This is a genomic window from Streptococcus oralis, assembly GCF_026782375.1.
Taxonomy (GTDB): domain Bacteria; phylum Bacillota; class Bacilli; order Lactobacillales; family Streptococcaceae; genus Streptococcus; species Streptococcus oralis_CL.
Map to the genome: position 1 here is coordinate 1093505 of NZ_JAKUWJ010000001.1, position 57671 is coordinate 1151175.

A 57671-nucleotide genomic window follows, 5' to 3' on the forward strand; every position below is an offset into this window, starting at 1 on the left:
TAGGCTCCTTTTCCCAGCAAGTGTCTACAAAATCCCAATCGATGAGCTTTGTTTTTTTCGCGCTTGGAAAGTATTTTTTATAAAGGGCATTTCTTTCAGGAGCTGCAATACCTAAAAAGGAAAATTGGTAGCGCATATAGGCTTCCATTGGGCCTGCTTTCTCAGGGTCTTTTCCCGCTTCTAGCTCCACAAGTAAATCTGTAAGATTCATCTAAAAGTCCTCCTGCCCTACCAAGTGGTGTTGAAAGGCATAGACCGCAGCCTGAGTGCGATCGCTGACCTCAAGCTTGGCTAGGATGTTGGATACATGGGTCTTGACCGTCTTGAGAGAGATAAAGAGTTCATCTGCGATACGCTGATTTTCGTAGCCCTTGGCAATGAGTTGAAGTACGTCTCGCTCACGCGCAGTCAGCTCCTCATGAAGCTCCATATGATTACGGTGGTATTCAACTTTCTTGCTGACCTCTTGTTCAATAGCAAGCTCTCCAGAAGCAACCTTACGAACAGCGTGGAGCAGTTCGTCTGCACTTGAAGTCTTGAGCATATAACCTTTAGCACCAGCGTTCAAGACCGGCATGATTTTTTCATTGTCTAGGTAAGAGGTCACAATCAAAATCTTGGCTTCAGGCCATTCTTTGAGGATGGTCAAGGTAGCATCAATCCCATTCATCTCAGGCATGACAATATCCATGACAATGACATCTGGACGCAATTCCAAGGCTAAGTCAATACCTTGAGATCCATTGGCTGCCTCGCCCACAACTTCTACATCTTCTTGGAGGTCAAAGTAGCTTTTCAAGCCCAATCGGACCATTTCATGGTCATCTACCAGTAAAATTTTCATCTATACTCCTTTATCATTCCTTTTCTAGCAGGGGAATACGGATATCGACCGCCAATCCTTGCTTAGGTGCTGTCAAAAGTTGAACCGTCCCTGCCATATCTTCTACCCGCTCCTTGATATTTCGCAGTCCATAACTCAAGTCATCTAAACTCCCCAACTGGAAACCAATTCCATTGTCCACCACCTTCAGCTGCAATTCAACATCTGTCTGATAGAGGTAGACATCTAGGCAAGATGCCTGGGCATGGCGGAGGGTATTGCTGATCAATTCCTGCAAAATACGGAAGATATGTTCTTCAATCTTCTTAGGTAATTTAGACACATTCTGCTTGAGACTAACCTTGAGATCACTCTTGTCCTCAAGCTCTTTTAAGAGGATTTGAATCCCCTCAACCAAACTCTTCTCTTCCAACTCGACTGGTCGCAAATGTAGGAGCAAGACCCGTAGATCTTTCTGAGCAGTCTCTAGGATGGCCGCGACACTTTGCAACTGGGTCTGCATCTTTTCTCTATCCAGCTTAAAAGCCTGCTGACTGACACCTGATAAAATCATATGGGCTGCAAACAACTCCTGACTAACTGTATCGTGCAAGTCACGTGCTATCCGTTTGCGTTCTTTCTCGATAAGTGCTTCTTCCCTGACCAGGCCTTGATTTTCAGCCTTTTGAACAGCTTCTGTCAAGAGATTGAGCTTGCCAGATAAGGACTTGAAACTGGCATCCAAGTCTGGATCTGCAAAAGAAACCACCTCTTTACCTGCTAACAAGCGCTTGAGATTGACCTGCATTTTTCTGCGTGAAATTTCTTCTATCACCCGCCAAAAAAGGACAAAAAAGAAGGACATGGAAAGACTAAAGACAAAAATCAAGAAGATTAACTTTTCCAGTTTTTCGATATCTTGTAGTAAATAGGACCAATCAAGATTGAGAATATCCAGTAGACTATTGGTCAAAAAGAGGATAAAAAGGAGAGAAGTCAGGCCGATTAACAGATAAGATTGCTTTTTCATCCTCTGATCACCTCCACATCGCCAATCATACTGGTTAGGAAAATTTTGACGCTCTTGTTACTCTTGAGATAGTCCCTGGTTTCCTGATGATAGTGTTCATTACGAAGGGCTCGCTTGGGTTGATGGAGGAAAGTTAAATCTCCATAGAGGCAGTTGACACTGAGACTGATTTCCACATCTACAGGTACGATAATCCTAGTCGTTCCGACCATTTTTCTAAGGATAATGACATTGTCATGATTGGTTAGGATAACTCTTTCTAAGTGAATGGTGTCCTTGCCCATGAGGCGAAAGAGATTGATATCGTCAAACTGGCAAGTCTGGTGACTAGAGAAATGATGGAGATTGCCAAACCAGGGATTGCGTTCATTTTTTACTGTCACGACTTCTTCAAAAACCAGGTCAGTCTCCTCTCTTTCTTGATTCATCATCGGATAGAGAAGAAAGAGACTGTAGATGACCGCCACAAAGATAGCTAAAATCACAAAGGGATTGAGCATGACGATGAAAAAGAAAAGAATAGTCGCCACAAGGAGGAACACATTGTTGCCCTCTTTACCTGTATAATAGCGTAGCAAGAGCAAAAAGAGGAACAGAATCAGCAGAAAACGCGAAAAATGCTCTGATACCATCAAAATCAGAGCCCCCGTCAACAGACAGGCTTCAATAAATAAAAAGATTTGAAATTTTTTCATAGCTGCATCCTCTCCCTTCTATTTTATCACAATTCAAAAAAGTCACCTCGGTCTGAGGATGGAAAAAGGCAGTGGCATAGAAATCGCTCTTAGAAGCTAGGTTCTTTCAGACCACTACAGTTGACAAAAGGCTACAAAAAAGGGCGGGGTTCTTGTCCCGACCTCTCTACATCTGATCTCTAGCTTCTTTTAGTTTACCATAAAGAATATAGTCTACGTTTTGCAGACCCGCTATGGTGGCACAGTTAAGGGAACACATGATCAAGCGTAAATCTGCTTTCCAACCTTGGATGATGCTAATCACTTCCTCGACCGAGTAGGTTTCAACCAATTCCAGAACGGTTCGTGATAATCCCACAGCCTTGGCGCCAAAGACCAGACACTTAATCATATCAAGTGGGTTCCGAACACCTCCACTGACCAAAAGTTCAACCTTATCTTTCCAGTCTTGGGCATTAAGAAGGGCTTGCATAGTAGACTGCCCCCATTGATTAAGGTAATCACGTTGGCCACTGCGACGGTTTTCGATATAGGCAAAACTGGTGCCACCACGACCTGATAGGTCAACAGTTCGAACCCCCAGTTCATAGGCTCTCTCGATGGTCTTCACATCCATGCCAAAACCCACTTCCTTGAGAATAATAGGAACGGGAATTTGCTTGCTATATTCTGCTAGATGCGATTGCCAGCTTCTGAACTTCCTTTCTCCCTCAGGCATGAGTAATTCCTGCATGACATTGACATGCACTTGCAAAAGCAAAGGATTCATCTCTTGCACAGTCTGAAGTCCAAACTCGATAGGCTTGTCCAATCCAATATTGGTTCCAAGGAGGAGATTTGGATGGCTAGATTTGACAGAAAAAGAGTCATCTGTTGGATCCTTGAGGGCTGCGCTATAAGAACCCGTCACAAACAAAATCCCACAGGCTTCTGCCACCTGAGCCAGCTTTTGATTGATTTCTCTCCCCTTATCACTTCCACCCGTCATAGCATTGATATAAAAAGGAAAATCCCACTTGCGACCTGCAAATTCTGTAGACAAATCAATCTCATCCAGATCATAAAGGGGCAGGGATGAATGAATCAACTCCACCTCATCAAAGCTATTATAGGAGCTTTTTTGCTCAAGGGCATAGCGGATGTGCTCGTCCTTACGATTTGTCGTCATGTCCAATCCTTTCTTGGTATAAAAGCTCAATCCCCAGATCGGCCCAGCGATTTTTTATGGTTTCAGTCGATTGCGCATCAAAACTCAAGGCAATCCCACAGTCACCACCACCAGCACCGCTACTCTTGGCAACAGCCAGAAAATCTTGACTGGCTTCTTTCAACTGTCTGAGCGAAGGCGTGTAAATATCTGGGCTCAAGCCTTCTAAAAGATGGCTGGCTGTTCCCACCTGCTCGATGATATTTTCTATTTTCCCCTGCTCCAAGGCTTCTACCAAAGTAACCACTGTTGCTTTTGAGGAAGTTAAAAAGTTCTGGTCTATGTTTTGTTTGATTTGTTGGACCATGTCACTAGACACAGCTACTTCCTTGGTCCATCCAACTAGGAAATCACATTCTAGAGCTGGTTTTACTTGTGAAATAGAAAAGCCCCAATCACGCTCTAAAACTGTCGCCAAGTTTTCTTCTTTTAGCCAAGCAGCCACCTTCTGGCGATCAAAAGACTGGTAGAGAACCAAATCCTCTGCAACGATACAGGCAAGGTCTCCCATAGAGCCATTGTCTCCTCGCTTGAGCAAGACCGCACTAGCCAGCTTGAACAAGAGATCTTGATCAACCGTAATATCATATAGAGCCAGCAGGGCCTTGATCACCAAGACAACGACGCTACCACTCGAACCCAGACCAAACTTTTTGCCTTCTCGTTCCATTTTTCCACGAATTTCCAAGGAAAAAGGATGCAAGGTCTGCCCACGATCAGCAAGGAAATCATTCATCAAATCAATTGTTTCTTGAATCAAGCTGTAGTCAGGATTTGGTGTCAAGTCCATTACGAAATCAAACATATCTGAGTAGATACGGTAGCTGTCGGAAAAGGTAATCTCAGCCTTCATATAGATGGGGATAGCCTTTATCAAGGCTAACTGCCCTGGCTCTAAAATAGCATACTCACCAGCCCAATAGAGTTTTCCACAAGTCTTAACAGCAATCATCTTGACTCAAATCCTTTGTTTTTGACACAATCAAGCGATAACGTTGACCTAAGATTTCTGATAAATGCTCCAAGTCTTTCTCCTGACAGAGGACCTTGACATTGGGACCCGCATCCATGGTAAAGTAGCAGGCTTCCCCTTGCTCACGAAGCTGGCGAACAAAATCCATCGCTTCATAAGTCGCATCCGTTAGATAAGAAAAGGCTGGCGATGCTGTTTTTGTCGTAGCGTGCATAGCAAGGGCATTTTTCTCCGTTAGTTCCCCAACCTTGGCAAAGTCATTTTCTTTGAGATAAACCAGCATATCCTGATAATCCTTCTCAGACTGGCGTACCCAGTCATCAAAGGTCGTCGAGGTTTCCACACAGAGTTTCATCCCATCACGGCTAGAGATTGGTTTTTTCTTGTCTTCTAGCACCAACATAATCATAGCTAGTTTCAAGTCTGTCTCTACAGGGTAAATCTCCCCACTATCCTTGTCCCAGGCACCGAGTGGTCCATAAAAACTACGAGAGGAAGAACCTGAAGCGAACTTAGCCTCCTGTGCCAACTGACTTCTATCCAAACCAAGCTGGAAATAAGCATTGCAAGCCTTTACCAAGGCGGACAAACCGCTGGAACTGGAGGATAAACCCGCTGCAGTCGGCATGTTGTTTTGGGTATCGATACGGACAAAGCCCTCACCTGCTGGACGATAGCGGTCGATAATCTTGCTCATCTTGGCATGCTCCGCCTCATTTTGGAGCTGACCATTGATATAAAAGGCATCCGCCGCCGCATGGGCTGGTAGAGGCGACAAGGTCGTCTCTGTATACATATTTTCCAAAGTCAGAGAGATACTGCTAGTAGCAGGAACCATCTCTTTCTCTTTTTTCTTTCCCCAGTATTTGATAATGGCAATATTTGCGTAGGAACGTACTGTTACAGGCTTTCGATCCATGTCTGAACAGCTCCTTTCTCTTCTAATCGTTTTGCTAGTTCTTCTGCTTGATCCAGATTGGCTGCCAGGGCTATGATACAACCTCCTAGCCCACCGCCACTCATCTTGGCACCCAGAGCTCCGTAGCTCAGAGCCGTTTCAACGAGGGAATCTGCCTCAGGGCTACTAACACCAATTTCTTTTAAATGTAAATGCGCTTGACTGAGGATTTGTCCCAGTTTTTCAGCATCTTTTTGTCTAATCGCATCTTCTGCCTGCTGGGTCAATTCTCCCAAGGCATGCAAAAACGGCAGGGCATCCTTCCCCTTGCTTTGAACCACTTGGATGGCTTCACGAGTGTGACCATACACGCCCGTATCTGCAATGACCAAATAAGCGGATAGGTCCATCTTAAGCTCTGTAAATCCAACGTTTTTAATAAAGCGAATAGGTTGGTCACTGAGACAAGTCTTGGCATCCAAACCACTCGGATTCATATGGGCAATCATCTCAGCCCGATTGACCAAGATTTCTAGTATATCATGAGGCAGGTCAGCTTGATAGTAGTCAAAAACAGCTCGAATAGCTGCTATGCTGATAGCCGCTGACGAACCCATCCCACGTTTTTCAGGGATAGCTGAGTCAATCTGACAACGAATGCAAGCATCCTTGATATTTAGGTGCTCAAGCGAGGCATACACCGCCATAGACAAGGTATCCTCCTCATAAAGACGCCATGGACTTTCAGCAGGAACCACCTTACAAGTCACTTCCACCTCTAAGAGAGGCAGGGAAATGGCAGGATAACCGTAAACGACAGCGTGCTCTCCTATTAAAATAATCTTACTATGTGCCTGACCGACACCAACTTTTTTTGTCATGTTTTCCTTTTGCTAGACGAAAAGACCGTCTTATTTCATACAGTAGTATTTCTCCTATCTATTTTATTATATTTTCACAAAAAAAGCGATTGTTTCCTTCACAATCGCCTCTTTCATTATTGAACCCATTCGCCATTATAGTTGACCGAATAGCCTTCTACGGTCGTATTCACTGCTAAAGCACCTGAGCTATAAGCATAGTACCATTTGCCATTGACCTGGAACCAGCCTGTCTTCATATCTCCATTACTTGCATGTAGATAATACCAAGTCGAACCTTCTTGATACCAACCAGTTTCCATTGCTCCTGATGAACGGAGATAGTACCATTTGTTCCCAAGGTTTTGCCAACCAGTTTTCATATCGCCATTTGGTTGGTCTAAATAATACCAAGTGGTACCTTCCTGATACCAGCCAGTCGCCATTGCTCCTGATGAACGGAGGTAGTACCATTTATTACCAAGATGTTGCCAACCTGTTTGCATGATGCCAGTTGTTGGATCTAAGTAGTACCATGGAGCAGGTTTGCTTCTATCAATGCCAAAAGTAACATGGAAATCTTGAGTCCAACCCTTAGCAACTTCACCAATTGGTAGTGGATTGTAAGAATCATCGCCAGAAATTCCTAGCTTATTTAAATAATACCAATTGCCGTCTTCATAAGTCCAGCCTGTCTTTACAGCATAATTATTATCAAAATAATAAGTTCTCTTTTCAGCAGATGGAGTATATTGTTCACCGTATACTTTTCCTGTATTTTCAGACGTTTTTGCCTCTAGTACTTGTTTATCTGTTTGTTCTAGCAAAGCACCATCTTGTCCAAAATAGTACCACTTCTGTTGAAGGCCAATTTCTAAGACTGGACGATTATTAAATAAATTATCACGATAACCTGTTCCATGAATTTCTACGTATTGCCAACCGACAACCATCTCTCCTCTATCACCAAAATAGTAAGTTTTACCGTCTATTTTATGCCAATAGATTGCTTTATGATCATCTTTTACATAATATTTTCTATTATCCTTATCAACAAATTGGCCACCTGTGGTATCCGCAAATACAGTATTTGTAGCTAGCAAACCAAAGAAAAATGTTGCTAGTGCGACTTGCATCATTTTTTTCAAAAGCTTCATTTGTATCTCCTCCAAGATTAAATCCACTCACCAGATGAAGCAAAGTTATAAACTTTACCATCGATAGTTTGGCTACCTGTAACCATTGCTCCATTTGAATTGAGATAATACCAGTTTCCATTTACTTTGGTCCAACCTGTCTTCATATCTCCATTACTTGCATTTAGGTAGTACCAAGTTGAACCGTCTTTCACCCAACCAGTTGCCATAGCTCCTGATGAACGGAGATAGTACCACTTGTTACCAAGATATTGCCAGCCTGTTTTCATATCGCCATTTTCAGCATCTAAATAGTACCAAGTTGAGCCTTCCTGATACCAGCCAGTTATCATAGCTCCTGATGAACGGAGGTAGTACCACTTATTGCCAATTTGATTCCAACCAGTTTGCATGATACCAGTTGTTGGATCTAGATAGTACCAAGCTGAACCATCATTTATCCAACCTGAACGTCTTTCACCACCAATATAGTTTTCTCCATTAATTTCCGTTTTAGCTAGATAATACCAATTAGACTGATCATAAAGCCAACCTGTCTCTAAAGAATGATTTTGATTAAAGTAATAGTTCGTGTAAAAACTCTTCTCTTCTTTATCTTCCGGATTTGTACGTTTTTCCCCATACTTTCTTCCAACACTGTCTTTAGTTTTAACCTCTAATGCTTTCCAACCAACAAACTCTTGTAGCACTCCATTTTTGTCAAAGTAGTACCACTCTGACTTTGGAAAACCTTCTAATCTGATACCATTTGGGTAAGGACCAATTGTACTACCTTTAGATGGAAACGGAATATATTGCCATCCAACAACCATCTCACCTGATACATGATCAAAATAATAGTACTTCCCATCAATCACTCGCCAGTAGGTTTCTTTGAGATCCCCCTTCTTGTAGTAGGTTCTACCATTTTCTTGGACAAATTGCCAGCCTTCTGAATCAAAATCATCCGCCAATACGGTATTTGTCGCTAGCAAAGCAAAGAAAAAGACTGCTAGTCCAACTTGCAACATTTTTTTCAAAAATTTCATTAGATCTTCCTCCATAACTGATTGTAGCAAAGACCCGACTGTATGTCAATATATAGAAATCCCTCAAAAAAAGCAGTTACACAACTGCAACTGCTTTTCTATTCTTGCATGGTGTAACCAACACCACGAACGGTTTTAATGTAGCTTTTTTGACCTTTAACATCAAGCTTGCTACGTAGATAACGGATATAAACATCCACGATATTGGTTTCTGTCGCACTTTCGTACTTCCAAACACTTTCCAACAACTGCTCACGAGTCAAGACTTTCTTGCTTCCCATGAGAGTAGCCAAGAGGTCATACTCACGGCGCGTCAGAGCAATCATCTCCTCGCCACGATAAACGGTATGATGTTCTACATCCATACGTAGGTTGCGGTAAGACGATGGAACCTTCATCTGACTACAGTGTTGGTCAATGAAGTCCCGACCTCGGAAAATCGCTGAAATACGAGCTACCAGATTATCAATAATCACTGGCTTATAGATGTAAGAAACGGCGAAGCGCTGGATTGTCTCAATCTGGTCTTGCAATTCTTCGCGATGGTCCAAGACCATAATCACTGAGGCTGGTTTTGTCCGACTCAGCCTCTCTGCAAAATCCTGGGCCGTCATATCCCCCAGACGAGCATTCAGTAAAATCAAGTCATAATCTGTCTGGAGAGCCATGGAGAGGGCTTTTTGACCCTCCTCGACCAGATCAACACGGTATTGCTCTTTTTGGAGTTCCAGACTGAGAAAATGAGCGAGATTTCGTTCTTTCTCAAGTAATAAAATCCGTTTCCCCATGGCAGACCTACTTATTTTTCGTCATACCAAGAGTAGTGGAATGTTCCTTCTTTGTCTTTACGTTGGTAAGTGTGGGCACCAAAGTAATCACGTTGCGCTTGGATCAAGTTAGCAGGAAGGTCAGCTGAACGGTAGCTATCAAAGTAAGTAATGGCTGCTGAGAAAGTTGGCACTGGCACACCAGCTTGAACAGCAAGAGCTACGATATCACGCACTGCTTGTTGGTACTTAGCAGTAACATCCAAGAAGTACTCATCCAAAAGAAGGTTAGCAAGGTCTGCATCACGGTTGTAAGCATCTGTAATCTTTTGCAAGAAACGAGAACGGATGATACAGCCATCACGCCAGATAGATGCGATGTCCGCAAATGGCAAGTTCCAGTTATTTTCTTTAGAAGCTACACGCAATTGGGCAAAACCTTGTGCGTATGAGATAATTTTTGAGAAGTAAAGGGCTTGACGGATCTTTTCGATCAATTCAGCCTTGTCACCTTCAAATTTGAAGGCAGCTGGTTTTGGAAGCACCTTGCTAGCATGCACACGCTCTTCTTTGTATGTAGAGATGTAGCGAGCAAATACTGACTCCGTGATAAGTGATAATGGCACACCAAGGTCAAGTGATGATTGGCTAGTCCATTTACCAGTTCCCTTATTACCTGCGGCATCAAGGATGTAGTCTACGATTGGGCCATCTTGACCTTCATCGTCTTTGCGTCCAAGAATATCAGCTGTGATTTCAATCAAGTAGCTATCCAATTCACCCTTGTTCCACTCAGTAAAGATTTCAGCCATATCTTCTGCAGAAAGACCGAGCAAGTGTTGCATGAGGTCATAGCTTTCTGCGATCAATTGCATGTCACCATACTCGATACCGTTGTGGACCATTTTCACATAGTGACCAGCTCCATCAGGACCGATGTAAGTCACACATGGTTTGCCATCTTCTGGTGCTTTAGCTGAGATTTCTTCGAGAACATCAGCAACCAATTCGTAGGCTTCTTTTTGTCCACCTGGCATGATAGAAGGACCTTCAAGGGCACCTTTTTCACCACCAGAAACCCCAGTACCGATAAAGTTGATGCCTGAGTTAGCCAACTCTTCGTTACGACGGATGGTATCTTTGTAGAAAGTGTTTCCTCCGTCGATCAAGATATCACCCTTGTCAAGGTGGGGAAGAAGAGCTTGGATAGTTGCATCAGTACCAGGTCCAGCTTGAACCATCAGCATGATACGACGAGGTTTTTCGATTGAGTTTACAAAGCTTTCAACGTCATAGCTTGGCACAAAGTTCTTTTCAGGATGGCAAGCAATTACGTCTTCTGTTTTTTCTTTACTACGGTTGTAAATGGCAACTGTATAACCACGAGATTCGATATTTAGGGCAAGGTTACGACCCATTACGGCCATACCAACGACACCAAAGTTAGCTTTTGTCATGTGACACTCCTCTTGTTTAATATGTTTTATTTTATCATTTTTACCTATGAAAGGAAAGAATTTTGTAACGGTTGCTTAGTAGTCCAAGTCATCAGCGTGACCAGAACCATTCCCTACAAAGTAACCCGTCTTACAGTTGAGGGTGAAGAGATAGGTTCCATCTGGTTTGTAGAGGTTGTAATAACCATTTCCGTTTACGATATTGACCCGTTCTAGGATATATTGATTTCCAGTGATATAACCGCGAGCACGTGATGTTGCTAGGATTTGTTCCAAAACACCATCTGCAAACGTCCAAGCAGGGTTGTTGCTATCGTCTACAGCTGATTGGTTGTACGGTACACGGCTAGCACTTCTTTGAAGATTAACCCCATCGCCAGACAAACCACCATTGGTATCTCTAGCTGGTGCGGTGGTACTTGTTGAAGGTGTCGTGCTGCTCGCATTGCTTTCTGTAGCTGAACTTGAACTTGCTTGACTAGAGCTTGAACTTGAACTAGAAGCACTGGTTTGTTGGCTCTTACCGAGGCTAATGGCCTTATCCAAGAGCTTGTCTAATTCTGTGTTCCCAGTCTTGATTTCTGTAAACTTAGCATCTGCTTTAGCTTTCGCATTGGTATCCAAGACACCGTCAGTGATTGCCGGACTTTCAAAGAGGGCATTGACATCTTGGATGGCCTTGATTTGAGTTGCTAAACTATCGTATTTTGACTTAGCTAATGTATGATTACGACTACCTTCTAACTTATCTAGCAAGATTTTCAGTTGACTCAACTTATTGAACTGGCTATTTTTCAAAGCTGTCTTATTCTCATCTGTATAAAAGGCATCATAGAGCGTATTAAACTCTTGCAAGTCGGTTTGCGATTCCTGATTGCTTGAAGATGATTGAGAAGCCTGAATTTCTTGGTTTGAGCGAGATACTTGTCGGTAGACATAATACGTTCCAGCAAGAACAAGAATTGCAGCCACCACTGAGGCAATGATAATCATTCCCTTTTTCTTAGAGTCTTTCTCAGGCTCCGCCTGAGCCGAGCGTGATAGAGGAACAATCACTTCTTCTTCTAGACTTTCTGTCTCTTCTTCTGTTGCTGTGTTGGTTAATACAAGTGGCTCCAGTTCTTCATTTTCTTCATCTAGAGGAGACAGAACAACACTAGCAGCCTCCGTTTCTTCTGTATGGCCAGAAACTTCCTCCGTAACAAGAAGTGTTTCTTCAACTTCTTCAGAAGTCTCGCTAGATTCTCGCACTTCTTGAATCATATCTTCTAGACTTTGAGTGGAAGCTAGTTCTTCTTTTTTAAACTGACGAGTTTCAAACTTGTCAGCTTCAATCTCTTCACGGTGTTGTTTGATGTATTTGTCCAAGATGTTGTCCTCAGGCAATACTCCAGCCTCCACCTCTTCATTCTTACGAATCACTTGACCAACAGTCAAATCTTTTGCTTCATCAAAGTCAAATTTGGGTTCTTGATGTCCTTTTTTATGACGATCACGTCTTTTCTTACTCATGAGTTCACCTTTCTATTTTAACTCCTGACGTTTGACACGCTGACCAAAGTATTGATACAAATCCACTTTTAAGGTCCCGTTATACAGTTTTCGTTTTTTATCAGCTGGGCTTCCGTACTTACTTTCAAATGCTTCATCACTGGTCAGGATAAATTTACTCCAGGTTTTCAGTGGCGCAAATACCTGTCCCATCTCAGCATAAAGCTTGGTAACTCCTACATCATCAGACAAACGCTCACCATATGGCGGATTGGAGATGATGACACCATTTACCTTGTCCGAGCGCAAGTCTTGTACCCGCATTTGTTTAAAGGTGATATCACCTGCGACGCCTGCTGCTTGGGCATTTGCCTTGGCAATCTCCACCATGCGAGCATCAATATCACAGCCCATAATGTCCAGCTCAAGTTCACGATCAATTTTCTTAGCCGCCTCTGTGCGAACTTCTTGGATTAACCGATCGCTGACCCAGTTCCATTCTTCAAAAGCAAAGGAACGGCGAAGGCCAGGAGCCATCTTTCTAGCAATCATAGCCGCCTCGATACAGAAAGTTCCTGAACCACAGGTTGGATCAATCAAGGGCTTGTCTGGATACCAGTTAGATAGTTGTAAAATGGCCGCTGCCATATTTTCCTTGATCGGCGCTCCACCCTTTTCCGTACGATAACCACGTTTAAAGAGACTGGATCCTGTCGTGTCAATCATGACCGTTGCCACATCTTTCAGGATAGATACCTCAATCTTAAACTCGGGACCCGTTTCCATCAAGGGAACTCCTTCTGGGCGGGCATAGTGTTTTTGTAATTTCTTCACAACAGCCTTCTTGGAAATAGCCTGAACACTAGGCTCGTTATGAAGTTTAGACTTCACACATTTTGCCTTTGATATCGGGAAACGTGCTCCTAGCGGGAGATAGTTTTCCCAATCTAGAGCAAAAACACCTTGAAAAAGCTCTTCAAAAGTCTTAGCAGGAAAACTTCCGACTACAATCTTGATGCGATCCGCTGCGCGAAGCCAAAGGTTGGTCTCGATGATTGCCTTCACATCTCCTTGGAAGCGGACACGCCCATTTTCAACCTGGCAATCATAACCAAGGTCTCGCACCTCACGTCCAACGACAGCCTCAAGGCCCGCAGCAGCAGTTGCGATTAAATTAAATTGTTCTTTCATTTCTAGTCTTGCAAGACCTTTCTCTTGTTCACTTTAAAAAATGAGGTTGAGAAAGATTTCTCAGCCCCAACCTATATGCAATTTTCTATAAGCCATGTTTTGTTCCAGAAGTGACTAGGACCACTTCCTTCGATAATCATCTGTCTACCGCTAACAGCATAAAGCTGCTAGCAGTCAGAGTACTACGTTCGTTTCCGTGCACTCCATGCCCCGACCAAAATTTGGGTTGCTAGCTTGAGGGGTTTACCGCGTTCCACTCTCTCTGTTTCCAGAAAGACTCCGTCACTGTGGCACTTTCAAGCCTATTCTGACCTATCCGAAGACTTAGCCATTTCGACTGCCGTAACGATTTCTCGTCCCTAGGCTTATGGATTCGCCTAGCACAAACACTACAGGCATCACAGCCTGTGCTAGCATGGACTTTCCTCATGAAAAGAGAATCTCTTCACGCGATTATCCAAAAATTGCATTTATGCACTTGATAGACACTCAATTATACATCTTCATTGTCTAAAATTTGTTTACCAAACACTTCTTTTTCAAGTCGATTCAATCGTTTCAAGATATCAAAGTTTGTCATCGAGGTAGAAGCGGTAACTTCGATAGAATCAGGCTGAGTGGGAACTGACTGTGGTTTACGAGACAATTCATCCTTCAAATCCGCTATCTCTTGACGAAGAGATTTGACCAAAGCTGCATAAGTCTCATAATCCTTAATCACATCATCAAGGAATTCATCCACTTCTGCTTTGCTATATCCACGAACTTCACGTCCGAAGTCTTGTTCAAAAATATCTTTCGCTGAAAATATAATACTTGCCATGTCTCTCTCCATTCTGGGTTACTAGTATTATTATATAAAAAAAGATAAGTAAAAATCAAGGTCAAAGCCTTACTTTTCGGAAAAATTTTCTACTATTTCATTCAAGTCCTCAAATGTTAATCGTCTTGTAACATAGTCCGCTTGATTTTTCATCATTTGGTAAAAATATCGTAACTTGGTTTCCTTTTCTTCGTCGTAAAAAAGATAACAACTATCTGTATTCTCCAGCAGAAATTTCTGATAATCACGTAGTTGCCCCTTGTGCTCATATTGTGGATAGGCATATTTGACGAAGTCAACCTGCTTAAACTCACTCAATTTGGCTTGATTTGCTTCATTCCAATTACTGCCATGGGTTTCAAAATCAAAAATGGTCGCCAATTGAAATCCATAGTCTTCTTTCATTTCTTTAGCTACTTGAAGCACCCAGTATTCAAAGCCCAGAGTCCCTGTAAAGACAAGCCAGGTCACCCCTTCCTCTGCTAGACCTTCCAAGTCTCTACCAATGGCTTTTTTGATAATGTCAACACGAATATCCTTGTCATTAAAGAGACCAAGGTCGAAGGCAGAATAGCCTAAAATCAAGGCTGTATGCATTTTTTCATCCTTTCTGTATACTTTTATGGTATAATAGAGTGATGTTATTGTACCAATAAGGAGAATTATGGTCAACTATCCACATAAAATTTCATCACAAAAAAGACAACCATCCCTTTCAAAAACTAAAAATTTCGCAAATCGGGGGATGTCCTTTGAAAAGATGATCAATGCTACGAACGACTACTACTTATCGCATGGGCTGGCTGTTATCCACAAGAAACCGACTCCCATCCAAATCGTACGTGTCGATTATCCCCAAAGAAGTCGAGCCAAGATCGTTGAAGCCTACTTCAGACAGGCCTCAACAACAGACTATTCGGGGGTTTATGATGGATACTACATCGACTTTGAAGCAAAGGAAACTAGGCAGAAACATGCGATCCCGATGAAGAATTTTCATCTCCATCAGATCCAACACATGGAACAAGTCCTTGCCCAACAAGGGATCTGCTTTGTACTCCTTCACTTTTCTTCTCAGCAAGAAACCTACTTATTGCCGGCCATTGACTTGATTCGTTTCTATCATCAAGATATGGGACAAAAGTCAATGCCACTTGGATATATTCAAGAAAATGGATATAGGATTGAGCCTGGTGCCTTTCCTCAGATTCCCTATCTCGATATTATCAAAGAACATTTACTGGGTGGTAAAACAAGATGAACAAACAAATTTTCCTGCGAATAGCTAAGTATGTCAGTATCTGTCTCTTAACTGTATTTATCGCAGCAGTTGTGCTAGGCGGAGGACTCTTCCTCTACTATGTCAGCAAGGCTCCTGCCCTATCTGAAAGTAAACTAGTCGCTACAACGTCTAGCAAGATCTATGACAAAAACGATGAACTCATTGCCGATCTTGGATCAGAACGTCGGGTAAATGCGCAAGCAAATGAAATCCCTACAGAGTTGGTTAATGCTATCGTCTCTATTGAAGACCATCGTTTCTTTAATCACCGTGGGGTTGATACTATTCGTATCCTCGGTGCCACTCTACGAAATCTTCGTGGTGGTGGTGGCCTTCAGGGGGCTTCAACCTTAACGCAGCAGTTGATCAAGTTAACCTATTTCTCTACGTCAACTTCTGACCAGACTCTTTCTCGTAAGGCTCAGGAAGCTTGGTTAGCCGTCCAGCTAGAACAAAAAGCGACTAAACAAGAGATTTTGACCTACTACATCAACAAGGTTTACATGTCAAACGGTAACTACGGAATGCAGACAGCTGCCCAAAGTTACTATGGCAAGGATCTCAAAGATCTAAGTATTCCTCAACTGGCTCTCCTTGCTGGTATGCCTCAGGCTCCAAACCAGTATGATCCGTACTCGCATCCAGAAGCCGCTCAAGAACGTCGTAATCTCGTCCTCTCTGAGATGAAGGGGCAAGGTTACATTTCAGCTGAGCAATATGAAAAAGCGATTAATACTCCGATTACAGATGGACTTCAAAGTCTAAAATCGGCTAATAGTTATCCTCCATACATGGACAACTATCTCAAAGAGGTAATCGATCAAGTCGAACAAGAAACAGGCTACAACCTCTTAACGACTGGTATGGACGTCTACACCAACGTTGATCCTAAAGTTCAACAACATCTCTGGGATATCTACAATACCGACGAGTATGTCAACTATCCAGATGATGAAATGCAAGTAGCTTCAACGATTGTGGATGTGACAAATGGGAAAGTCATTGCTCAGTTAGGTTCTCGTCACCAATCAAGCAATGTTTCCTTCGGAATCAACCAAGCTGTTGAAACCAACCGTGACTGGGGCTCTACCATGAAGCCGATCACAGACTATGCTCCTGCCTTGGAGTATGACATCTACGACTCAACTGCTTCGATTGTACATGATGTTCCTTATAACTATCCTGGGACAGATACCCCTGTTTACAACTGGGATAGAAGTTATTTTGGAAATATCACCATCCAATATGCTCTCCAACAATCACGGAACGTTACAGCTGTAGAAACCTTGAATAAAGTTGGTTTAGACAGAGCCAAAACCTTCCTAAATGGACTTGGTATTGACTATCCAGATATGCACTATGCAAATGCCATTTCAAGTAATACAGCTGAATCTAACAAAAAGTATGGAGCAAGTAGCGAAAAGATGGCTGCTGCTTACGCAGCTTTTGCTAACGGTGGTATCTACCGCAAGCCGATGTATATCAACAAAATTGTCTTCAGTGATGGCAGTTCAAAAGAATTCTCTGATCCTGGTACTCGTGCCATGAAAGAGACAACAGCCTATATGATGACGGATATGATGAAAACTGTCCTAGCATATGGAACTGGTCGAGGAGCCTACCTCCCATGGTTGCCACAAGCTGGTAAAACTGGTACATCAAACTACACAGATGATGAGATTGAAAACTACGTCAAGAACACAGGTTATGTTGCTCCTGACGAAATGTTCGTTGGCTATACTCGTAAATATTCAATGGCCGTTTGGACTGGTTACTCGAACCGCCTGACTCCTATTGTTGGTGATGGCTTCTATGTTGCTGCTAAGGTTTACCGTTCGATGATGACTTATCTATCTGAAGATGATAATCCTGGCGACTGGACTATGCCAGAAGGACTCTACAGAGGTGGAGAATTTGTCTTTAAAAAAGGTGCACGTCCTGCCTGGACTGCTCCTGCTCCTCAGCAAAGTCCAACACCTGAAAGCTCTAGCTCAACTTCAGAGAGTTCTAGTACACAAGCAAGTACAACAACTCCAAATTCGGGTACGAACGAGAACAATACACAACAACCGAATACCACTCCTGGTCAACAAAACCAGAACCCGCAACCAGCACAACCTTAAAATATGATCCACCCAAAATTGGGTGGATTTTTTCATACCATACAAACTTTCTTTTTTATTAAATTCGAAAAACCTGAGAAGAAATCTTCTCAGGTTTTTCTGTTCTATGAACCTCACTATTATTGATTTAGAGAATATACTCTTAGTCAATCTTAGAAGGTTTTATAATCCTAATCTTTCTTCGTTTTTGCTACAAAGAGAGCAGATAGGGCTAGGCTAACTCCTGCTAGGAAGAGGGCTGTGTCAGATTGACTCTCACCTGTTGCTGGCAAGCTTTGTTCAGCTGTTTCTCGGTTCGTCACTTCTTGTTTTAGATCCGGTGCCGGTGTCTTACCTTCATCTGAAGTAAGTGAGCTAAGCTTAAACTCAGGTTTCTCTACTGTTGGAGCAGCTTGGTCGCCTACTATCGATAATGGACCTGTGTATTCTGGCAATTCATGCACTAGAGCCATAACAGCATTGACACCGCCCTTGAACTCAGGTTTCTCTACTGTTGGAGCGGCTTGGTCGCCTACTGTCGATAATGGACCTGTGTATTCTGGCAATTCATGCACTAGAGCCATAACAGCATTGACACCGCCCTTGAACTCAGGTTTCTCTACTGTTGGAGCGGCTTGGTCGCCTACCGTTGCTACTGGGTCTTTGTACTCTGGAAGTTCCTGTACCAAGGCTTCAACTGCATTGACACCACCTGTGAATTCAGGAACCTCAAGAACAGGTGCTGGCTCTTCGCCCTTACTTGATTGAACCGGTTCTTCTGTTAATTCTTGATGGAAGCTTGCCAATTCATAAAACTCGGCCTTGCCACCTTCCCAGACTAATTTGACGTCTAGAAGAGAGCCACCATTTCGGATAGCGAAGGTTTGGAGACTAGATGTAATGGCACCGAGGTCTGTCCAGCTGTCTTGACCATCCTTGAGTGTTCTAGCAAGAACACGTGCTTTCGCTCCTTCAGGAAGACTAGAAACGAGACGAAGGTGGTTAGCATTGGTCGGCTCAGACAAGTGATAAACCAACTCGCCCTTGTCTTTTTCAGACTCATAGCTGGTCAAGACTTTTCCGTCTACAAGATTATTATAAAGGTTGCCTTGGCTTTCTCCACCGTTTCCTTCTACTGTTGGATCATTGATTGGTTTGACAAATTCACCATCGTTGATGACCAATTCTGTAAATCCTACAAAACGGGCATCATAATCCGCTGTATAGAGGACACGGAGATAGTTGGCTTTGACTGGTGTCGTCAATTCACCTTCGATGTAGCGATTTCCTGGCATCTTAGAATCATGTGTCCAACCATCTGTCAATGAATCATCGTGTGTGCTATTGGCCACACCATCTCCTACTGTAACGACATCAGTCCAAGTTTTACCGTCTTGGCTGACTTGGATCTTACCATCACGAAGGTAGTTTTGAGTTCCGTCTTGGATATAGGCTCTAATCTTCTTGATAGTTCGTTCGCTGCCAAGTTTCAAGGTCACATGACCATCTTTACGAGCATAGTCTGAAAACTCAACGAAGTTGTTGTAAACACCATCAAATAATTGATCTAGGTTGTTTAGTTTACGAACATCATTGCTACCATATGCTGGGTGAATTCCCATTGAAGTTGATTCCAATTTTGTTGGTTGCACTTCTTTAGTCGTCACAAGGAGAGAAGTGGCTGTAACAGCTTGTTCCTGATCTGTTTTGTTGACCAGACGCACATAACGTACTAAGTGGCTTGCTGCAGATCTGTCTGTCAACTGGCTCGCTGGCAGCCATTCTTGAGCGTTTGCAGAGTACTCAAGGCTAAGAGCTGGGTTGGCTTGGCCTTGGAGCTGGATGCTCTTGACCTGATGGATACGGTCAAGTTTCATACCTAGATAGCTATTTGCAGGAAGTTTAGTTCCAGCTGGTATTTGAAGTTCATAATGTCCCAAGCTATCCACTACCGGCGTTTCCTTCAAGGCATCGACGTTGGTGTCCGTTAACTCACTGTTTCCAGAGCGTGTCTCAACAGAGAAGTCTTGGATACGCCACCAGAGGTCGAGTGCCTTAGTATTGCGTACTCGGATATAACGAGCATTGATTGCTCTAGTCACTTCCTTGGTTTGCTCACCTGACAAGCGATCGAGTTCCTGCCAAGTAGTACCGTCTGTAGAATACTCAAGCACACCTGCTGCAAGTTTATCACCTGTTCCTTGACGAAGGCGAACTTTAGTGACTGACTTGACTTCACCGAGATCAAGTTGTGCCCAGGCATCTACTGGAGTGGTATTGCTACCATCAGCATTTGCCATCATAGCTTCTGTATTGTCCTTGCCATCAGTAATTTGACGAGCTGAGGTATTTAGTTTGTAAACTAAGTTTGAACTTAGACTAACTGTCGTTGCTTGTTGGCTACGAGCTTTTTCAACTGGACGGTTAACTGCAATTTCCTGAACTGCAAACCAGGTATTTTCACGATCTGCTGTCGCAATCATACGAACTGCCTTAGCCTTGATATTGAGATTCTCAAACTTAAGAAGGGATTCATTTCCGACATAGCTTGGCTCTTTCAAGGTTACCCAGTTGTCATTTTCATCTTGATATTGCACTTCTGCCTTACTAAAGGTATCACGTGGATTAGCCTGAGTTCCCATAGCAAAGGTCAAGGTTTGGATTGATACCGGCTTATTGAACTTCATACCGATATAATCACCTGTCTTGATGCTATTTGGTGATTTAATAATCGCATGAGTTGCCAAGTCACCATCCGTCACTTCTGCTAAACCTCCCTCTACACCTGTTCGATTGGTAATAAAGGTGCTGATGATTTGGTCTGGATGCAAGACTTTTTGAACTTCAGACGCTAGAACTTCCTTCAGGGATAGGATAAATGGACGAATATGTTGAACACCCAATTCAGCCTTTTCCATATGGTCTACATAATGGAAGGTGTGAGTTTGAGACTGTTCGTACAATTTCAAACCTTTATAGTAGCTATCCCAAAGTTTGGCTGCATCGTTTGTAGCCATGGCTTCAGTTCCTGTAAGGAAGGCATCGAGAGCATTCATTTGATCGATTGCATTATCCAACCAATAGTGGATTTGGGCAACCATTTTTTTATCGCCTGATGCTTTATAGAGTTCGGCTGCTTCTTTAATCTTGGCAAATTCTGCACGCAAGGCTGCACGTTCGGCAGTCACATCCTGACCAGCTTTGAGCTTAGTCATGAAGTCTGTTAATTTTGGAGCTAAGTCTACCGATTCTTCTAGTTTGACGACACGATTATCCATGTTTTGGTTGATCATGTGCTTACCAAGTTCGCGGAAGGCTGCTGATACCTTGCTATCTTCAAAATGACCATTTTCTACAAAGTTGAAGGCAATGTCATTGATTTTCTTAGCTTCTTCTTCTGATTTCCACTGTTTCCATGAGTATTGAGCTCCTGCAAAGAGGGCAATCTTAGATGGTTCAGACTGTTGCATTGGATTCAACATGATACCAGATAGCAAGCTTGGATCTACATTTGGATGAAGGAATTTCTCACCACCACCTAGAATCAAGTGTTGTTTAGAGTTATCTGTTACAGGCCAGTTAATCCAAAGTGAAACTGGGCGATAGGTCTTGCCACCTGCGGATAGATTGTTCTTGAGAGTTGAAAGGAAGCTTTCAGAGACTTCACCCCAAATCTTACCACCCGTCAAGGTCATAGATGTTGAACTTGGGAGATTTTCATTGAGGGATTTCAACTCATCCTCACGTCCATTACCCCAATACTGGCCAGGAACAAAGATCATTTCTTTGCGAAGACCGCTGTAAGTTCCCTGCATTTCAGTCAACCACTTGGTCATATCTTGCATCAAGCGGTTGTAGCTATTGTAGCCTCCGACTGGGCTCGGTGCATCATCTGCTAGAATACCAAACTCACGGACACCCACTTTCATCAACTGGGTAAATTTAGCCTTGATGGTTGCCAAATCTTCTTGGTAGTGCGCTTCATTGCCAAAGCGGATGCGGTTGTTCATGAATGGATGGATAGTCCAGACATAGCGAGTTTTACTTTGATTCCCGACACGAGCAAGTTCACGAATTTCAGCTAGTTTTTCTTCTGGATAGAGTTCACGCCATTTCTTGTTGTGGTATGGATCATCTTTTGGTGCAAAGAAGTATTGGTTCAATTTCAAATCGCCACCAAAACGCATGAGTTCTGCACGATCTGCGTTAGACCATGGATTTCCATAGTAACCTTCGATGAAACCACGGTTCTTGAGCTCTGCGTAATCTTCTACTGTTACATTGCGAAGGACTGGTACTTGACTTTCCTTGAGCATGTGTTTCAAGGTTGTCAAACCATAGAAGACTGCATCAGTGTCTTTTCCGACGATAGAAATCGAATTATCCTTGATGCTCAAAACATAGGCATCAATCTTGTCAAAGAGGCCTGCTGAAACGTTAGACAAGTTTTGTTCTGCTTGTGAACCTTGTCCATGCACTCCAAGATAGATATTGGTTGCGCCAGCGATTGCCGCCTTACCAGTTGTATAAGATACTTGATTGTCCTGCAAGACACTCTTCAAGCGATTGCGGGTATAGATATCGAGTTGATCGCCCATAACTAGATTGACTTGCTTACGAAGAGCCGTAACACCTTCGCCATAGGTCACTTTTTGTGGCGTTGGGAAGACCTTGTACTCTTTCTTAAGATAGTCATTGCTCTTGCTGGCAGCTGCAATGCTGTCTTCGCTAGCTGGTTTGCTTGCAGTGAATTGATCCGCCAATTCAACTGTTCCATCACCAGTTTGGTCTACTTTTGGTTTTTCAGGAGTAGATGGTGGTTGAGGCTGGCTTGGTTCAGGTGTTTCTTGTCCTTCTTTGGCAGGTTTCAATAGATGAACTTCGGCTGCACTTGCAAAACCACCAACGCCTTCCAATACTTTCAACTCAATCTTGTTGGTATCTACCGCCGCAAAGTTGACTGTTTTTTCTTGGGCGTTGTTGTCCCAGCTTCCTTCTGAAACCTTGACCATTTGGCCATCTTTTTGTGCGTAGATTTCGTAGCGCGTCACAACACCATTTCCACCACCTGGACGTGGGAGATAGGTCAAGCCATTGACTTTTTCTGCTTCTTTCAAGGTCATAGTAAGTGTGTATGGTGCAGTGTCACCAGTCCATTTAGTATGCCAGAAAGTATTTGGATCATTGTCAAAGGCCTTTTCAACAGCGCCTTCAGTCGCGTTTCCTGGAAGTTGCTGACTGCTTGCGGTTGCTGTAATCTTATCATTTGAAATCAAACGAGGATTTACAAATGGTTTGTCTGACAACTCTGCACTATGCAAGATTCCTTTGAAGCCACCGATGCTTTCAAGCGGTAGAACCAAGCTATTGTGTGCAAAACGAGGGTATTCTGGATTTGCGATACGCTCAATCTTTTCACCATCCACATAAACTTCAGTTGATTGTGGTTTGGTCACAATAGAGATTTGATAACGTTTGTTCTTCTCCAGTTTTTTCTTGAACTGGATATGGAACTGTTCAAATTGATAAGCAAGATAACCATCTTTATCAGCCAGATAGATACGGTTGTCCCCACTTGTTGAGAAGGTTTGTTCACCGTCACCAGTGACAGTCACATCAAACTTCAAGACATGACTTGGACCAACATCACCAGCCAAGCCTTCGATGCTGCTGTCTTTCTCAAAAGCCAATCCCTGCTCGCTTGTCTTCACCTTCTTGCTTGCATAGTCCTTCACTGTCTTAGGATTAATAGTAAACAAATCACTTTGATCAATCGCTCTATCAGGATTTGACTGTGGCGCATAAGGGCTCGTTGGTAGGGTACGTTCTGCAAAGGTCGCAGCTGCACGATCAGATCCCCAAGTGCGCTCCGCAGTGGTTTGCATGCTCTTGAAGAAGCGTTTAAAGATATCATAAGAGGTCAAACCTGTCTCATGAAGGTCAATATTGTCATTCCAAACTGCGTGCCCACCACCAATAATACTTGGATGAGAAGCTGGCAGAAGTGGACCTCCACCTGTTCTGAAATCATTCGGTGTCCAGCTATTGTACTGACGTTCGTAGTTTGCATAGTCCCCGTAGGCTGCTTGACTATTGCTTCCACTTGGTACACTATAGGTCGGTACATCCGTGATGTTGATAATTTTAGCTCCCTGAGCAATGGCTTCATTTGGTCGTTGCCATCCAATACTCCAGATATCAACTTCTACTCCGTTCCAATCAACCGCTGTTTTACCTCGTTTCGCACTGAGCGAGCCCCAGATACGAGGGGTATATCCTTTAGACTTGATATATTGAGTCAAGTCGTTAACATAGCGGCGATAGCTTTCTCTGCTGCCATAGTATTCATCCGTTCCGATATGAACAGTGGATACACCATGCAAAGGAGCATCTGGTCCATCTAGAAGTTTGTCATAGACGGATTTGACAAAAGCTAGCGTTTCATCGTATTTATTATCTAGGTCGAGCATGGCTACGCGCTCAACATTGTGTTTGCCAGCATAATCACTCAAACTACCTTGATACATGAGGTCTGGGCGGACTTTGACAAAGGACAAGGCGTGACCTGGTGTGTCAATTTCTGGCACTAGGTTGATATGCAAGGCCTTGGCAAGTTTGATCAGATTTTGCATTTCTTCCTTGGTATAATGCTCATCTGATGTCAATTTTTGACCATTCTTACCAACAATATCTGTCTCCACACGGAAACCAGTCTTAGCGTGTTCAAGTACATACTTGAGTTGTTCTTCTGGACTTAAATTCTTACCTGCCAAGTGTTCCTTTAGGAAGATATAGTTATCGTTGAGGTGCAACTGCAAGTCGTTCATCTTGTAGTAAGCCATGTTGAGCATGATGTCTACAAGGGTGTCATAAGGGATAAATTTACGACCTGTATCCAGCATAAAGCCACGGTGGCTGAAACTTGGGAAATCACGAATTTCGCCATTTTGTAGGTCTGTTTCTCCCATTTGAAGAAGAGTACGAGTTGCGTAGAAGGCTCCTGTGTTCGTTGCAGCTTCGATGGTAATCACATCATCTTGGATAGTGATGCCATAGCCTTCCTTGCCATAACCTTTGTTTTCAACCTTTTTAAATTCGATTCGTTTTTGAGCCTGTTTGTCACCTGTTGCAAGTTCCAATCCACGGCTTGCAAGGTCTGACTGGTAGAAGGTTGCAGCCTGATCAAATCCTGAATCTCCTGTCGCAAGAACTGTATCTGAAGTGATAGAAGATTGGCCTTCTTTCCCATACCATTGTTGAACAGCTGGTGCTACTTTTGGTTTCACACCCACACCTTCGTCCTGATGTAGGCCCTTGATGACTACTTCAAATTCCTTAGTGAAAGTATGGCTGTCTTTGATTTGCTGCACCATAACCTTAACACGTTGATCTGTTAGAGGTTTATGGATACGATTTTGAAGGTCAATTACACCTTGTTTGTTGCTTCCAATGAGACTGACTTTTCCTGGTAAAGTTGGTAGAACAAGAGACTGTCCATCTTCTGCTACTGTTAGTTCTGTTACTTGACGGATATCCGTTACCTTACTATGGTCCGGAACGTTAGAATAAGCTCGAATTTCTTGGATCCCAACATTTCTCCAGCCCATTGTGCCAGCTTGGTAATCATTGACCTCCAATTTGAGGTACTTAGCTTTGATACTTTCAGCTAGGTCTACTTTCTCGTCTAAAACTGGATCTCCAGTTTTGGTATGAGCTAGTTTCCATTGTTTTTCTCCATTAGCGCCCACGTCTTCTTGACCTGCGTAGTAGAGACTCCAAGATTTGATATTGGGGTCATTTTGCCCATTACGAAGACGACGATCCCAATCAATTTCTACATGTTTGATCAAGGTAGTCTTTGGCAGAGTTAGTTCAAAAGTTGGTTTTACTGCGTCTCTATCTGTAGCCCATCGAGTATTGTCATCTCCGTCGATAGCCTTATCCGCAGTAAAGTTGGTACCAGTCTCATGGTTGCTCGCCTGAGCAGTAGCACCTTCGAGATGGTTGACATCTTCTCTATCTTCGATTGGCTTTTCAGCTGGTTTTGGCGCGGGCGTAGCAGTTTCAGCTGGTTTATTGTCTGCCTTTGGTGTTTCAACCGGTTTCGGCGTTTCTGCTGGCTTAGGACTTGTAGGACTTGTCTCTGGTTTTGCCTCTTCACTTGATGTAGGATTGCTTCCTTCGTCAGTCGCTGGAGTTTCTTCATGACTTGATTCTGTTGCAACTTCTGCATCTGCCTTTTCAAGCGCAGCAGCTAAATCATCTGGTAACTTATCCAGTGCTTGAACATGAGTGATACTTCCCTCTGTCTCTGAAGGTGTTGCTGTTTCTGCCGCCTGAACCATATTGGCGCCAAAGATGCTAGCACCAATCATAACGGAGGCTGCACCGATTGCAAATTTTCTTATACTATAGTGACAGCGTTTCTCAAAAAAATGTCTATCCATCTTTCTCCTATTCCTTTCATCCGCATACATGAGTAAGCGGTATCATTTCTCCTTTGAAAAAAGGAGAGAACCAAGAGGTCCTCTCCGGCTGTTTGATCCTATTTGATTCTAGATCTTTTGGACTTCTAAAATCAAATCTGTTTAGTCTTCTTTTCGTTTTGTCGTAAGAACAGCAGCAGATAAAGCGATACTCACACTTGCTAAGAAGAGGGCTACTTCTGAGCTATGCTCCCCTGTGGCAGGTAGTTTTTCTTCATCTTTCGCTCCCGGAGTTTTGGTCTCGGCTACTGGACTTGGAGTGAGCGGGTACTCAGGTTTTTCAACTATTGGAGCTGCTTGATCTCCAGCAGTAGCCAATACACCTGTGTAGGCTGGCTTTTCATTTACCAAGGCCTCAACTGCATTGACTCCACCTCTATACTCTGGAACTTCATTTGCAGCTGCTAGAACTGCATTGGCTCCACCTTTGTATTCTGGTAATTCGTTTACCAAGGCTTGAACAGCATTGACTCCACCCTTGAACTCAGCTAGGTCATGAACAGCTGCTTCTGCCGCATTGACACCTCCCTTAAACTCAGGTAGGTCATGAACAGCCGCTTCTTCTCCAGCTGTTCCGTAAGGGCCTGTATATTCAGGAACTTCAAGAACTGGAGGTTGCTCTTCACCCTTGCTGCTTGTAGGAGCGTCTGGTTTAGCAACTTTATCTTGTAATTGGTTGAGATAGTCTGCGAAGAACTCGACCATTCTTTCCGTCAAGAGATGATTATCCGTCGCATATTTCATGCTGGCCTGAACTCCAGCCACTTCCTCTTGATTTTCTTTGTCTGTCAATTTCTGCGCCTTAGCTAAAGCCGCTTCATAGCCTGACAAGTCAAGAGGTGTCTCTGCTACTTGTGGACGAGTAAAGATGAGTTCCGCTGCAGATTGGTATTTATCTCCACCATCTCCGTATGTCTTGGTACCAGTAAGGACAATTTTCTTAGCCTTGATTGTCTTACCAAAGTCAATGTCTTTTGGCTTATTGTTATTTGGCCAATCTGTTACGGTAAAGGTATGTTCCTTGCCAGACTCATCTGTGACAACCAGTTTCACATCTCGCAAGTTTCCATTTGAATCGGAAGCACGTGGAACATAACGAAGTCCTGTGATTTCAGTAGGTTCTTTCAAGACCATGGTTGCAGGCTTGCCTACATCTCCACCACTCCAAGATGTATGCCATAGGCTAGATACATTGCCATCAAAGGCATTCTCTAGACCTTCACCTGGTTGGGCAGGCGCATCCAAACTTTCAAAGTCTTCTGCTACCAAGGCTGTCTTCTTCTGAACCAAAGCATTCTTCAAGGCTTCAATCTTGGCAATCTCTGCACGCGCTTCTTCAACACTGATATCATCATCGGCCTGACTGAGGTTAAAGACCGCCTCTTTCAAAGCATCCATAGACTCTTTGGTGTAGTTGGTCATGGCTACAGTTGGCAAGTAGTTCTTGAGAGCATTTTCTGTCAACATCTTACCTGTTAGGGTAATTTCTTCGATTTGAAGATTATCCATCATGAAGTCGTTGTAACCACGGAAGTTGGCATTTCCACCAGAATCACCACGAGTATTGCTTGCGTTTCCAGTTGAGTAGATACCTACCCAAGTATCGCCTGTTTCTGCACCTGTCACGAGGAAGGTTGCCTTCTTGGCTTTCTTAGAATCCGTCCAAGTATTTGGCAATTCATGCATTTCCATGTTGCTAGCTTGAGTACCACGACGACCTGACTGGAATTCTCCCTTACCGACTACAAAAGCATAGGTATTGTCTGATCCTGCTTCGTATTCAAAGGTTACACGGTAGGTCTTACCAGCTTCAAAGCGGAAGTTTTGTGGGATGGTTTGGTAAACCAAGTTACGACGGCTAACTAGTCCATTGGTCTTGAGTGACCAATTTCCATTGATAACATCATCAACTTTCTTACCGTTCCAACCACGTTGTGTATATGGATCATGCTTTTCAGACAAGTGAGTGCGGTTGTCTTCAACACCTTCGACACCGCCCACTACGAATGGGAAGATACCCTGAGCAACATTTTCAAAGTCTTGTTTGAAGGTTCCTTGACCTGTATCGTGCTTGTCTCCATACATGCTTGAATTATTTTCAAAGGTACGAATTTCATCAAAGTAAGTTGCTTCATCACCAGCTTCACGACTCAAGGTCAGAGTGACATTTGAGACGTCCGATCCAGTTGTAAAGAAGGCATACATGTTTTGGAAGTAACTTGTATTGTCAACTGTAGCATTGTCACGACGTGTATTGTGGGCGTAGGCCTTAACATAGTTGAGAGCGAGAGACTTATTGGTATAAGTAGTCACTTCTTTTTCACCGGTATTCACAGTGATACTTGCCTTGGCATTACTACGGTTATCGACACCGACATAAACGGCATACTTAGTATTTGGTTTCAAGCCAGTTAATTTCTGAGTGAGACTAACTTTTTCTTTGTTTCCTTGAATACGAAGCATATCGTTTGCCCCTTGAGACTTAACGATTTCTGCCTTAGAAGCATCGCCAGAAATAGTCCAGTGTTTCAAGGTTCCGCTGTTAAATCCTTGGTCATAGATATGCATGCCTTCGCTCCATGACATTTCAGGATTGGTTTGTTTTGAACGGTAAAGAACGTATGGTTGATTTGCGAGAAGGTCTAGGGTAATCTTACCATCTGTTACAGTTAGTTCTTTCTCTTCTGTCTTACCTTGGTCCGTTAGCTTGTAAAGGTAAACCTTGCTATTTGCCCAATCACTCGGAAGGGTCCAAGTTGTTGCACCGGCTTGCGTATTGAAGTAGTACATTTTTTCCTTATCAGTAGGAAGTTTCTTACCATTTGCATCCCAGTTCCAAGGAGTCAAGTAAGCTGAACCATCTTGGATGACACGTCCGTTGAGCGTTACTGTACGTTCGCGGTATTGCGGGCTATTGACATCATTTGACTTACGAGTCACAACAACCTTGTTACCTGCTGCATCGACTAGCTCAACCTTCATTTCTGGTGTCCATTTATAGGTGCTACCGTTGTCGGTCATAGTAACTGGTGTACCATTTTCCCATTTACTTACAGTGAAGTGTTGGAAGTACTTAGTCATGACATCATGGGCAAAGAGGTTGGTCACGTAGCCATTGTAGTCGCTTCTTCCTTGCCATCCTTCAAAGTCTTTCATGCTGTAACCACCTAGAAGTGGGTAGTCTGCAGCACCACCGTAACTTCTGTAGTCTCCAACCCAAGCATCTTTTTGGTGGTTACGGATAAAGCGTGTGATGGCACTGTTGATACCTTTGTTAGTGTAGCCACCATAGGTCAAGTCAGCTGCCCAATGATGGAAGGTAGAGTCGTACTCACCACCATGGCCCCACTCAATCGCAAAGCGCCAGCCTTGTTTGTTGATTTCTTTAGCAAGAACGTGAGTAGCCCAGGCACCGTTATCACCAGATTGGCCATTGCCCCAAACGTCCACATAGATAAAGTCGAGGCCTTCACCAAGTTTATTTTTCAAATCTTCCCAACGTGCCAAACGACCATGTGCCAAGTCATAAGCTGCATCAATGTTGATCCCTTGGTCTAGCCAGTTCCAGCCATAGCTATAGCTTCCATCTGGATTCTTACGAAGAATATTTTCATTGAAGTATTTAGATTCAGGATAAGTTTCAGAAGCGTTCACGTGGATACCAAGATAGGCACCATACTTCTTAGCTTTCTCAATCAAGGTCTTAAAGTCTTTAGCTCCACCAATACGTTGCCCGATGTCTGCGTAGTTCAAGTGACCAGAGTCATGTCCCTCACTACCATATCCTTTAAGGAGAACACCCTGTCCAAGACCATCTGTATGGAGATTGATTTTCTTGATACCATCTAGAGTCATGAGGAATGGGTTTTGTGCTTGAGAACCAAAGTTCATCGCGATACGATAAGCTGTGATATCCTTGACTTTTTCCCAACCTTGAGGGTTGTTCATAATGCTACGATAAGCAATGGCACCATCTTGCCAATCTACTTTCTTGTCTGCGTTGGCATCTTCAGTGATAACAACCTTAGCACTTGGAAGTTCCTTGGTGTATTCTGGGAAGACAATGCCCTTATAAGCTTTTTCCCATTGCCATTCAGAGCTATGAATTCCTACATAGTTGGCATTTCCGACTGTTTCTTTATAGGCTGTCAAACGAGTCCAGTCATTCGAACCACCACCATAGCTGTTTTGAGAGTTGCTCCAAACACCTGCAGCAAGCTTATCTGTAGAAACAAATCCATACATGTAACCCTTAGCCAAGTCCTTCATTGGATTGGTTACATCGATATGATCATCCCCGCTGACATGGGTATTGTTTGACATGGTTGCCCCATCAAACTTAGCACCAGCTTGATCACTCGAAACAGAGACTAAAGCATTGCCAAGGAAACTAATCGTAGAAAGCAGTTTTCGTTCATCATCAATCTTTTGACCTGGAGTAACTTGATTGTGGTTGACAATCTTAGTCACATCAAAGTGCAACTGGTTATCTACAACTTGCATACGGACCGTCATTTCTGCATTGATGAAGTTAGCATCATCACGAAGTTTCATCACGTACTCTGCTGTTGTCTCATTGATTTTTTTGTAAGTAACTTCGGGTGTCACTTCGTGTTTGTTGATAAAGACTCTATTGAATTGTTGAACTTGCCCTGGTAAAGTATGGCCATTCAAAGTGTATTCTTTCACACGAGGAAAGGCTTGGTCAATCACTGCCTTGAGGACCTTAGACTGGATCGTATCATAAGTCACCTTGCTATCGTCAACAACCGGACCTGTTTCTTTCTGGGCAGGAGTATCATCCGCTTTTACGCCTTCTTGATTGTCTGTTTTAACGCTGACAACTGTGCGGTCATTGCCATAAGTTCCTGCTTTGAGAAGGATCTTCTTCTCATTTTTAAGATTATCATTGACCGCCCCTGGCAAGGTCACTGTATCAAAGAGATTGACATCGTTATTGCTGGCATTCAGCTGGCCATCTGACTTAAGAGTGATTGATAGACGGTTTACAGAACCTGTTTCTGGTGCTGCTACACGGTTGCCTTTATACCAAGTGCTATTTCCTGGAGTTTTGTATTCCCAGAACCAACCACCTGAGTCGTATCCTACAAAAACATTGTTATTGGTATCTTTAAATTTCAAGAAGACACCAAAGCGTGATTTGCCTTTTTCCGAATCTTCTTTGAAGGTTAGAGCAACAGTCGCATTTCCATTAGCGTCAACTGTCAATCCTTGTTTTTCAAACAAGGCTGGTTTATCGCCATTGTCGTTCTGTGCAGTTGATGACAATTGATTGTAACGAACACCTTTTTCTTCGCGAATAGTGACGGTTCCTTGTTGCTCTTTATTCGCTACTGTTTGCCATTCAGGAGTTACTGTCTTAGGTGTTTCAGGTTTCGCAGCTGCAGGTTTGTCCTCTTTTGGTTTTTCTTCAGCCGGTTTTTCTTTCTCTTCCAAGTCTGCTGGTTTCACACTTGAAATCCCTTGCATGTGGTCTTGGATCCATTTTAGTTGAGCTGGTGAGAAAAGAATGCCTCCACTCCGTTTTCCAACTACACCATTTTGGTGAACACCGACTAGTTTTCCTTCTGTATCAAAGATACCACCGCCGCTAGCACCCGGTTTCCCTCCTTGGTACCCAATTCCTTGAACGCCTTCTCCATATGGTTCTGCAAAATCAACTGTAGTATTGACAATCGGATTCAATTTTCCTTCTGGATAACCAAAGACATGGAGTTTATCTCCGATTTTCTTAACAACTGGCTTTTTAGTCACTTCTACTGGAGTGTTTTCAAGAACCGTACGTAATCTCACAAGCGCCAAATCGTTCTTGAAGCCTTTTAGATAGCCCTCACGATCCCAGTGGATGACGTCTTTCTTGCCAAACTTAACATCCGGCATACCTGGGTAGGAAATGCCATAAATATCTCCATCCCCTTGGTCATTGTCCACAACCTTACGGATATTTCCATCTTGGCTGTCCTTGATAAAGTTATGGGAAACAGTCAAAACAAGGTCTTTCCCAATAACAATACCGCTACCTTCGCCAGATGGCGTCTTGATTTTAACAGTTGCTCCGTAGTTTAATTCCCCGTTAGTCGTTTTAGCTACATCTTCTGGAACAAGTTTTCCAGTATCTTGCGCCAATTGATCCTTGTCAACTTCGCGTCCATTGTCTTCAGCTTTCTCCAACTTATCTTCTAGTTCTTTTGGAAGATTGCTTGGTTTTTCTGACTTTTCCTTTTCTTGAGCTAACAATTCCTCTTCAGTCTTAGGTCCGTCAGTTATTTCATCAGAACCAGGATTCTGAGCAGCAGCTTCCTGATCAAAATCTCGCCCCTCATCACTAGCCTTCTTATCCAAATCAGCTAGTTCACTCGGCAAATTATCTGTTGAACCAACTCTTGCTTGATCAGCTAATACTGGGCTAGCTGCGAAGAAAGTCGCTCCAATCATCACTGAAGCTACTCCAAGCGTAAACTTACGAATACTGAACTTACAGCGTTTTTCAAAAAATCGTTTATCCATGAACTCCTAAATCCTTTCATTTTCCAGTAAGCGTTTACATTTCTTTTTTAAAAAATACTCCTTCCTCCGAAAGTGCAATGCTTAAGCGTAATAAAAAAATAATTGTACTTTTAATATAACAAATAATGAGAAAGAAAGCAATAGGGAAAAACTAAAAATGAAGAATTTTTTCTCTATTCTGAAAAATTCTGTTTCTCATCTTACAGATTATTATAGCAAAGATAAAAAAGGACCTAACCATCATCTCAATGGCTAAATCCTTTATTTTTAAAAAATTATTTCACATGGTTTGCGAGATCTTCTTGAGCCTTTTTATTTGACTCTTCTTTTTCTTTCAACCATTTTTCTTGAGCTTTTTGGTATTCTTCTGCTGTTACTGCTTTATCTTGTACATCTAGGTATTTATACAAGAGGGCTTCGCTCATACCCTTGTTACCAGAGTATGCAAACGGAAGTGTAAATGGTACCATCTTAGACAACATTGGACGACCAGTTTGAGAAGTTGTTGGGATGAGCAAGGCGCTGTCGGTCAACCAAGCTTGGGCAGCAGCATATTTTTCATAACGTTTTGAAACGTCATTCACTTCTTCACCAGCTTCAACAACCATTTTTTCGTAGTCTTCCAAACCAACTTGCTTCGCTGCAGCGTTGTTTGTTCCAGAGTCAAATCCTAGGTAAGTCTTTGTATTTTCCCCTACAGATGGCTTGATGATATCAAGGTAAGTAGATGGGTCTGCAAAGTCTGGAGACCATCCCACGTTATCTGAGATATCCCAGTCTTCTCCAGCTGCAGTTTCAGCAAAGTAAGTGATATTCAAGACATCATCTTTTTGAAGTTGTTGGATATCGACAACGACGTTCTCTGCCCCTAGAGTAGCTTCAAGCGATTGTTTGAAGGATTGAACACGTTGAACTTTTGTTGTATTGGTTTGGTCTACAGGCATATCCAAGTGAATTGGGAATTGCACACCTTCAGCTTGAAGAGCTGCCTTAGCTTTGGCAAACTCTGCTTTGGCCTTATCTGGGTTGTAGAGTCCATCTTGAGCATCGGCCAAGTTCACATTGGTCCACTCGTCACCATAAGTCACCAATTTCTCTTTGACCATTTCGCCAAAGTTCTTTCCATCTGCCTGCACGAATGCTGGCGGTACAAACAAGTTACGAAGCAGCTTAGTAGCACCACTTGCACCATTGACTTGAGAAGCATAGGCTGTTCTATCAAAACCAAAGGCAAGGGCTTGACGGAAGTCTTTGTTTAGAAGAGCTTTCTTGGTAGAAGTTTTTTGTTCATCAGTTGTTTTAGATGAGTATTGATAAGACTGACGATTGATATTGATACCAACTAAGAAAGTTGATGAGTCTTGTTGTGTATAAACAATATTGTCTTTATATTCTTTTTCAGTCTCTGGGTAGCTAGCGCTTGTTGGGAAGAGACGCGCCATTGTAAAGCTGCCATCTTTGAAGGCTTCAGTTGGTTTGTTGGTGTCTTGACCATCCCAGTAGGACAATTTCACTTTATCGAGATGAACATTGTCCTTATCCCAATAGTTTGGATTTTTTTCAAACTCAACAGAAGATTTGGCTACGATAGATTTAAGCAAGAATGGTCCATTGTATAGGATACTACTTGGATCTGTTCCTTTAGCAAAATCATCCCCTTTAGAGTTTAAGAACTCTTCATTAACTGGAGCCATTACCCCCATCGTTGTCTTAGAATTCCAGAAGCTTTCTGGCTTGTTCAAGGTGTACTGAACAGTGTGGTCATCAAGAGCCTTAATACCTACTTCAGCGAAATCTTTGATTTCTCCTTTCACATAGGCATCCAATCCTTTGATTGATTCCTGAACAAGGTAAAGACCATCTGATTTTTTATCAGCAGCATATTTTAGACCAGTTACAAAGTCTTGCGCTTTAACCGTTGCGTATTCTTCTCCTTCAGAAGTATACCATTTTGCATCCTTCCGAATGGTATAAGTATAGGTCAATCCATCCTTGGATACTGACCAATCCTCGGCCATTGACGGTACAAAGTTACCATAGCGGTCATTTTCTAGCAAACCATCAACAACGTTACTGGTAATATTTGCAGTAGCCGCCTTACCAGTTGTCAAATAGTTGAGGTTATCAGGGTCTGTTTCATAGATATATGAGAAGGTTTTCTCAGATTTTGCACTCGATCCTGATCCAGAGCAAGCAGCTAGAGTCGCAGCCGCCAATAAGGTTACACCCGCAAGGGCAAATATTTTTGAACTTTTCATTTATTTCTCCTTTAAAACTTTCTCTCCATTATAGACTCTTTTTAGAGAGATGTCAACGGAATTTTCTGAATTTTTTACTTAATTTGGTAAATTCTGATAAAATGGTTTTCTATTAAAAAATTTACCTCACATTCATATTTCCTAACACGATATTTTTCTGGCACAAATCCTTAAAATAAGACCGGATAACAGATTTTTTAGCACCTTTTTACTATGATTAGGATAGAAGAAAAGTGAAGGAGAAGACAATGATATTAATTACAGGTGCAAATGGTCAACTCGGTACCGAACTACGTTATTTACTAGATGAGCGAAATGTGGACTATGTTGCAGTGGATGTGGCCGAAATGGATATCACTAAGTCTGAAATGGTTGAAAAAGTCTTTGCTGAGGTCAAGCCAACTCTGGTCTATCATTGTGCAGCCTACACTGCTGTTGATGCTGCAGAAGACGAGGGGAAAGAACTGGATTTTGCCATCAACGTAACTGGAACTGAAAATGTAGCCCAGGTCTCTGAGAAATACGGAGCTACTCTGGTCTATATCTCGACAGACTACGTCTTTGATGGGAAGAAACCCATCGGACAAGAGTGGGAAGTCGATGACCTACCTGATCCGCAAACAGAGTACGGGCGTACCAAGCGAATGGGTGAAGAACTCGTTGAAAATCTTACATCACAACATTATATCATCCGTACTGCTTGGGTCTTTGGAAATTATGGCAAAAACTTTGTCTTTACCATGCAAAATCTTGCCAAAACCCATAAAACTCTCACTGTAGTTAACGACCAACACGGTCGCCCAACCTGGACACGTACCTTGGCTGAGTTCATGACCTACTTGACTGAAAATCAAAAAGAATTTGGCTACTATCACTTATCAAATGACTGCACTGAAGACACCACTTGGTATGACTTCGCTGTCGAGATTCTTAAAGACAGTGATGTTGAAGTGATTCCAGTAGACTCCAGCAAGTTTCCTGCAAAGGCCAAACGTCCCCTCAACTCAACCATGAGTTTGGTCAAAGCGAAGGCGACAGGTTTCGTCATTCCAACCTGGCAAGATGCCCTTAAAGAGTTTTATAAACAAGAAGTAAGAAAATAAAAGATTACGACATACATAAAAAGCAAGAGACCTTGAGGCCTCTTGCTTTTTAGTGTCTGATTATTTAATCACTTGTTGCGTTTTAGCATAGTTAGCCTCTACCGCTTCTTTTTCAGATTTCCACCAGTCTTGGTTGTCTGTGTACCACTTGATGGTCTCTTTGAGACCTGCTTCAAAGTTGGTAAACTCGGGTTTCCATCCTAGTTCATCACGAAGTTTTCTGGCATCGATGGCATAGCGAAGGTCGTGACCAGCTCGATCTGTAACGTGGTCATAAGCATCAGCTGTTTTGACGCAGCCCGAGTAAGTGGTACAGGCGCATTCCCGAACCACCTGAAAGAATAATACCTTTCATAATGATGTAATCTTTCTAACGAACTGATTAATAAGTAGCTTCAAATTCTTACTTCAATTTAGAAATGGCCGATTTCAGATATTCTCCACTTCGAATCGCTGCTCCTACTTGTCTGGCATTAGCCGACAGTTCCATGTAATCTTTATCTGTCAAATCGTCTAGTGCCTTTTGGAGGTCATGTAGAGAATCAACCGCTATACCACACTGCTTATCTAGCACAAAATGCGCAAGGGCAGACTCTTTCCAAACCACTAGAGGAAAGCCCGAAGCCAAATAAAGAGAAGCCTTGTGGGAGTTGTTAATACGTAGGTAATTTCCGAAAGAACCTTGGCAAGTTTCTGAACTATCACCATCCCACACCAAACCAAAACTACCTTGAAGAGCATTTGGGAGGTCATCTGGCATAAAGGAACCAAAGTAGGTCGTGTTTTTCAATGCACGACTTTCATCGTACCCCATTCCATAGAGATTATAGGCTGGCTGTTCAGGCAAATTATAAAGATAGCCTGATTTTGTTGGAATTAGATTTCCGGCTATGATAATCGCTTCTTCTTTTTGGGGAACACTTTTTTCCTCAAAGTTCGGAATCAGATAGTCAAAAATCTCCAAGCTAACCATTTTATCTGATGGTATGCCTTGAATTGTCAAGGCATTTTTCATGATATCATTATGAACGATAATGCCATCCACTGATGTAAGAGCTGCCTTCTCTTGGAAGTAATTTCTCACTTTATGACGAAGTTTCACTGCTGAATTTCCTACATGACGCAAGGTTTCAATATCATGGATCACAAGATAGAATTTGACTCCTCTATTTTGCGCCTGCTTAATGAGTTGTGAGATGAAAAATGTATGGTGGATAATCGGGAACTGAATCAGCAATTCATCCCCAGCTCCCAACTGATCAAAGACAGACTTGAGCGCACGATATTTGTGTTGCTGAGCTTCAAAGAAATTCATCTTATACCAATTCTCAACCTTGAGTTCCAACCCTTTATAACCCTCTGAGACTAGAATAGCTTCCACGTCATTTCGTGCCTTATTTCCTGCATTCTTTTCATATTCATTACTCAGAAATGAATCCTTCAGATAATATTTCACCTTTTCTCCCCTTTATCCGTGATGTTCTTAGATACTCCCTAGTTCTTCTTCTACCACATCCAATGCACGTTCAACAGTCACGTGCATATCATAGTATTTATAATCTGCCAAGCGCCCACAGAAGATAACCTTGTCATTTTTGGCTGCTTCTTCTTGATACTTAGCAAACATGGCATTGTTTCTCTCATCATTGATTGGATAATATGGCTCATCTCCACGTTTCCAATCAGCTGGATACTCACGAGTGATAACCGTCTTTGGTTGAGTACCATACTCGAAATGCTTGTGCTCGATGATACGAGTATAAGGAATCTCACGTTCTGTATAGTTGACCACAGCATTTCCTTGATAGTTTTCTTGGTCCAGAATCTCATGTTCAAAACGAAGGCTACGGTATTCTAACTCCCCGTGTTTGTAGTCAAAGTACTGGTCAATCATCCCTGTAAAGACAACTTTTTCAGCTGATGCTTCTAGCTCTTCACGATTGGCAAAGAAATCAACACCAAGCTCTACTTCTACATCGCCAAGCATGTTTTCAATGATGACGTTATAGCCACCGATTGGAATACCTTGGTAACGGTCGTTAAAGTAGTTGTTATCAAAGGTCAAACGCACTGGGAGGCGCTTGATGATAAATGGAGGAAGGTCTGTTGCAGAACGTCCCCATTGTTTTTCAGTATAGCCCTTGATCAACTTTTCATAGATATCTGGACCAATCAACTTGATGGCTTGTTCTTCCAAGTTCTTGGGCTCAACATCTTTCATATCAGCTGTTTGCTGGGCAATCTTGTTCTTGACTTCTTGTGGTGTCTTAGTTCCCCACATAGCGTAGAAGGTATTCATATTGAAAGGAAGATTGTAAAGACTCCCCTTGTAGTTAGCCACTGGCGAGTTGATATAGTTATTAAACTCAGCGAATTGGTTAACATAGTCCCATACTTTTTTATTGGAAGTATGAAAAATGTGGGCACCATACTTGTGGACATTGATACCCTCAACATTTTCACAGTAGATATTTCCACCGATGTGATCACGCTTGTCAATCACTTTAACTTTTTTACCGCGTTTTGTAGCTTCGTGTGCGAAGATTGCTCCAGACAAACCAGCACCAACGATAAGATAATCGTACATAGTTAACTCCATTATTTTTTAATTATTTGTTTTAATTCTTTTACATCTACCACTTTCAAAGATAGAATTGCAAAAAGATAAATGATTCCACCAAGCACTGCAAATACAAAAACATTTATGGTTGGTGAAAAATGTATAACTGTTTTTGAACCTAGCAGAATGCCATACATGATAGCTGATGCTAGAGCAATTTTAGTCATCGACCCCAAAATATGAACTTCTTTTAAGTATACTCTGGTAAAGTACAATTGAATACACCAAACCAGTGCCTCAGTCAAAACAGATACAATGGCTGCTCCGATATACCCAAGTTTAGGAAGGAATAGTAAGTTCAAACCTACACTGATAATTGCGGGAGCTGTTGTTGAAATCATGAATTCTTTATTTTTATTATGGGGAATTAAAATCTGAATTCCCATGATATTGGTCCAACCGATGAAGAACATACGGAAGATCATAATGGCAATTGCATAACGTGCATCCTGAAAATCCTGCCCAAGGAAAAAGCTAACAAAATCATCATTGACGATTAAAATTCCTGCCATCATCGGAAAAATGACTAAATTATAAATGAGGAAGGACATTTCATGCATCTTATTGACTGCTCTATGATCTCCTGTTGCTAATAAGTTAGCTACTCGAGGCAACATAACACTTCCCAAGGAAGTTACCAAGGTCAGAAGGATATTTACCAACTTTAGAGCCTGGTCATAAATTCCTACATCTTTTGTAGAAGCTAAGGCTCCAAGCATGGTACGATCCAGCGTAATGTACAAAGAAATAGCTACTTGAGGAAGGAATAATAATATGACCGGCTTTAAATGATGCCTAGCATATTCTATGCTAAAATGAGAACTGCCAATAAACTCCCGAGCAGGTAACCACATACTTAGTTGCCCCAAAAGTTCAAATATGGTTAGCAAAAAAACATAGAGATATAGGTCATTTGCAGATTTGACAAAGAGGAAGATTGAAATGACTCCAACGAGTTTAACTGTTATATTTCGAACAGTAATCTTTCGAAAATCTTCTAACCCTTGAAAGAGCCAGGAAATGTCTAAACCTTTTGAAACTAAACTCAAGCCTAGAATGTAGGCTACCGGATTTTGCATAAAGGGAAGTGTCAGACAAAAAAGAGCATATAAGGATAGAGAAAGAACTGTTGCTCCTAATTGTAGAGAATAAATACCCCAAAAGTTTTTATTAATCTCATTACGATGTCCTGAAATGACCTTAGTACCATAGTTAGCAACTCCTAGCGTCGCTAAGAGAATAAAGTAGGTGACAATGGAATTAAAGTATCCATACGTCCCTAAATCATCCGAAGAAAAGACCCGTGTTACATAGGGAGTCGTAATGATTGGGAGTATAATCACTAACAATTGATAAGAAAGATTATAGGCGTAGTTTTTTAATACTTTCATTTCAAGTCATCCAATTTAGAATTAATCAGTGAAAACAAAAAGTTTGACTGGTCATACTTATAATGGTCAATTATTTTAAAAACTTCTTTCATATTTCCTCTTTCCTACATTTTTTTGACACTTGTTGCAAATTAAATTGGATCTCTGCACGATACTATCGTAGCAACAAATACAATTTAGGGTTAAACATAAAAATAAGGTATTTTAGTTTTAGTTTCCATGATAACTTACTATTTTTTAACAAGTCACTCATTTCGACTCTCAACAACTCTTTATCTTTTGAAAAATCTTTTAATCCTGAGTCAGCTTTTGCACCAATTACTACAAAACCACCTAATAATTTTTTAGCTTGCAAAGCTTGCTTTAATTCTGGACTCTGAATGTACTCTCTTTTAATAACTTCCTCATTTTTTGCAACAGCTTCAAAGAAATCATATCTTTTTTCAGTAAATGTTGAACGAACTATACTCCCTTCCCTACGATAGTAATTGTAGGTTTCAAGTGGACTGATCACGATTCTTTCAGCTAAGGCAAGATGTTCTGCTACAACATAAAAATCCTCATAGATTTTCCCGACTGGAAATGGAACGCGTTCCAAGATACATTTCCGATAAAGCTTAGCACAAGCAGAAACCGTTGCAACTTTGTCATCCAACATTAGTTCCAGAGCCTTTTCTTTTGTAATCGGAGCCAAATCTTTATAGTCTGAGTCTTGCAATCGATAAGAAGTATAAGCATTATATTTTGAAGTAGCTTTTACCTTTGTTGAAATCAAGTCTGCTTGATGTGTTTCCTGAATTTTCACGATTAACTCTAGAGTATATTCTTCAAGATAATCATCCGGATCTAAAAAGAAAATCCAGTCTGAGTTGGCTTTTGCCACTCCAAAGTTACGTGCATCAGATAATCCACCATTTTCTTTGTGGAAAACATGGATATTTTCATATTGCTTTGCATAATCTTCGCATAATATAGGAGAATTATCTGTGGAACCATCATTTACAAGGATTATCTCAAAGTTTTGATAGGTCTGTTTAATTAAGCTTTCTATCGCAAAATGCAGATAGTCTGCAACATTATAAACAGGAACAACGATGCTGATAAACATCTTAAACGCCCCTCTCTTTTTCTTTCTTTTCAGAGTATTTCTTCAAAATCGGATTAAAAATTATTCCCAAAGCAAAGTTAGTCCTATAATTTAAGTAAGACAATCCGTCAATTTTTTCGTAGGAACGTATTTATATGAGCTTTGCTCAATTTTACCTTATAGCTCCTTTAACGACCTTTCCGAATTATTGACCATCCATGACAACCAGTACTTCAAATTTATTTTTATAATTCGGAAGCACTTGTTGAAAAGACTCCAGCCCTTTTGAAATGTACTCCTGAATATTACAACTGGGCATTACAATTGTTAATAAACAATCCTTCATCTTATCTCATAAATCGTCTCAATTAGTTCAATCCACTGCTTGAGAATTTTTTCCTTATCGAATTTATCCATATTATCCTTGGCATGATTGGAGAAGGAACTTCGCAAGTTCGAATCTTCCATCAGCTCAAGCAATTTTTCACTCAACTTGTCCGTATCATAACACTCAACCAGATAGCCATTAACTCCATCTTCAACAATTTCGTTCGGTCCTGTCGGACAACTAAAGCTAACTATAGGAAGATTGTATTGTTGTGCTTCCAGTAGAACTAGAGGTAGACCTTCATAGCGAGATGTCATGACATAAATCCCTTTATCTCCATAAATCAAATCCTGATTTTTTTCAAGCCCTTTGATGACTAACTTATCCTGTAAATCATTTTCGTTGATTAAATTTCTGATTTTGTCCACTTCATCTTGACTTCCGGAACCGTAGATTTCCCAAATCCAGTCAGACCTTTTCGCTAACACTTTTTTCGCGACTTGAACAAGATAGTCATATCCTTTTTGATAATCGAAACGGCCCACAGTCACAATTTTAGTTGATTTTTTATTATAGGATACATCTGAAAGAGCAGCCTCTTTCCAATTATAGATGTAGCAAATTCTTTCCTCAGAAACACCGTATTTTTTTATATAATTTTCACGGTCTTCTTGAGTAAGGCTCACGAGTTTATCAGCAAATTTCGCTCCAATATACCTTTGTATCTTCTTAACTTTAGTATCAATATCTACTATAGAATTTGTATGGTCGCAGGAAACAAATTTTGTTTTCAAACCAATTGTGCTTGCTACACCAACTGTATTCATACTCATTCCGATTCCAAAAACAATATCAATGTTCTCTTCTTTCAGATAGTTTCTCAACAACTTGACTGCATCGAGAAAATTTTTACTCATGGATATTTTCTTTGGTGATAAATTTTTGTATCGAACTGATTGTTTCAGCGAGAAGAAATTATTTTCTGTAGAAATCATCGAGAGGAGATGAACTTCATACATAGTTGATAATTCATTTGCAAGGCTGGTTGCTACTTTCAGGCCTCCATCTGTTCTATCGATACTCCATTTCACTAAAGCGATTTTTTTCATCTTTAAACTACACTTCCCCTTCATTTTCACCCAGTGATATAATCTCGTAGTGGTGAAGAGTCCTTTTGTCTTCTGGAGGCAATTGCATATAATTCGCTCCGTAAATGGCTGTTAGATATTCTTTATATTTACAAGGACAACAAAGTTTAAGATCTTCAAACTGTAACAGGACTGGTTCTCCAAAGTAATCACTTGGTACTATCTCTTTTAATTTGTAAGCTCCCGTATAATTTCCTGCATAAGCTTCATCAAACGAATATTTTTTTATCGTTTGTAAATATTTTTTCTGAGCCCAGGTAAAGGAAATAATTTTCTCAATATTAACAGCATTTGCAAAAGCAATAATTATCTTTTCAATGAATGGCCGATTTTCTTTTTTCTGATTCACCAAACTATTGAATTGCGAGAGTTGAACCATCATCCTTGCATTCAAGTATCTCAAAGAATGAATTTTTTTCTTTAAAACATTGGAGGGCATACCATCCAACGGAAAAATGTCTATCCACAAACTCTCTACCAATTCTTCTTTACTATAATTCATGATGATTTTTGTAGAATCATCTCGGATAACAGAGAAAGCTTTTTTGTAATTTAATGCATCTTCGCTTAAAAACTTGTAGTTTTCTGGCAAGACATTTGAAGCTATTTTTTTGAACTTTTCATAATCTTCCCTGGGCATTCCAATATCAATGTCATCATCCCAAGGAATAAAACCTTGATGACGAACAGCACCTAGTAAAGTCCCACCTAGAGCATAGTAGGTTAGGTTATTTTCTTCGCAAATATTAATAAACTCTTTCAAAATAGATAAAATCTTATCTTGAATGATTTTGATATCCGCCATACTTTCCTCCTATATAAATCGAAATAAAACCGTCGTCCCAGTCCATGCTCTTTTAAGTTCTTGTTAAATACTTCTTACCATTTCACTATACAATTCTTTCAGACGAACGTCCCCCTAGATCTTCATCGCTTTCATCAGAAAACTGATAATCCGGGTTTATTAAAACACCTACCAATATCCAAAAAATATTGTTATGAAGATACAAATTCAAATCATCAACCATAGAGTGAAAACTCATTAATATCAAAATCAGAGCAAGAATCCACTGGCGTTTCTTAATGACTTTAAGTAGTGTCAAAGATAGAACTGAGACCATTAATCCCAGGATGAGTAGGCCAAATCTCTGTAAAATTTGGACGTACAAATTGTCCACATACAGATAGGTCTGATAGTTTCTAACACCTTCAACAGTCAGACCATTCCCATTCCAGTAAACTGGTCGTCCAAAAAATCCAAAACCATAGAGATTTAAAGATTTATTAGCCAAGTATATCCGACCACCTAACATATGATTCACTTTAAAAAGAAGATCATTGATAAAAGAATGACTTGAATTGAGATAGGTAACGGAGATCCAAAAACTAATAACTGCATTTACAATAAAGGTTGGTTTAAAAGCTTTAAACACATATCCTAACTTTGAAAATAGTTTCGGAAACCATTTTATTAACAAACTGCATGTCAGCAATACACAGGAACTATAAAATGTTAAACGAGAATCCGTTTGATCATATACCCAATAAACAGAAAGAGCCAACAGTAACCATTGCCAGTAATGGATTTTGTTTTGCTTTAAATAAAACACAATAGCAACTATATTCATCAGTAAAATCGAAGGAAATAGAGCATATCTAAAACCTAGGTAGGTCCGCACTCGAGGACCAGAAATTTCTACATAGTTCGTTATGATTCCTAATCTTGCGCTTATGATAACAAAAAACAACAGGCACATACTAACGACTAATGATGTTTTCGCCACCTTCTTAAAGGGAATATCTCGTAAAGTATAAATAAATAATATACTTACAGGAAGTTCTGAACTGAGAGCTGTTATTTTCCCCACTATAAAATAAATTAAAATCGTTGCAAACAAACCAATGAGAGTTCTATAATCATATTTTCTCTTAAACGACTCTTTTATAACCAAAAGAAAGAGGGAAAAAGCTATCGCTAATTTATAAACTGTTCCAGGCAGATACCGAGCATAAAAAGTTACATTTAATATCGAAACCGTTAAAAATATCCCTAAAGCAACAAGAGCCAAAAGTTCTGGTACAGATTTTATTTTTAGTACTAATTTCATTCTTATTATTCATCCCTATCTAAAAACTCTGTCCATATTTTTTTCCAAAGAATTTTGCTTGTAAAAAGGACTTCCCTTTTTGAATCAAATCAATTTTTTCCATATAAATGAACGGAATCTCTTTTACCCGCAAATCTTGTTTTGCCAACCAAACATTGAACAAGCGTTCACTGATACGACCAAATAATCTAGCGTCAAAAGCAGAATAGTCTGTAATGTCCAATCTTCTATAGAGTTCATCGATAATTGGGAACAACCATTCACAATAGGCTGCTACATTTTCTTTGGACATGATAAACATATTGAACATATAGCCACTGCGTTGTTTCATGACCTGATCAAAAGCATCGATATAATCCGGTCTCAACTCGCTAACAATCTGACGTGTCACGTCTAAATGATTGGCATCGTGAGTATGTGCATAGTGAGAGTATAGCGTTTCAATATAATATTTCCGTTTTTTAGGAACGACAACATCGTATTTTGACAGCAAGTTTTTAACTTCTGACTTTGAAAGAATAATATCATCCATACTAATTGCTTCTCTATATGAGTGTCGTTTTGATGTGAAATATCTACGGTAATGTACCAATCCAAGATAATCACATTCTAAATTTTTCCAAGCCCAATATAATCCTGTTAATTCACAATAATAAGGATTAAGGTGAGAAATATGGACTCCTTGATTATCTGGTTGATAACCTAAATCTTCCTTACCCTCACTACCAACTTGGATAGGGATATACAAGTCCTTATCCTCTGGCATTTGAAATTGTTTATGTGTTGCAACTATGATTCTATACGTTTTAGACATTTCTATATCCTAATTCAATTCCCTTCATCCATAACTAGCTCAACTACCTTTTAATCAAAATTGTAATCATTCTCTATTAAAAAATATCCAGCCAAAATAGATTTTCACTAAAACTATCCTGACCCAAAAAGATAAAATTGAATACCAAAGATATCCTTTTTGTATTCAATTTTATCTTTATATATTCCACTTCATACTGACTCAGCTTGAATTCTCAATGAGCTCCGTCACCGGATAACACTCTTCTAATAGTCAAAAAGAAAATTTTGATGTCTAGCCATAAAGACTGATTTCTAGGATAATACAATTCCATCTCACAACGTTCAGGATAATATACTTGACTCCTACCTGAAACTTGCCATATCCCCGTAATTCCAGGACGAACAGACAATAAAACTTCCTGCTCTTCCTTAGAATATTCATCTAGTTCATTTTCAAGAATTGGCCTTGGCCCAATAAGACTCATATCACCTAGTACCAAATTTATAAACTGAGGAACTTCATCAATACTTGTTCTTCTTATAAAATCTCCAATATTTGTAAGCCGTGGATCCTCGTTTGGTGGCAATTTATAGCTATTGTTTTTATATTTTTCATAAAGCTCCTTATTCGAAATCAGAATTTCTTCTGCATTTTCGACCATTGATCTAAACTTAATGATTTTAAATTTTTTCCCTCTGAGACCTGCTCTATATTGTGTAAAAAATATACTTCCTTTATATCCTTTAATCTTGTAGATTGAAAAGATGATTAGAAAACAGGGTAACACAATAAATATTGTTCCACACAAGCCGATAATTACATCCATAAATCTTTTAAAACAAAAATAGATGATATTATTTTGTTTCACCTAAACTCCCCCTTGTAATAACATCCTCAGAAAATTTTTAAACTACAAGAGCCCCTATTTTCTCCCATAATTTCCGTAAGAGCCATAGGCACCGTAGGAACCATATTTTTCAACAGAGGTATTCAATTTATTGAGTACAATTCCTAAGAAAGGTTTGCTTGTTTGCTCTAGTTGTCCTTTAGCCTTTTGAACATCTCTTCGATTTGCTTCTCCCACAGCGGTTATCAAAACAGAAGCATCACATTTCTGAGTAATGATGGCCGCATCAATAACAACTCCGATTGGCGCCGTATCCACAATGATGTAATCAAAGTACTTACGCAAGGTATCAAGCATGGTTGCAAAATTTTCACTTTGTAGCAAGGCTGTTGGGTTTGGTGATATAGAACCCGCTTGAATAACAAACAAGTTTTCAACATTGGTATCACATAGCCCTTGTGATAGGTCTGTCGTCCCAGATAAGAACTCTGTTAGCCCAGTAATCTTCTCGCGCGATTTAAAAACACCTGACATGACAGAATTACGAATATCGGCATCGATTAACAGCGTCTTATAGCCCGCACGCGCAAAGGCCCAAGCAATATTTGTAGAAGTAGTTGACTTCCCTTCACCCGGTTTCACAGACGTGATCGAAATTACTTTCAAGTTATTCCCACTCAGTTGAATATTCGTGCGAAGAGCATTGTAATACTCTTCAGCTTTTCTTGCCAAATCTAATTTTTTTTGTACAATCTCTAATGTTGGCATCTCTCTCTCCTATTTCAATTTATCCAAATTTGGAACTACTCCCAATAGCGCAATTTGCATCACATCTTCGATATCTTCTGGACGTTTCACTCGTGTATCTAAGAGTTCAACTAGGAGAACCGTAACAACCATTACAACCGCTCCAGCAAGAAATCCAACCATGGTATTGCGACGGATATTTGGAGACGATGGGGATGTTGCAGGACGCGCTTCTTCAAGCGTTGTCACATCTGAAACTCGCGTGACACTGATGATTTTTTGAGCAGCAACCTCTCTCAATGAGTTAGCGATACGGCTCGCTTCCTCAGGTGCACGATCAGTAACAGAGATAGAAACAATACGCGTATCCACTGGAACCGTTACCTTGATTTTACCAGCTAGACCTTTTGGAGGGAGATCTAGTTTCAAATCAGTCGCAACTTTTTCTAAAACGTCTTGCGAGAGAATGATTTCACGATAGTCTTTTACCAAGTATGATCCCGCTTGCAAGTCTTGGTTGGTCAAACCAGGCTTATCTCCCTGATTACGGTTGACCACATAAATGCGGGTAGTACTGGTAAACTCTGGTTTCACAATAAAACTATTGTAAGCAAATGCTACTGACCCTGTCACGAATGCTACCAAGACAATCAGCAATTTTCGTTTCCATAGAATTTTTAACAAGTGGAATACATCAATTTCCATAATATTCTTTTCTTTCATTTTTTCTCCTAAATTAGTTGATCCATTATGATTTTTCTTGGGTTCTCTTTAAAGAGTTCCTTGGCCTTGTTTTCACCGTATTTTTTGGCAATGATATCATAGGCTTCTTCCATATGAGGCGGTCTATGATCCAAGTTGTGCATATCACTAGCGATTACATGAACGAGGTCACGCTCTAAAAAATACTGAGCTCTCTTTTTCATGAATTTATAAGTTTCTCCGAAGAGTTTAGGTTTCAAGACATGAGAACTATTGACTTGAGTGTAACACCCCATGTCAATCAACTCTTGCACGCGCTTTTCATTATTTTCTAAAGCATCATAGCGTTCAATGTGGGCAATGACTGGCGTAATACCCAGCATTAGAATATCACTCAATCCCTTATGCATGTCTCGATAGGGTGTATTCATGCTAAACTCAATCAAAGCATAGCGACTATCGTTGAGGGTGGGGATTAATTTCTTTTCTAACTTCTCAACGACATCCGGAGTATAGTAGATTTCAGCCCCATAGGCAATGATTAGGTCATTAGCAACTTCCTTAGCCATTTCTCTTACCTTGAGAAAGTTGGTTGCGATCTTTTCTTCAGGAGTTTCAAACATTCCTTTTCGTCTATGCGATGTTGAAACGATAGTTCGCACTCCTTGACTATAGGCCTCTCTTAGAAGGTTTTTACTTTCCTCTATCGACTTTGGACCATCGTCCACATCAAAAACGATGTGCGAATGAATATCGATCATTCTACTTCCCCTCCATCACATCATTGATAGCAGCTTTCGCAGCAGCCAAACTACTATCGTCGATTTCCATCATGTAGAGGTTACTATCTGGCATGGCGTAAGAAGGAAGATCCATACGACCAGTCCCCTTCAAGTCTTGAGAGTTGACTTTGTAATTTCCTCCACTCTCTAACTGAGTATTAACTAGATCCATCATAGTTTCCAAAGGCATATTGGTTTGAAGAGAATCTTGCAAGCCTTTAATGATATTGTCATAGTTCTTCAAAGCCTCAGTTGATGTTAATTTCTGAATAACAGCTACAATAACCTTTTGTTGGTTTCGTCCACGGTCACGATCTCCATCTGCTAGAGAGTAGCGCTCACGAACAAATCCCAGAGCCTGCTCAGAATCTAAGTGGACATTTCCTACTGGATAGTACTTCCCATTAGTGTGTGCGGTAAATTCTTGATCATTATAAACATCAATCCCTCCTAAAAGGTCAATCAACTTCAAAAAAGAAGTGAAGTTCAAACGGACGTAGTAATTGATATCCACACCATATAGGTTTTCCAGGGTATGAATTGACGAGTCTACTCCATAAATCCCTGCATGGGTCAATTTGTCCTTTTGATTGTTTCCTCCATCCGCAATCGGAACATAGGAATCACGAGGCGTTGTAGTCAGAAGGATTTTTTTGGTATCACGGTTCACCGTCATCAAAATATTTACATCTGAACGTGAAACTGAGCTAATCGGACCATAGGTATCAATACCACTCACATAAATATTGAAAGCTTTATTCTTCGATACCTTAGGCGCAGCAACTTCTTTAATCAAATTTTTAGTGTATATTTTCTTGATTTTAGAAGCATAGTCAGGATACTCTGCTTCAATAATATTTTCAAAGACACTATTTAAGACGATTGCTTTCGTTTCACCAGAAAGCAGGCTCTTATAAGCTGCTAGGTAAGAAGTCGCATTCTCAACTGTCAAGTCCTTACTTTGGCTGGTCTTAATATCTGCTAATAACTTTTGAATATTGTCATTGTCTGTCTCTGTTGGCCCCGTAACCGTATCTAGTTGGGTCACATTATCGATCTCACTATCTTTCAAAACGACCACACTAATCGAATACTCAGAGTAATTTGACGTCGAATTGATATGATTGGTAAAACCGACAAACTGTTGCAAAGCATAGAGAGAAAATGAACTAACTAAGATGGCAAGCGTCAAAAAGAAGACCGTAAACTTCTCAGCTTTTTTATAAACAATCAGCAGTAGTCCTACTAAAGCAGCTAATAAAACGAGAACTGCAGAAATAATATTCAGGTATCTAAAAGCTAAAATGTTGTGTCTAAAAATCAAGAATAGCAAAAAACCACCCAACAATAGATAAATGGTTAATAAGACTATGTTAATATTTCGTTTCATGTTGCCAGAACGAGTTCTCTTTGAACGTCTATTCATATTAATCCCCTATACGTTAATAATTAGGATTATTATATCACAATTATGAAAGAAATTCCAATTATTCCCACCATTCTCAGCGTTTTCATTCACTTCTATATGCTTTATTTACTTTAAAAGTATACTAACTTCATTTCTCGATGACAAATTAAAAAGACAAGGGCATTTTATCTTGCCAGCTTGTCTTTCATTTTTATTTAACGTGGTTTAAAAATTCTTTTTGACTCTTTTCAATAGCCTTTTTACTTTCTTCTTCCCACTTAGCCTTAGCTTCATCAAATTGTTTCTTGGTAACAGGATCTTTTTGCAGTCTCATGTACTTGTAGTTATTTCCATCACCTTTGATTCCCACTAGAGAATAGGCACGTGTAAAGGGAGTTACTTTGGTCACAGAGGCTGTAGCACCATTTGACATCGTAGACATGATCAGAGAATTATCAATCATCCAAGCTTGAGCTTCAGCGTATTTTTCATAACGCTTAGCAACATCTTGATTCTCAGCGTCTGCTTCTTTTAAAAGTTTCGTATAGGTATCAAGTCCTAGACTCTTGATGAGTTCTTGGTCTTCCTTAGCATCTAAACCGAAAATTTTGAGATAAAAACCATCTTCGGCATTAAATGGATCCAGATAAGTTGACGGATCTTGGTAATCACCAACCCAGCCATCCAAGTTTAGGTCGTAGTCACGAGCTGCTGGATTTGGTGCTAGGAAAGCAACATTCCCAAAGTCATCCGTTGAAAGTTGCTGAACATCAATAACGACATTATCAGAACCTAGTACTGTTTCAAGTGTCTGTTTAACCGAATTCATACCAGAAACCGCATTTTTATTGGTTTGATCAACTGGGATATCCAAATGAATCGGGAAGGTCACCCCTTGGGCTTCCAATTCCTTTTTAGCTTCCGCAAATTTGGCTTGGGCTTTTTCCTTGTTGAAGTAACCGTCTTGGGCATCCGCCAAGTTGATTCCTGACCACTCTGTTCCATACTGAACAAGTTTAGAAGAAACCACTTCTCCAAAGCTCTTATCTCCCACCTGCACAAATGTCGGGGGAACAAGGGTATTACGAAGGGTCTTACTTCCTGCTTCTTGCCCGTTAGATTGAGCAGAGTAGGCTGTTCGATCGATGGCAAAGTTCAAGGCCTGACGGAAATTTTTATTCAAAATCGCTGTTTGCGTTGATTTCTTTTGTTGATCTGAGGTTTTTGCAGTATGGTTATAGGCTTTTCGGTTAACGTTAAAGTTGAAGTACCAAGAAGTCTTGTCTTGCAAGCTATAAACGATATTGTCTTGGTATTTTTCTTTTGTCTTGGCATAGCTCGAGCTATTTGGATAGACTCCCGCAAGCGTATAGGCGCCACTTTCAAAGTTTCGAATGGTCATCTCCTGATCAGAGCCATCAAAGTAAGCCAATTTAACTTTTTCAATGGTGACTTTCTCATGATCATAGTAGTTAGGATTCTTCACATACTCGATTGAAGATTTTGATGTGAAATCTTTTAACAAGTAAGGTCCATTGTAAAGGATGCTGTTTGGCGTCAAGGTTCCAAATTCTTTATCCTTTGATTTCAAAAACTCTTCGTTAACCGGGAAAAGGATACTGTTGGTTGTCTTTGAGTTCCAGTAGGGCTCTGGTCGAGTCAAAGTGTACTCAACCGTATAGTCATCCAAGGCTTTCACACCAACTGTTGTGAAGTCATTGGTCGCACCTGTCACATAGTCATTCAATCCCTTGATAGAGTTTTGGATGAGATCCATGGCTTGACCCTTGTTGTCCGCAGCATACTTAATCCCAGTGACAAAGTCTTGGGCTTTGACTAGAGCGTACTCTTCTCCATCAGCAGTGTACCACTTGGCATCTTTTCTGAGTTTATAGATATAGGTTAAACCATCCGCCGAAACTGACCAATCTTCAGCTAGAGCTGGCGTTAGATTCCCATAGCTATCATTTTCTAGCAAACCATCCACAAGATTGGTAATCACTGAAGTGTTATCTGCATAATAGTCTAAAAGATAGTTAAATGTCGTCGGATTTGCACTAAATGTTGATGAGAAAGTGCTTGTATCAGTATTTGACTGTCCACAAGCTGTCAGTAAAATTCCTGTCGCTAGGACAAGACCAGTTCCGATGAGTCTTTTTTTCATGTTCATCCTCTACCCCTTTGTGTCACTTTTTATAACATAGATATATTTTATCAAATTTATCCTAAATTGTAAAGTTTCCGACTCTTTTATAGATGAATGATGAACCTAGTCAAATAAAAAGAAAGGAAGCGCAAGCAATATGCACCTTCCTTTCTTATAGATTATTTAACGTGTTTTTCTAGCTCTTTTTGGTATTTGGCATTTGTTTCAATCTTTTCTTTCTGCCATTTCTTGAGAGCTTCTTCGTATTCTTTTGTAGTCACGACATCATTTTGCAATTCCAAACCTTTGAACACAAATGGATCTCCCTTGATTCCGACTTGAGAGTATGCTTTTGTGAATGGTACAGTACGGCTAACCGTTGGAGAACCACCTGAAGAAGCAACTGGGATCAAGAGCGAACTATCAGATACCCAGGCTTGAGCTTTAGCGTATTTTTCGTAACGCTTATTGAGGTCGCTTGTTTCAGCTGCGGCATCATCCAAGAGTTTCTTGTATTCGTCTAGACCGACTTGAGCCATCACTTCTGGATCTTTTCCACGAGTGATACCCAAGTGTTTAAGGGCAGAACCCTTCTTAGCATCAAGAATGTTTAGGTAGGTAGCTGGGTCTTGATAGTCTGGTCCCCAACCAGTTCCATTCAAGTCGTAGTCTTTTTGTGCTGGAACCTTAGCTTGAGAAGTAATGCTTATTTTCTCATTATCGGTCATTTGAAGGACATCGACAATGACATTCTCCGTACCCAGTGTTGATTCGATAGACTGCTTGAGTGAGTTCGTCTGTTGAACGGCAATGACATCAGTCTGCTCAACTGGAACATCCAAACGGATTGGGAAGGTCACACCCTTAGCCTGCAATTCTGCCTTAGCCTTTGCAAAGGCTGCCTTGGCTTTTCCAGGACTGTAAAGCGTATCCTTACCATCAGTAAGGGCTACATCTTTCCATTGGTCTCCGTAAGAAACCAGCTCTGCTTGTGCCAACTCTCCAAATGTCTTTTCACCTACTTGAACATAGTCATGAGGTACTAGACTGTTACGGATAATTTTATCCGCACCTTCTTCACCATTCAACTGAGCCGTGTAAGAATGGCGATCAAGGGCAAAGTTCAAGGCCTGACGGAAGTTTTTGTTGAGAAGAGCTTCTTTTGTTGATGTTTTTTGAGCCTCGTCTGTTTTGGCTGTTTTATTGTAAGACTGGCGATTTACGTTAACAGTGAGATAGTAGCTTGTCGCTTCTTGGGGACTATAGACAATCTTATCTCCGTACTCTTTCTTAGTTGACTCAAAGTTTGAGCTTGTTGGGAAGAGACGAGCTGTTGTATAAGCACCCTGCGTAAAGCTTCGAATCAAGGATTCTTGGTCGGAACCATCATAGAAAGTTAGTTTGATGTTGTCAATCTTAACATTGTCCTTGTCCCAATAGTTTGGATTCTTTTCATACTCAATGACTGATTTTGAAGTCAATGATTTCAAAAGGTAAGGACCGTTATAAAGAATACTTGATGGTGTTGGCGCACCGTAGTCGCTCCCTTTAGAATTCAAGAATTCTTCATTAACTGGCAGCATAGTAGCAGTTGTAACCTTAGAATTCCAGAAACTTTCTGGTTTGTTAAGCGTGTATTCTACCGTGTAATCATCAACAGCCTTAACTCCTACAGTAGAGAAATCATTGCTTTCTCCACTGATATACTCTGCCAAACCTTTGATAGAATCTTGAAGGAGAGAGAGGCCATCTGATTTGCCATCAGCCGCGTGTTTCAGACCAGTAACAAAGTCCTTGGCCTTGACTTCAGCATACTCTTCTCCTTCAGATGTATACCATTTTACACCCTTACGAAGTTTGTAGGTATAAGTCAAACCATCTTTAGAAACGGACCAGTCTTCTGCAAGTGATGGAATTAAGTTTCCATACTTATCATTTTCCAAAAGGCCATCGACAACGTTGGCTATAACGTCAGAAGTTGAACTCTTGCTCGTCACGCTGTAGTCCAAAGATGATGGATCCATAGCGTAGACATATGAAAATGTCTTGGGAGCATCAGCCTTTTTTTCACCTTGCCCACAAGCTGTTAACAGAAGGGCTGCACTCAAAACAGCACCTGCTCCTAAGAGCCACTTTTTCGATCTCATAAGTAATCTCCTTTAAGATAGTATTTTCACCATTATACCCTATTTTTTTATAAAAGCAAGGGCTTTCGCATAATTTTTTAGAAAATTCTAACAAATATTTTTTAAAGATTTTTCAATACAATTTTTAGTAAAAAACCTCAAGCTTTTGAAGCTTGAGGTTTGTTCATTTTAGTCAGCCAGTTCCACACAGAAAGCATCCCATGGAGCCAAGACCTGTTTTTCAACTGCTTCTTGAGTCACAGTGTTTTCAATCAAGACAGATTTAACTTTTCCTTCTACTGAAAAGTTTTGTTTTTCATTGGACAAATTAGCCACAACTAGGAAGCGACGGTCTCCGTCCTTACGGATATAAGCAAAGACCTTATCAGTCGTATCAAGCAATTCAAAATCAGCTCGAATCAGCCAGTTGTTCTCCTTACGGATTTGAACCAGTTTTTGGTAGGTATAAAAAATAGAATCTGGATTTGCTAGTGCTTCTTGAACGTTGATTTCTTCGTAGTTTGGATTAACTGCCAACCAAGGTTGACCAGTTGAGAAACCAGCGTTTTGGCTCTCATCCCATTGCATTGGAGTACGGGCATTGTCACGACCAATAACACGGATACTGTCCATAATTTCTTCCATCGGAACGCCTTTTTCAAGAGCTTCACGCGCATAGTTGAGGGATTCAATATCTTCTACTTGATCCAGTGTTTCAAACGGATAGTTGGTCATTCCAATCTCTTCACCCTGATAAATATAAGGTGTCCCTCTCATGAGATGAAGCAGGATTGCAAAGGCTTTAGCAGATTTTTCACGGTATTCTTGGTCATTTCCCCAAATAGAGACGATTCGAGGGAGGTCATGGTTATTCCAGAAGAGGGAATTCCAGCCGTCTTCAACTCCCAGCTCTGTCTGCCATTTGTTAAAAATTTCTTTTAACTTCCCTACATTTAACTCTTTTTGGTAGTGCCACTTAGGCTGCCCTTCCTGATACTGAAGACAGATGTGCTCAAACTGGAAGACCATAGACAATTCTTGGCCCTTTGGATCAGAGTAAAGCTTGGCAATTTCTGGCGTTGCTCCCCAAGTTTCTCCCACTGTCAAGAGATCTTTGTCGCCAAAGGTCGCCTGATTCATTTCCTTGAGATAGGGATGGAGCATAGGACCATTATTGACTACTTTCTCATCAGGAATTTTCCCAATCATGTCAATAACATCCATACGGAAACCACCAATACCTTTATCAATCCAGAAGTTCATCATCTCGTAAATTTTCTGGCGCAGTTTTTCATTCTCCCAGTTGAGATCGGGCTGTTTCTTACTGAAAAAGTGGAGATAGTATTGACCCGACTTTTCATCGTATTCCCAAGCAGACCCACTAAAGATAGACTCCAAATCATTGGGCTCATCACGCCAGATATAGTAGTCTCGCTCAGGACTGTCAGGATTTTCACAAGCCTCGACAAACCAAGCATGCTCGTCCGAGGTATGATTGACCACCAAGTCCATGATGATACGAATATCACGCTTCTTAGCTTCTGCGATCAGTTGGTCCATGTCCTCCATGGTTCCGAAAATAGCAGCAATCGCTTGATAATCAGCAATATCATAACCATTATCATCCATAGGACTGTCATAAACGGGAGAAAGCCAAATTGCTGTGATTCCTAGCTTGGCTAGATAGTCTAACTTACTCGTAATTCCTGGCAAATCACCAATCCCATCTCCATTACTATCCATAAAACTCTTTGGATAGACTTGATAGACTACGGCATTGTGCCACCATTTTTCTTGCATCTGTTTACCTCATTATTTTAATAATCTATAGTCTATGATAGCGCTTTTTTAAACTTTGTGCAAGCGTTTGCCTAATCTTTTTGATTTCTTTTTTAGCTCCGTAGTTTCCTAACTCCCATTTTTTTTATATAATAGAGGTCAGAGGTAAAAAAATGAAAAAACAAGCTTTTAGTTCTGAACAATATTTAAATCTACAACGCGACCACATTTTGGAGCGCATTAACCAATTTGACGGCAAGCTTTACCTAGAGTTTGGCGGCAAAATGTTAGAAGATTTCCACGCTGCTCGTGTACTGCCTGGTTATGAGCCTGACAACAAGATCAAGCTCTTGCAAGAGTTGAAAGAGCAGGTTGAGGTTGTGATTGCCATTAATGCTAGCAACATCGAGCATTCCAAAGCACGTGGCGACCTAGGCATTTCTTATGACCAAGAAGTTCTTCGCTTGATTGACAAATTCAATGAGCTGGGAATTTTTGTTGGTTCGGTTGTCATCACACAATACGCTGGTCAACCCGCTGCAGATGCCTTCCGTAACCAGCTCGAGAAAAATGGAATTGATTCTTATCTCCATTATCCAATTAAAGGATACCCGACTGATATGGACCACATCATTTCTCCAGAAGGTATGGGGAAAAACGACTACATCAAAACCAGTCGCAACTTGATTGTCGTAACTGCTCCTGGACCTGGTTCTGGAAAATTGGCAACTTGTATGTCCAATATGTACCACGACCAACTCAATGGCATCAAGTCTGGTTACGCTAAGTTTGAAACCTTCCCAGTCTGGAATCTGCCCCTTCATCACCCTGTCAACTTGGCCTACGAGGCTGCTACAGCAGACCTAGACGATGTCAATATGATTGACCCTTTCCATCTCCAAACCTATGGAGAAACAACGGTCAATTACAACCGTGATATCGAAATTTTCCCAGTGCTTAAACGTATGTTGGAACGCATTCTCGGTGAATCTCCATACGCTTCACCGACAGACATGGGTGTCAACATGGTTGGTTTTGCTATTACAGATAATGAGGCTGCTATCGAAGCTTCTAAACAAGAAATCATCCGCCGTTACTATCAAACAGTTCTTGACTTCAAGGCTGAAAAAGTTGGGGAATCTGCTGTCAAGAAGATTGAACTTCTCATGAACGACCTCGGTATCATACCTGCAGACCGTAAGGTTGCTGTCGCAGCACGTCAAAAAGCGGAAGAAACTGGCGGACCTGCCCTAGCTCTCGAATTGCCATCTGGCGACATTGTCACTGGTAAAAACTCAGAACTCTTTGGTCCAACAGCTGCTGCCTTGATCAATGCCATCAAAAAATCAGCTGACATCGCTAAGGAAGTGAAATTAATCGAGCCTGAAGTTGTCAAACCAATCCAAGGTCTTAAAATCAATCATCTAGGCAGCCGTAATCCGCGCCTGCACTCAAATGAAATTCTCATCGCACTTGCAATCACAGCTATGGAAAATC

39 protein-coding genes, 1 other RNA gene and 1 pseudogene (2 of these 41 running past the window's edge) are annotated in these 57671 nt (G+C 41.1%); 4 read left to right on the forward strand and 37 right to left on the reverse strand.

The genetic code is table 11. The annotated features are described in order from the left end of the window. The 17 genes from MK409_RS05415 to MK409_RS05495 form a co-directional block, all read right to left on the reverse strand. On the reverse strand, positions 1–211 hold the 5' portion of the coding sequence (locus MK409_RS05415; protein WP_268705576.1) for a DNA alkylation repair protein. The gene continues 446 nt to the left of window position 1, outside the view; only the first 211 of its 657 coding nucleotides appear in the window; its start codon is at positions 209–211; the stop codon falls past the left edge of the window. Then, positions 212–844, reverse strand: a complete 633-nt coding sequence (locus MK409_RS05420) for a response regulator transcription factor (protein WP_268705577.1) — start codon at positions 842–844, stop codon at positions 212–214. A 13-nt stretch (positions 845–857) separates the two neighbouring features. Then, positions 858–1853 (reverse strand): sensor histidine kinase, encoded by a 996-nt coding sequence (locus tag MK409_RS05425; protein ID WP_268705578.1) that lies wholly within the window; start codon positions 1851–1853, stop codon positions 858–860. Beyond that, on the reverse strand, positions 1850–2548 hold the full coding sequence (liaF, locus tag MK409_RS05430) for a cell wall-active antibiotics response protein LiaF (RefSeq protein WP_268705579.1): 699 nt from the start codon (positions 2546–2548) through the stop codon (positions 1850–1852). The genes MK409_RS05425 and liaF overlap by 4 nt, the downstream gene beginning before the upstream one ends. A gap of 166 nt (positions 2549–2714) precedes the next feature. Further along, positions 2715–3716, reverse strand: coding sequence for a type 2 isopentenyl-diphosphate Delta-isomerase (fni, locus tag MK409_RS05435; protein WP_268705580.1), 1002 nt, complete (start codon positions 3714–3716; stop codon positions 2715–2717). After that, the gene (locus MK409_RS05440; protein WP_268705581.1) at positions 3700–4707 is read right to left on the reverse strand and encodes a phosphomevalonate kinase; all 1008 of its coding nucleotides are present in this window, start codon (positions 4705–4707) and stop codon (positions 3700–3702) included. The genes fni and MK409_RS05440 overlap by 17 nt, the downstream gene beginning before the upstream one ends. Further along, entirely contained in the window at positions 4694–5647 is a 954-nt protein-coding gene (gene mvaD, locus MK409_RS05445) for a diphosphomevalonate decarboxylase (protein WP_268705582.1), read from the reverse strand. The genes MK409_RS05440 and mvaD overlap by 14 nt, the downstream gene beginning before the upstream one ends. Beyond that, positions 5629–6507, reverse strand: coding sequence for a mevalonate kinase (gene mvk / locus MK409_RS05450; RefSeq protein ID WP_268705583.1), 879 nt, complete (start codon positions 6505–6507; stop codon positions 5629–5631). Before mvk ends, mvaD begins: the two co-directional genes overlap by 19 nt. A gap of 116 nt (positions 6508–6623) precedes the next feature. Further along, complete coding sequence (cbpC, locus tag MK409_RS05455; RefSeq protein ID WP_268705584.1) at positions 6624–7643, reverse strand: choline-binding protein CbpC; 1020 nt, start codon at positions 7641–7643, stop codon at positions 6624–6626. Between the two features lie 17 nt (positions 7644–7660). After that, complete coding sequence (gene cbpJ / locus MK409_RS05460) at positions 7661–8671, reverse strand: choline-binding protein CbpJ (protein ID WP_268705585.1); 1011 nt, start codon at positions 8669–8671, stop codon at positions 7661–7663. Positions 8672–8769: 98 nt separating this feature from the next. Further along, complete coding sequence (locus tag MK409_RS05465; protein ID WP_268705586.1) at positions 8770–9459, reverse strand: response regulator transcription factor; 690 nt, start codon at positions 9457–9459, stop codon at positions 8770–8772. A gap of 11 nt (positions 9460–9470) precedes the next feature. Next, the gene (gene gndA / locus MK409_RS05470) at positions 9471–10895 is read right to left on the reverse strand and encodes an NADP-dependent phosphogluconate dehydrogenase (protein ID WP_268705587.1); all 1425 of its coding nucleotides are present in this window, start codon (positions 10893–10895) and stop codon (positions 9471–9473) included. 75 nt (positions 10896–10970) lie between these two features. Further along, positions 10971–12407, reverse strand: a complete 1437-nt coding sequence (gene mapZ, locus MK409_RS05475) for a cell division site-positioning protein MapZ (protein ID WP_268705588.1) — start codon at positions 12405–12407, stop codon at positions 10971–10973. A gap of 12 nt (positions 12408–12419) precedes the next feature. Continuing rightward, positions 12420–13577, reverse strand: a complete 1158-nt coding sequence (locus tag MK409_RS05480) for a THUMP domain-containing class I SAM-dependent RNA methyltransferase (protein ID WP_268705589.1) — start codon at positions 13575–13577, stop codon at positions 12420–12422. A gap of 83 nt (positions 13578–13660) precedes the next feature. Next, positions 13661–14042, reverse strand: an RNA gene (gene rnpB, locus MK409_RS05485) — RNase P RNA component class B. A gap of 28 nt (positions 14043–14070) precedes the next feature. Further along, the gene (gene gpsB / locus MK409_RS05490; protein ID WP_000146521.1) at positions 14071–14400 is read right to left on the reverse strand and encodes a cell division regulator GpsB; all 330 of its coding nucleotides are present in this window, start codon (positions 14398–14400) and stop codon (positions 14071–14073) included. Positions 14401–14469: 69 nt separating this feature from the next. Beyond that, positions 14470–14997: a DUF1273 domain-containing protein gene (locus MK409_RS05495; protein WP_268705590.1), complete on the reverse strand. Its 528-nt coding sequence runs from the start codon at positions 14995–14997 to the stop codon at positions 14470–14472. A gap of 67 nt (positions 14998–15064) precedes the next feature. Between MK409_RS05495 and recU the strand changes: the two genes are divergently transcribed. Then, a complete protein-coding gene (recU, locus tag MK409_RS05500) occupies positions 15065–15661 on the forward strand; it encodes a Holliday junction resolvase RecU (RefSeq protein WP_000248765.1) in 597 nt (198 codons plus the stop codon). After that, complete coding sequence (pbp1a, locus tag MK409_RS05505) at positions 15658–17805, forward strand: penicillin-binding protein PBP1A (RefSeq protein WP_268705591.1); 2148 nt, start codon at positions 15658–15660, stop codon at positions 17803–17805. Before recU ends, pbp1a begins: the two co-directional genes overlap by 4 nt. Positions 17806–17975: 170 nt before the next feature. Here pbp1a and MK409_RS05510 read toward each other — a convergent pair whose 3' ends face one another. The 3 genes from MK409_RS05510 to MK409_RS05520 all read right to left on the reverse strand — a co-directional run bounded on the left by MK409_RS05510 (position 17976) and on the right by MK409_RS05520 (position 35056). Next, positions 17976–26231, reverse strand: a complete 8256-nt coding sequence (locus MK409_RS05510) for an SIALI-17 repeat-containing surface protein (RefSeq protein ID WP_268705592.1) — start codon at positions 26229–26231, stop codon at positions 17976–17978. Positions 26232–26372: 141 nt separating this feature from the next. Further along, positions 26373–32798: a SpGH101 family endo-alpha-N-acetylgalactosaminidase gene (locus tag MK409_RS05515; RefSeq protein WP_268705593.1), complete on the reverse strand. Its 6426-nt coding sequence runs from the start codon at positions 32796–32798 to the stop codon at positions 26373–26375. 275 nt (positions 32799–33073) lie between these two features. After that, positions 33074–35056, reverse strand: a complete 1983-nt coding sequence (locus MK409_RS05520) for a peptide ABC transporter substrate-binding protein (protein WP_268705594.1) — start codon at positions 35054–35056, stop codon at positions 33074–33076. Between the two features lie 248 nt (positions 35057–35304). On the opposite strand from MK409_RS05520, the gene rfbD reads away from it, so the two are divergent. Beyond that, complete coding sequence (rfbD, locus tag MK409_RS05525; protein WP_268705595.1) at positions 35305–36159, forward strand: dTDP-4-dehydrorhamnose reductase; 855 nt, start codon at positions 35305–35307, stop codon at positions 36157–36159. Between the two features lie 60 nt (positions 36160–36219). On the opposite strand, the pseudogene MK409_RS05530 reads toward rfbD, so the two are convergent. The 17 genes and pseudogenes from MK409_RS05530 to MK409_RS05610 form a co-directional block, all read right to left on the reverse strand. Then, positions 36220–36450, reverse strand: a pseudogene (locus MK409_RS05530) (dTDP-glucose 4,6-dehydratase); the annotation flags it as partial. A gap of 112 nt (positions 36451–36562) precedes the next feature. Next, positions 36563–37615, reverse strand: a complete 1053-nt coding sequence (locus tag MK409_RS05535; RefSeq protein WP_061408062.1) for a hypothetical protein — start codon at positions 37613–37615, stop codon at positions 36563–36565. A 27-nt stretch (positions 37616–37642) separates the two neighbouring features. Then, the gene (glf, locus tag MK409_RS05540) at positions 37643–38746 is read right to left on the reverse strand and encodes a UDP-galactopyranose mutase (RefSeq protein ID WP_268705596.1); all 1104 of its coding nucleotides are present in this window, start codon (positions 38744–38746) and stop codon (positions 37643–37645) included. Positions 38747–38757: 11 nt separating this feature from the next. Further along, positions 38758–40170 carry a flippase gene (locus MK409_RS05545; protein ID WP_268705597.1) on the reverse strand — a complete coding sequence of 471 codons (1413 nt, stop codon included), beginning with the start codon at positions 40168–40170 and terminating at the stop codon, positions 38758–38760. A gap of 154 nt (positions 40171–40324) precedes the next feature. Next, a complete protein-coding gene (locus MK409_RS05550; RefSeq protein WP_268705598.1) occupies positions 40325–41278 on the reverse strand; it encodes a glycosyltransferase family 2 protein in 954 nt (317 codons plus the stop codon). 321 nt (positions 41279–41599) lie between these two features. Continuing rightward, positions 41600–42694, reverse strand: coding sequence for a glycosyltransferase family 4 protein (locus MK409_RS05555; protein ID WP_268705599.1), 1095 nt, complete (start codon positions 42692–42694; stop codon positions 41600–41602). Between the two features lie 7 nt (positions 42695–42701). Continuing rightward, positions 42702–43538, reverse strand: a complete 837-nt coding sequence (locus MK409_RS05560) for a LicD family protein (protein ID WP_268705600.1) — start codon at positions 43536–43538, stop codon at positions 42702–42704. An 85-nt stretch (positions 43539–43623) separates the two neighbouring features. After that, on the reverse strand, positions 43624–44841 hold the full coding sequence (locus tag MK409_RS05565) for a polymerase (RefSeq protein WP_268705601.1): 1218 nt from the start codon (positions 44839–44841) through the stop codon (positions 43624–43626). Positions 44842–44860: 19 nt separating this feature from the next. After that, entirely contained in the window at positions 44861–45655 is a 795-nt protein-coding gene (locus MK409_RS05570) for a DUF4422 domain-containing protein (RefSeq protein ID WP_096408314.1), read from the reverse strand. A gap of 214 nt (positions 45656–45869) precedes the next feature. Next, positions 45870–46463 (reverse strand): sugar transferase, encoded by a 594-nt coding sequence (locus MK409_RS05575; RefSeq protein WP_096408892.1) that lies wholly within the window; start codon positions 46461–46463, stop codon positions 45870–45872. 96 nt (positions 46464–46559) lie between these two features. Next, positions 46560–47252 carry a tyrosine-protein kinase gene (locus MK409_RS05580; protein ID WP_268705602.1) on the reverse strand — a complete coding sequence of 231 codons (693 nt, stop codon included), beginning with the start codon at positions 47250–47252 and terminating at the stop codon, positions 46560–46562. Between the two features lie 9 nt (positions 47253–47261). Then, entirely contained in the window at positions 47262–47954 is a 693-nt protein-coding gene (gene cpsC / locus MK409_RS05585; protein ID WP_268705603.1) for a capsular polysaccharide biosynthesis protein CpsC, read from the reverse strand. Positions 47955–47962: 8 nt separating this feature from the next. Then, complete coding sequence (gene cps4B / locus MK409_RS05590) at positions 47963–48694, reverse strand: capsular polysaccharide biosynthesis protein Cps4B (protein ID WP_268705604.1); 732 nt, start codon at positions 48692–48694, stop codon at positions 47963–47965. Position 48695: 1 nt separating this feature from the next. Beyond that, positions 48696–50141: an LCP family protein gene (locus MK409_RS05595; protein WP_268705605.1), complete on the reverse strand. Its 1446-nt coding sequence runs from the start codon at positions 50139–50141 to the stop codon at positions 48696–48698. Positions 50142–50334: 193 nt separating this feature from the next. After that, entirely contained in the window at positions 50335–52293 is a 1959-nt protein-coding gene (locus MK409_RS05600) for a peptide ABC transporter substrate-binding protein (protein WP_268705606.1), read from the reverse strand. A 155-nt stretch (positions 52294–52448) separates the two neighbouring features. Next, positions 52449–54416: a peptide ABC transporter substrate-binding protein gene (locus tag MK409_RS05605; RefSeq protein ID WP_268705607.1), complete on the reverse strand. Its 1968-nt coding sequence runs from the start codon at positions 54414–54416 to the stop codon at positions 52449–52451. Positions 54417–54584: 168 nt separating this feature from the next. After that, positions 54585–56195, reverse strand: coding sequence for a glycoside hydrolase family 13 protein (locus MK409_RS05610; RefSeq protein WP_268705608.1), 1611 nt, complete (start codon positions 56193–56195; stop codon positions 54585–54587). A gap of 152 nt (positions 56196–56347) precedes the next feature. Between MK409_RS05610 and MK409_RS05615 the strand changes: the two genes are divergently transcribed. Continuing rightward, positions 56348–57671, forward strand: the 5' portion of a protein-coding gene (locus MK409_RS05615; protein ID WP_268705609.1) for a DUF1846 domain-containing protein. It continues 161 nt past the right edge of the window; only the first 1324 of its 1485 coding nucleotides appear in the window; its start codon is at positions 56348–56350; its stop codon lies beyond the right edge, outside the window.

Coding starts and splice junctions, on each gene's coding strand:
- MK409_RS05420 (WP_268705577.1), bottom strand. CDS start 844: ATGAAAATTTTACTGGTAGATGACCATGAAATGGTCCGATTGGGCTTG.
- MK409_RS05425 (WP_268705578.1), bottom strand. CDS start 1,853: ATGAAAAAGCAATCTTATCTGTTAATCGGCCTGACTTCTCTCCTTTTT.
- liaF (WP_268705579.1), bottom strand. CDS start 2,548: ATGAAAAAATTTCAAATCTTTTTATTTATTGAAGCCTGTCTGTTGACG.
- fni (WP_268705580.1), bottom strand. CDS start 3,716: ATGACGACAAATCGTAAGGACGAGCACATCCGCTATGCCCTTGAGCAA.
- MK409_RS05440 (WP_268705581.1), bottom strand. CDS start 4,707: ATGATTGCTGTTAAGACTTGTGGAAAACTCTATTGGGCTGGTGAGTAT.
- mvaD (WP_268705582.1), bottom strand. CDS start 5,647: ATGGATCGAAAGCCTGTAACAGTACGTTCCTACGCAAATATTGCCATT.
- mvk (WP_268705583.1), bottom strand. CDS start 6,507: ATGACAAAAAAAGTTGGTGTCGGTCAGGCACATAGTAAGATTATTTTA.
- cbpC (WP_268705584.1), bottom strand. CDS start 7,643: ATGAAGCTTTTGAAAAAAATGATGCAAGTCGCACTAGCAACATTTTTC.
- cbpJ (WP_268705585.1), bottom strand. CDS start 8,671: ATGAAATTTTTGAAAAAAATGTTGCAAGTTGGACTAGCAGTCTTTTTC.
- MK409_RS05465 (WP_268705586.1), bottom strand. CDS start 9,459: ATGGGGAAACGGATTTTATTACTTGAGAAAGAACGAAATCTCGCTCAT.
- gndA (WP_268705587.1), bottom strand. CDS start 10,895: ATGACAAAAGCTAACTTTGGTGTCGTTGGTATGGCCGTAATGGGTCGT.
- mapZ (WP_268705588.1), bottom strand. CDS start 12,407: ATGAGTAAGAAAAGACGTGATCGTCATAAAAAAGGACATCAAGAACCC.
- MK409_RS05480 (WP_268705589.1), bottom strand. CDS start 13,577: ATGAAAGAACAATTTAATTTAATCGCAACTGCTGCTGCGGGCCTTGAG.
- gpsB (WP_000146521.1), bottom strand. CDS start 14,400: ATGGCAAGTATTATATTTTCAGCGAAAGATATTTTTGAACAAGACTTC.
- MK409_RS05495 (WP_268705590.1), bottom strand. CDS start 14,997: ATGCATACAGCCTTGATTTTAGGCTATTCTGCCTTCGACCTTGGTCTC.
- recU (WP_000248765.1), top strand. CDS start 15,065: ATGGTCAACTATCCACATAAAATTTCATCACAAAAAAGACAACCATCC.
- pbp1a (WP_268705591.1), top strand. CDS start 15,658: ATGAACAAACAAATTTTCCTGCGAATAGCTAAGTATGTCAGTATCTGT.
- MK409_RS05510 (WP_268705592.1), bottom strand. CDS start 26,231: ATGGATAGACATTTTTTTGAGAAACGCTGTCACTATAGTATAAGAAAA.
- MK409_RS05515 (WP_268705593.1), bottom strand. CDS start 32,798: ATGGATAAACGATTTTTTGAAAAACGCTGTAAGTTCAGTATTCGTAAG.
- MK409_RS05520 (WP_268705594.1), bottom strand. CDS start 35,056: ATGAAAAGTTCAAAAATATTTGCCCTTGCGGGTGTAACCTTATTGGCG.
- rfbD (WP_268705595.1), top strand. CDS start 35,305: ATGATATTAATTACAGGTGCAAATGGTCAACTCGGTACCGAACTACGT.
- glf (WP_268705596.1), bottom strand. CDS start 38,746: ATGTACGATTATCTTATCGTTGGTGCTGGTTTGTCTGGAGCAATCTTC.
- MK409_RS05545 (WP_268705597.1), bottom strand. CDS start 40,170: ATGAAAGTATTAAAAAACTACGCCTATAATCTTTCTTATCAATTGTTA.
- MK409_RS05550 (WP_268705598.1), bottom strand. CDS start 41,278: ATGTTTATCAGCATCGTTGTTCCTGTTTATAATGTTGCAGACTATCTG.
- MK409_RS05555 (WP_268705599.1), bottom strand. CDS start 42,694: ATGAAAAAAATCGCTTTAGTGAAATGGAGTATCGATAGAACAGATGGA.
- MK409_RS05560 (WP_268705600.1), bottom strand. CDS start 43,538: ATGGCGGATATCAAAATCATTCAAGATAAGATTTTATCTATTTTGAAA.
- MK409_RS05565 (WP_268705601.1), bottom strand. CDS start 44,841: ATGAAATTAGTACTAAAAATAAAATCTGTACCAGAACTTTTGGCTCTT.
- MK409_RS05570 (WP_096408314.1), bottom strand. CDS start 45,655: ATGTCTAAAACGTATAGAATCATAGTTGCAACACATAAACAATTTCAA.
- MK409_RS05575 (WP_096408892.1), bottom strand. CDS start 46,463: ATGGATGTAATTATCGGCTTGTGTGGAACAATATTTATTGTGTTACCC.
- MK409_RS05580 (WP_268705602.1), bottom strand. CDS start 47,252: ATGCCAACATTAGAGATTGTACAAAAAAAATTAGATTTGGCAAGAAAA.
- cpsC (WP_268705603.1), bottom strand. CDS start 47,954: ATGAAAGAAAAGAATATTATGGAAATTGATGTATTCCACTTGTTAAAA.
- cps4B (WP_268705604.1), bottom strand. CDS start 48,694: ATGATCGATATTCATTCGCACATCGTTTTTGATGTGGACGATGGTCCA.
- MK409_RS05595 (WP_268705605.1), bottom strand. CDS start 50,141: ATGAATAGACGTTCAAAGAGAACTCGTTCTGGCAACATGAAACGAAAT.
- MK409_RS05600 (WP_268705606.1), bottom strand. CDS start 52,293: ATGAACATGAAAAAAAGACTCATCGGAACTGGTCTTGTCCTAGCGACA.
- MK409_RS05605 (WP_268705607.1), bottom strand. CDS start 54,416: ATGAGATCGAAAAAGTGGCTCTTAGGAGCAGGTGCTGTTTTGAGTGCA.
- MK409_RS05610 (WP_268705608.1), bottom strand. CDS start 56,195: ATGCAAGAAAAATGGTGGCACAATGCCGTAGTCTATCAAGTCTATCCA.